Consider the following 49493-nt stretch of genomic DNA (forward strand, 5'->3'; position numbering starts at 1 on the left):
CATAGATCGGATACATCACCAGCGAAGACTGCACCGAGTTCATCGAGCGGTAGCCGGAATCGACCCGCTCGATCTCGCGGGCGACGAGGCCATAGGCGACGTAGCTGGCGTTGGCGCAGCCATATTCCTCCGGCAGCGTGACGCCGATCAGGCCGAGCTCGCCCATCTCGTTGAATATCTCTCGGTCGGTCTTCTCTTCCAGATAGGCCTTGGTGACGCGCGGCAGCAGCTTGTCCTGCGCATAGGCGCGCGCGGTGTCGCGGATCATGCGCTCGTCTTCGGTGAGCTGCTCGTCGAGCAGGAACGGATCGCTCCAATCGAACGAAGCCGCCGCCGGTTTGTCCTTGGCCTGAGCTTTGACGCTCATGAGAATTCCTTTCGCTGGGTCAATTGCCGATAAGGTAATCCGCTAGCGCGAATAGCGCAAATCCCGTCCCGTCATTCCGGGGCACGCGATAGTGCGAACACGGAATCTCGAGATTCTCAGGGGCGCAACGGCGCCCCTTGGTTCGCATCTACGATGCGCCCCGGAATGACCGCGTAGTTTATCCTTCGAGCGGCTCGTTGCCGACGATCTCGATGCCGTAACCGGACAGTCCCTTGTAGTCGTGCACCGACGACGTCAGGTTGCGGATCGACGTCACGCCGAGATCGCGCAGGATCTGCGCACCGACGCCGACCTCGCGCCACTGCCTGTGGCGGTCGGCCTCCGCCGTCTTCTGCTCGCCGACGGGCTCGACGGGAACACCGGCCGCACCATCGCGCAGGTAAACCAGCACGCCACGCCCGTTGCGCTGGAAATGCTTCAGCACCGCTTCCATGCGCGCGCCGCCGGTGAACAGGTCTTTAACGATGTTCGGCTTGTGCAACCGCGTCAGCACGTTCCTGCCGTCGCCGACGCCGTTATAGACGAAGGCGGCATGCGCGATGGAATCGAACGGCGATCGGTAGGCATAGCCTTGCAGCGTTCCGATCGGGCTTTCGGTCGTGAAGGTCGAGACCCGCTCGATCAGCTTTTCGCGCGCCTGGCGCCAGGCGATCATGTCAGCGATCGTGACGTGCTTGAGCTTGTGGCTGGCTGCAAAGCGCGCGACCTGCTCGCCCTTCATGACCGTGCCGTCGTCGTTCATCAGCTCGGAAATGACCCCGACCGGCGGCAGGCCGGAAAGCTTGCAGAGATCGACGGCCGCTTCGGTATGGCCGGAGCGCAGCAGCACGCCGCCGTCGCGCGCGATCAGCGGAAAGATGTGGCCGGGCCGGGCAAAGTCGGCGGCGCCGGCGTTGGGATTGGCCAGCGCCCGGCAGCAGGAGGCGCGCTCGTCGGCCGAAATGCCGGTGCCGCCATCGGGCTTGTAGTCGATCGACACCGTGAACGCGGTGGTGTGGTTGGAGTCGTTATGCGCCACCATCGGATCGAGCCGCAGGCGGCGCGCGTCGTCACCCGTGATGGGCGCGCAGACGATGCCGGAGGTGTGGCGGATAATGAAGGCCATCTTCTCGGCGGTGCAGAGCGAGGCGGCGACGATCAGGTCGCCCTCGCCTTCGCGATCGTCGTCATCGGTGACGACGACGAGTTCGCCCCTGGCAAAGGCTTGCAGCACTTCCTGGATCGTATCGGCCATTTCGAAAAGTTCTCTCGGTTTATGCCGGGATGGATTAGCCGGACTCGCAAGGTTGCGCCAGCGTCAATCCGCAGGGCAGAATCTCACCGTCCTCGTCCTATGCATGGCGTTTCGCAGAGCGGACCGGACATGAAAGCCGTGGACGAGGCGAGGTCCCGCTCGCCATAGCCGGCAGATAAGAACAGGAGCACGTACCGGAAAGAGACGCCGGGCGATTCCAGTAGAATTTCCGCCCAGCGGCACGGGCCGGCCGCGGCCCGCAGGGGGAGAGCAATCCAATGGGACTATCGGAAAGAACCGCCACCGCCTTGAAGAGCGCGGGAGATATCGACCAACGCATCCGCATCGCCGAAGCTGCCGGACTTGGTGACGAACATGATCTCTTCGCCATCGAGCCAGAAACTGCCGAGGGCCACGCCGGGCGACAACTCGCGCAACAGATGCGCCTCAGCGACGCCGAGCGCCCGGAACACCGCGAGCGCGGTATCCCCGCCGGACATCACTATGGTGCGGATCGCAAGGCGGCGAACCAGGCTGGCCGCGTTCGTGCCGAGCGCTGACGCGATTTCGCCCGACGAACTCCGATCGAATTCAAGCAACGCCGATGGCCGCAGGAGGATGAGCGATGCGTTGGCACTGCGAGCCGCGGCATCTGCGGAATTGATGGCGCGTTCGGCGGCAGGAAACGGCATGGCAATTTCTCGAGCCCCTTGCGCCAGCAGCCTCGCGACCTGGTCGGTGCTGGCATGCGTGCGGGAACCGATCACGAATAGAACAGCCGCGCAGGGCTGTGCCGGTACCGGATGGCCCGATACGGCCCCTTCCGTTCCCCGAGCGCCAAGCTGCCTAGCCATGGCCGTTCCCAATCCGGAAGCGCCGACCGCCAGCAGCCTGTCCGAATGCTCGATCGCAAGGCGCGCCAGCTTGTCCATATCCGCATCGGACTCGCAATCGGCGACATAGACATGCAGTCCCGGCGCATCGCTGAGCGGCTGCGGCTCACCGCGCGGCCACGAATGCACCGACAGTTCGGCGGACGCCCGGCGTAACAACTCCGGCAGCGGCGCTGACGGCAGCGATGACGGTACGAAGCCGAGCGGATTGTCGCGCAAGGCAACGCCGTTCACGTAAACTTCGCCGCCGCGCAGGCTGCGCCCCTGGCTCGGCACCGCCGGCGCGATCAAGGCGTGGCGGATATTGCTGGCCTTGAGGCCGGTCAGAATCGCTCCGGCCACGTCTCCGCGCAGGGCGGAATCGATCTTGCTGATCAATATACGAGGCTTGCGCGCGAGCGCGTGATGGATCGCGACGCGAATATTTGCTTCGGCGACTGCGGGCGGCAAGTCGCGGCTGGCAGTCGTCAGCGTCAGTATCCGGGTGTCGCCGCGTGCCGTGCTTCGTTCGGGGTCCAGCAGCAACTGCGTGACGAATCCCTGGGCTGCAAACGGTGCAGCCATGTCGAGTGCCCCCGTCAGGTCATCGGCGACGATGGCGACTTCGAGGGAGTTGCCCTTCACGGCTATGAGGCGTGGGACGGCGCCGATGCCAGACGGCGGGCGTAAGCGATGGTGGCGTTCATATTCTCGTGACGCGCGACGCCCTTCCACGCGATATCGAATGCCGTCCCGTGATCCACCGAGACACGAAGAATCGGAAGCCCGAGGCTGACATTGATGGTGGTGTCGAACGCAACCAGCTTGCAGGGGATATGGCCCTGATCGTGGTACTGAGCGACGACCAGATCGAATTCGCCCTGCATGGCGCGAAAGAACACGGTATCCGCGGAGATCGGGCCGACGGCATTGATGCCTTCTTGCTGCGCCTGCTTGATGGCGGGCGCGATCCGTTCGATCTCATCGGTGCCGAACAGGCCGTTTTCCCCGGAGTGCGGGTTCAGCCCCGCCACCGCAATGCGCGGACGTTGGATGCCGAGCCGCTTGAGGTGAGCGTTCGCGATCCTGATCGTGGCGAGTTCGCGCTCGATCGTGGCGCGCCCCACCGCTCCGGCGAGAGAGACGTGGGTCGAGACGTGGATGGCGGACAGCCTTTCCGACGCCAGCAGCATGAACGACGATTTGGCGCCGGTGAGATGCGCGAGCAGTTCGGTGTGGCCGTCGAAATGATAGCCCGCCGCATGCAGCGCTTCCTTGTTGATGGGAGCCGTGACGATGACCGAGATGTCGCCCTTCAGCGCGGCGGAAACCGCGTGATCGATATAGGCATAGCTGCATGCGCCGGCGGCGGCGCTCATCTTGCCGTCGCGAATGGAATCCGCGTTCGGCACCTCGACATTGACGACGGCGACCTCGCCATTGGCGCGGCCATCGTCGGTGGGTGCAAACGACACCTTGCCGCCGGTCAGCGCGTTGGCGCGATCGAGAACCGCGGCCGAACCGAAGATCACGATCTCGCGGCGGTCGGCCGGCGCAAGATCGCCGAGCGCGCGGCAGATGATCTCGGCGCCGACCCCGGCAGGGTCGCCCATCGTGATCCCGATACGTTGCGTTGCCATGGTTCTCGCTTTTTCTCAGTTCGGAACAATGCCGGCCGCCTTGGCGACCTCTGACCATTTTTTCGTTTCGGCCGCCAGATAGGCTGCAAAAGCTTTCGGATCGCCGGCGGCCGCGGGCTCGGTGCCCTGCACCGCAAGTTGTTCGCGGACCGTGCTTGATGCAAGCGCTTTGTTGATCTCGGCGTTCAGCTTGCTGACGATCTCCGGACTGGTCCCGGCCGGGGCCAGAATGCCTACCCAGACGCTGACGGAAAATTCCGGCATGCTGGCGGATTCCGCAACCGTCGGAATTTCCGGCACCAGTTCGGATCGTTTCGGGCTCGACACCGCGATCGCCCGCACCGCGCCCGCCTTGATCTGCGGAAGCGCGACCGGCAGCGTCGGAAACATCATCTGGATCCGGCCCGCCAGCACGTCGGTCATTCCCGGCGCATCGCCGCGGTAAGGCACGTGGACCAGATCGATCCCGGCCATCGTCTTCAACAGCTCGACGGTCAGGTGGTTCGACGTTCCATTGCCGGCCGATCCGTAGTTGAGGGTCCCGGGCTGCTTTTTCGCGAGCGCAATCAGGTCCGGGACGGTGCGAATGGTGGAATCGTTCGGGACCACCAGGATATTCGGCGACGCGGCGACCAGCGCGACCGGCGCAAAATCCTTGTTGGGATCGTAGGGAAGATTCTTGTACTGGCTGGGCGCCATCGCAAGATTGCTGACCGAGGCAAGAAGCAGCGTGTAGCCGTCCGGATCGGCCTTGGCCACGGCGGCCGCTCCGATGGTGCCGCCCGCGCCCGGCCGGTTCTCGACAACGATCGGCTGCCCCAGGCTATCCGAAACGCTTTGCCCGATAATGCGCGCGACCAGATCGTTGATGCCGCCCGGCGGGAAGCCCACGACCAGCCGGATCGGACGCGAGGGGTAGCTTTGCGCGGACGCCGCGGTGGTCATGCCTGAAATTGCCGCCACGCAGACGGCTGCGATCAATGCGAACTTGGCGAAGCGCACGATGCTGCGCATGATACTCGTCTCCACTTTGAATGGCTCGATAAAAAGGTTTTGTCAGGCGGGCAGCGCCGAGCGCTTTTCGATCCGGCTGTGCGGCTCACCCTCGGGAATGCCGACCGGCACGCCGTCGCGGATCAGCCTGGCCCGCACCGTCTCGATCGGAATGCCGTTCCAGCCGCGCTCGGCGGCCAGCGCCGCGAATGTGCCGGCCGCCTGTCCCTGCAAGCCCGTCGGCGCCATGTTGCGCGCGAACTTGTCGACGTCATGCGTCATCGAGGCGCAACGGCCGGCAACCAGCAGGTTCTGCACTTCGTTGGTCATCATGCTACGAAGCGGAAACTCGAAACGCATCAGCTTGAGCGACATCTTCCGCGCCCATTCGTCGCTCGCGCTTCCCTCGTGACCGAAATCCGGCCCGTGGATTTCGGCGCTGCCGTAATCGACCGAGGTCATGACGGCGACGGAATCGTCGAACCTCGCCCCGCGCTCCAGATCGTCATAGGTCAGGGTATAGCGGCCCCTGATGCGTCGCGTCTCCCGGACGCCGAGATAGGCGGACGTGTCGACCAGAAAACTGTGCTCAAAGCCCGGCAGCAGCGTCCGGCACACCCGGACGAGATCGCGAAGCTGTTTGCGGCCCTCGATTTCCGCCCTGGTGATGTCGGCCGCGTTGGTGCCGTCGATATTGTAGATACGGGTGCTGTTGCAGATCAGGATCGCGTGCTCGGTATTTTGCACCGGGTTCACGCCGCTGAAGCGCAGATAATTGACCGGCGCGGAGGGATCCATCAGCCCCGTCGCCTTGGCCTTCTCGACGATCGAGAAAAATCCGTCGATGCGGACGATGCCGGCATCGAGATCGACGACGCGGCGGCCGTCGTCCTGGGAAAAATCCTCCGGATGGCTGTCGATGTAGGCCTTGAAGCGGGTGAGATCGATGTTTGCGATCCGGCCCATCACCGTGGTCGGACGCATCGCCCCATCCTCTTCGCGGCCCTTGACGAAGGGAACTCCGGCGCTGGCGGCGACGTCACCGTCGCCGGTGGTATCGATCACGACTTTCGCCAGTACCGCCTGACGGCCGGACTTGTTGTCGATGATGACGCCTTCGATCTTGCCGTCGCGCATCAGCGGCTCGGAAGCCCACGTGTACAGCAGCACGTCCGCGCCCGCTTCGACCAGCATGTCGAGCGCGGTCAGCTTGTAGGCCTCGATATCCCAGGGGATGACGTCGCCGAGCCCGGCGCCCTGCTCCTGCGCCAGACGCGTGAAGAATTCGCGGGGAAAGCCGACGAGTTCGCTGGCGGGAATTACGATCAGCCCCATCGCCGATCCCGTGGCGGTGCCGCCGAGAAAGCCTGCGCGCTCGATCAGCAGTGTCTTCGCGCCGTTGCGCGCCGCCGCTACCGCTGCGGCGATGCCGGCGACGCCGCCACCGCACACCAGCACGTCGACATTGGCCGCCACTGGAATGGTGCGCTGGCCGATGGTGACCTGCGATGAGGAAATGTCCAACAACGTGATACTCCGGTGATTCAACTGGAAGGATCGGTCGCTAGCGCTTGGCCGGGCGATCGGTAGCGCCGGCGTCGGCCGGGTCGGGAAACCGGCGGCGATAGGATGCGATGTAGAGCCTGGGCGCGACGTGAATGTGCTCGCGGCAGATCGTCAGCAGCGCCGGCTCGTCGCGCTTCTCCAGCGCTTCGATGATGCCCCAGTGCTCGGCCCTCGCACGCTCCAGATATTCCTGCTGCGTGATGATGAAGGACCGCACGCCATGGGCCTTCTGTGCAAACTGCTCGATCGTCTCGACAAGCTCGCGATTGTTGCAGGCGGCAAAGAAGGCCCGATGGAAATCGATATTGGCGCGGAACGCGGCGCTGACATCGCCGTCTTTGGTGGCCTTGTCGTGCCTGCGCTGGACCGACTTGATGTCCTCGATCTGTTTTGGCGAGGCCAGGCGGAGAACTTCCCGCGCCGCCGCGCCCTCGAGCAGTTCGCGGACGAAGTAGATCTCGTTGACCTCTACAGGCGTCAGCGCGCGCACCACGGCGCCGCGGTTGGGCAGCCGCTCCACCAGACCCAGCCGGGCCAGTTGCGCCAGCGCCTCGCGCACCGCGTAGCGCTTCGCCGAAAAGCGCTCGATCAAGGCGTCTTCGACCAGCCGTTCGCGCAGATTGATGAAGCCCAGGACGATGTCCTCTTCCAACTGGGCGACGATCGTGGCGACCACCTGCTCCATGGCCCGGCCACGGGAGTTCGCGGTGTCTTCGGTCAATTTTGCTCGCACGCCTGCCTTCATCTCATCACCCTGCTCAATCCTGCAAGTGCTGTCAATAATATTATCGATAATCTTATTGACACCCAAAGGCAGCCTGCCGGGCGAGGCCGGTTCTACTGTGCATGGGGTTGTTTTCCGGTTTTTGGATCCAGACCCTGCGGAGCGCCGCCCGAGGGCTGCACCACGCCCGTCGTTAGCGCTTCGCGCTTACGACGAAGCGGTCCAACTCCAGGCCATCATGCGGCTAAGGCAGCACCTCGCGCCGCTCGGCCAGCAGCGCGTCGACCTCGGCGCGCTTGTCTTCCAGCAGGCCCGCATCCGCGGCCTCGATCACCGTGTAGAGCTCATGGGCGTCGCTGAGCCGGGTCACCGTGACGTAGTCGGCGCCCGCTGAGTAGAGATCGCTGACATTGGCGAGGAAGTCGGCGGTGGCGACGAGTTTGGCGGTCGAATTGAGCGAGCGCACGTGGCGGACCAGCTTTTCGTTGTTGGCGCCGACCAAAAGCGAATCCGGCACGCTCAGGATGATGATCTCGGCCTTGCCGATGCCGGCATGCACCAGCGTATCGACATTGCTGATATCGCCGTAGATCACATGCACGCCGCGATCCGTCAGCGTTTTGAACACGACCGGATTGAAATCGATCACCGTGAGCTGCTCGAGCAGCGCCGGGTTTTGCCGCTCGATCTCGGCGACCAGCGCGCTGGCCGCCCGGAAGAAACCGAGGATGACGATGCGCCTGGTTTCGCCATGCCCGCCCTCGTGCCCGGCTTCGCCCTGCGCGTGATCGAGGTCGCGCAAGCCGATCCGCTTCAAGGGCGCGATCAGGCCCTGGGTGATCTGGGCGCTGCGCGTCATGAAGAAGGTCGAGAGCACCGCCAGCACCACGAAGGCAAAGGAGACCGCGCTCGCCGTCTCCGTCTTGATATGGCCCGCGGCGATGCCGGTCTGGATCACCACCAGCGAGAATTCGGAGATCTGCGCCAGGTTGATCGCCGGCAAAAGGCTTGCCCGCAGCCCCTGCTTCATCAGATAGAGCGGCGTGAAGGTCGTGACCAGCCGGCTCACGACGGTGAAAACGGCAATGATCAGCGCCAGCCCGATCACCGATCCGCTAGGAATCGGGATGGTCATGCCGAGGCCGACGAAGAACAGCGTGATGAAGAAGTCGCGCAGCGTCGTGACCTTGGCCGTGACGTCGAGCGCATAGGGGAAGGTCGAGAGCGACACGCCCGCCACCAGCGCGCCCATCTCGCGCGACAGATGCAGCTTTTCGGCGATCTCGCCGATCAGGAAACACCAGGCCAGAGCGCCCAGCATAATAAGCTCCGGCCGCCGCGCGATCTGGTGGAAAACCCGTGGCAGCACGAAACGGCTGAGCAGCAGCGCGGTCGCCACCAGCGCGGCGACCCTGGCGATCGAGATCAGGATCACCGTGACCTGGAGATTGGCAAGGCTCGGCTGCACCGCGAGGAACAGGATGGCAAAGATGTCCTGGAGCACCAGCACGCCGAGCGTGATCCGGCCCGGCAGCGTGTCGAGCTCGCGCTTTTCGTACAGCACCTTGACGATGATGACGGTGGAAGACAGCGCGCAGGCGATGGTGACGTACAGCGCGTCAAATCCCCCGCCCCCGAGTGCGAGCCCGATGGCCATGAAGAACAGCACGCCAAGCACGCAGCCGCCGATCAGTTGTCCGCCGGCCGCGAACAGGATCACGGGACCCGCACGGATGATCTTCTTCAGGTCGATTTCCAGCCCGATCATGAACAGCATGAAGATCAGGCCGAGTTCGGAGATGACGTTGATCGATTCCTGGGACTTGACCCATCCCATGCCGAATGGACCAATGAAAAACCCGGCGATAAGGTAGGCGAGGATCAGCGGTTGCCGGGAAAAATGGGCCAACAGGCCGAGCACCCACGCAAACAGGATGCATAAGGTGATATCGCCAATAAGCTCATGCATGAATCGAGAAATCCCTTCGCGACAGCCTAAATACACGCTGCTGCCGGTCAAACAAGCAATGTGTCACACCCGCATGAAAGCGGCAATTTGCGCAATTCTGGCCTGTCTTTTACTGATACACACGCGCGGCGCCGAGGCACAGACCGCCAATAGTATTGAGCAGAATTTTGCCTCATCGCTGACATCGGTCCCGTCGGAAGCGCTTGCGGTCTCCGGGAGTTTCTACGTTCCGGTCTATTCCAGCGTCTCGATGAGCCAGGGCAAGCTGCGCGCTGATTTTTCGGTGACGCTGAGCGTCCACAATGCCTCCGAGAGCCGACCCCTGGTGCTGAAGCGGGTCGCCTATTTCGACACGGCAGGCAAGCTGGTGGAGAGCTACCTGAAGGCGCCGGTTGCGCTAAAACCATTCGCGACGATCGAAGTCTTCATTCCGACCTCCGATGTCAGGGGCGGCACCGGCGCCAATTTCATGGTGGACTGGGCGGCTGCCGGCGAAATCGCGGAACCTGCCGTGGAGGCCCTGATGGTCGGCGGCATCGGCGCAGGACACTACGCCTTTATCAGCCAGGGACGGCCGGTGAAATTGGTCGGCAAGAATTAGTCTACAAAGAGGCGGTGCAACGCCGCCTCCTCAACGAAAAAAGAAAACGGAGAAAATGCCCAATGACGTCACCGTCCTCCTCAGCCCAATTCGATTACGCTCCATTGCTTCCGGCGGGATTGCCTGCGCCGGCCGCGCGATGGACGGGGCTCGCCAAATACAGCTTTGTCGGCGGCAACAACGATCCCGACGGGGTACCGGTTGAATATCTGGCCGATGCGGTCAATGCCGTGCTCAGGCGTGAGGGCAAGGCGCTCGCGACCTACAATCTGGCGCACGGTCCGCAGGGTTATCTCCCCTTGCGCGAATTCCTCGTCAAGAAGCTCAAGCGCGACGCCGGCATGGCCTGCACGCCCGATGACATCATGATCGTCTCAGGCTCGCTCCAGGGGCTCGACCTCGTCAACCACACGCTGCTGGCGCGCGGCGACACCGTGCTGATCGAGAAGGAGAGCTATCAGGGCTCCATCAACCGACTCCAACGGCTCGGCGTCAACATGATCGGCATTCCCCTCGACGACGGCGGCATGCGGATCGATGCGGTGGCGAACGCGCTTGCCGAGCTCAAGCAAAAGGGCATCACGCCGAAATACATCTACACCATCCCGACGGTGCAGAATCCGACCGCGACCATCATGCCCGAGCAACGCCGCACCGAGTTGCTGAAACTTTCCGAGCAACATGGCGTGCCGATCTTCGAGGACGACTGCTATGCCGACCTGACCTGGAACGGCAAACGCCCGCCTGCGCTCTACGCCATGAGCAAGACTTCCAACGTCATCCATCTCGGCTCGTTCTCCAAATCGATCGCGCCGGCCCTGCGCGTCGGCTTTCTCGTCGCGCCCTGGGCGATGATGTCGCGGATGCTGGCGCTGAAGACCGACGCCGGAAGCGGCGCGCTGGAGCAGATGGTGCTGGCGGAATTCTGCGCACCGCATTTCGAAACCCATGTGCCGCGGCTGACCAAGGGCCTGCGCGCCAAGCTCGACACGCTGATGGAGTCCCTGAACGAGCAGTTCGGCACATCAGCCGAATTCGAGGAACCCGCCGGCGGCATCTTCCTCTGGGTCAAGCTGCCCGACAATGTCGACACCATGAAGCTATATCAGGCCGCGCTCGCGTCGGGCGTTGCCATCAACCCCGGGGTCGAGTGGTCGGTCGACAAGCCCTATTCCGGCAGCCGCCTGCGCCTGTGCTTCGCCAGCCCCTCGCATGACCAGATCCGCGAGGGCGTCGCGGTGCTGGCGGAGGTGTGCCGCAAGGAGTTTGGCGTGCCGGCCAGAAGCGCAAATGTAGAGAAGCGCGCGAAGGGCTGACGATTGGTCGATGGCCACCGCTGAAGGGAGGAAGGAGTGGCGGTCGGTCCAAGACCGTCCGGCATATCCGCGTTTCAAGTCCGACCCGGACCAACCCTCCTGACCCGATTGCGCAGAAGGGCCCACGTGGGGTTCAGATGATGGACTCGCTCTCGGACTCGTGACCATGTCACAGGCCGAACTCGACAGTGTTGAAGCGACGTCAGAATGCATTCCTTTTGCCGGCCTAATCGCTTCGCCATCTAATGGATGAGACAAGCATCCTTGGGTTTACGGAGAAGTTGAATGACCGAGCTAAGATTTCTGTCGGCTGCGCTGATCGCCGCAACCGTGTTCGTAACTCCAGCTGTTGCTCGCGAGAGCCATATTGGCTCGCGCCACCACTCGAGTACCGCCGATGCGCATTTCGAGAGAGGAGTCCGTCTTATTGATGAAGGTAATCGGTTTCGCAGGTACGAGAGCCGCGATGTATGGGGTCACTGGGGCACCTACTACGGGCCCATGGTTCCCGCATTTCCATGATTTGAATTGGTAGACCTTACTAGGCAGGAGTCTGTCGTTGGGCACAATGCGAGATCGCGAACGCAGCGAGTGACGTCCGTTCTTGGGTGCCGGCTTAACCGGCTCTCTCGGGTTCTGACCTATAATCCAACCCGGGTCATGAACGTCGGGGCCAAGCCGCTGATCGGCTGCGGCTTGAGGGCATCGTTGAGCATCAGCCAGTCGCGAAACCTGATCCCGCGTATCCGACGACAACTAAGAACCACCCTCACCTCACCGCGAACGGCGCCTGGTATGGCCGGCCGAACGGCACGCCGTTGACCACGGTCTGCACCGGCTTCAGCAGCACCTTGCCGTCGCGCTTGTTGTTGCGGGTGTCGACGAAGGTGGTCGGCCCTTCCGCCACTTCCATGATCGCGACGTCGCCGGGCGCGCCGATCTGCAAGGTGCCGATCTTCGGCGCGCGGTTGATGATCTTTGCGGGCGTCACCGTCGCCGCCGCTACCACCTGCTCCAGCGAGGAGCCCATGGCGATGAATTTACTCATGACGTTCGGCAGGTAAGGCATGCCCGGTGAGTTGCCTGAGAACACGTGGATGTCGGACGAGATCGTGTCCGGCGCGCAGCCGCCGGGGACGGCGACTTCCGCCACCGTGAAGTCAAAGCTGCCGCCGCCATGGCCGACATCGAAGATCACGCCGCGCTGTTTGGCGGCGAGCGCCGCGGGAAGCAGTTTTCCTTCCTGCACGATGTTGGTGAAGACACCGGCGATGTTCGGCGCGCCGGAATAGGCATGGGTCAGCACGTCGCCCGGCCGCAGCAGGTCGAGGATATCCGACATCAGCTCCTTGGTCTCGACGCCGCCGATATGCACCATCATCTTCGCCGGCCAGCCGCACGTCTCGCAGGCCTTGATGCCGCGCTTGAGCGGCTCCAGCCCATGCTTGGCGATGACGTTTTCCGACATCCGCACTTTCACGCCGAGCAGGAAATCCTGATTTTCCGCCAGCGCCATCGCGCAGGCCTCGGTTTGCGCATAGTCGATGTTGTAGAGCTCGGCGACCGGGAAACCGGACAGGCCGTTATTGGCGATGTGCAGGAACGCATAGATGCGCGCCCGCGATTGCGCCACGATGTAACGGCGCAGCGCGCCGAGATTGTTGACGCCGGCATCGCCGGCCGAGACCAGCGTGGTCGTGCACTGGAATTGCGCCAGCTCGTCGGCGGGAATGCCGATCGCCGAGCCGTAGGGATAGACGTGGCTGTGCAGGTCGATCAGGCCGGGCGTGACCAGCTTGCCTGAGGCGTCGATCGTCTTCAACGCGCGCGCGGCGGGAATGTCGTTCTCGATCGCCTCGATCGCGCCCCAGCGGATGCCGATGTCGCGCTTGCCGCGCAGCGACTGGCTGGGATCGAGCACATCGCCGCCCTTGATGACGAGGTCGAACTTGTCGTTCGGTCCCATCGCGGCGCCGGCCGGGCCGGCGATGGCGGCTGCTGCGGCAGAACCTGACAATGCAAGGAAATGACGGCGCGAAAATCCGGCCATGGTGACGCTCCCCCTCAGGATTGATTTTTATGGCGGGATGATGCGCCGCGACCGCGCGTTGCGCAAGCGGCGCGCGATGGAAAGGCGCCTATTAAAAACTCGTCTTAGCCGGATCGCTCGGCGGCGCCTTGGTGGAGTCGCTTTAAGCGAGTCGAACTAGGGGCCTTCTCTTTTTTGCGATCTGTTCGTCATGCGGCCGTCGCGCTGCCAGCGGATTGCCGCCCTTCCTTTTCCAGCCAATCGCAAAACGCAGCGGTCTGTGAGCCGCGTTCGCTCCCTGAAGGCAGGTACGCGAAGTAGCTCCTCGCAGGAAGACTCACCTCGGGAAACGGCATGATCAGGCGGCCGGCTGCGGCATCATCGCCGATCAGGGCGGTCGGCCCCATCGCCACGCCCAAGCCATCGATTGCCGCCTGAATGGTCAGGAAGAAATGATCAAACGTTAGCGTGCCTGCAGGGGTGAGACGGGCCTGTCCTGCTTGCCTTAGCCAATCGCGCCACAGCCGCGGCATCGACGTGACGTTCAGCAATGTGTGCTGCGCGAGATCGGAGATCTCGTTCAGCGGCAGCTTCGCGATCAATGCCGGGCTGCAGACCGGCAACCGGCGCTCCGAAAGGAACAGGCGGGACGCGAAGCCATGAAACGAATCCGGGCCGCCCCGGATGACCACGTCGAACGTATCGGCAAGCGCATCGATCGGGTCGTTCGACGTGGTGAGACGGACCTCGATGTCGGGCCGCTCGTCGCGGAAACGACTCAGTCTCGGAAGTAGCCAGCGCATGCTGAATGTCGCCAATGCGTTGACGCGCAGCACGGCCGCCGGCACTGCGCCATTCGTCGCGCGATGCCGTTGGACAGCGGCCGAAATGCGGTCGAGCGCCGGGCCGATCTCCTCAAGCAGTGCCGTGCCGGCCGGTGTGAGCGTGATCCGCCGCGTCGATCGCCAGAACAGCGCGGGAGCTCCCAGCCGATCTTCAAGGAGACGTATTTGCTGACTGATCGCGCCGTGCGTAACGCCCAATTCGATGGCCGCCTCCTTGAAGCTGCCAAGCCGAGCTGCCGCCTCGAAAGCGCGGACGGCGTTGAGAGGTGGCAAAGCCCTGCGAGGGACGGAAAGGCTCATTAGATAGAATTCCTAACTCATATCCCGATTATTACTGATTTGTGACAAGCGTCTCAATCCTTCAAGGTGGATTCGTCGCGGAACAATAGCGCATAGGCGGTTCGAAATGGGCCGCTATGTAGATTTTCTATCATTGGAAAACCCCTGTTCACGCGAACACGGAGAAATTGACATGAACGACGCCGCGATAGCGGCTGCGAGCCGCTCACAGGAAACCGCATCAGGTTCGTCGGCGCCGAGGAAATCCCGCAGCCTGCTGGCTGCGTGCCTCGCCCACGCGCTTCATGACGGCTACACCGACGGTCTCTATGCCTTCCTGCCGGTATGGCAGGCGCAATTCGGCCTGTCCTATGCGGAGCTTGCCGTCGTTCGCGCGCTGTATTTCGGGACGATGGGCGGCATGCAAATCCCGGCCGACCGGGCGCTTCGCGGCTTGTCGCCGCGCGCGGCGCTAATCCTGTCGACCGTCGCCGCGGCGGCGGGCTTGCTGATCATGGCGCTGCCGTTCGGCTTTGCGGTTCTTTGCATCGGCCTCGTCGTGGCCGGCATCGGATCGAGCATCCAGCACCCACGTGGTTCGATGCTCGTCACCGACAGCTATGGCACGGCGTCGCGACGCCCACTCGCCATCTACAATTTTTCTGGCGATCTCGGAAAGGCCGCGTTGCCGGCGCTGGTTGCAGTGCTGTTGCCGATCCTTGCCTGGCAATCGGTGCTGGGCTTGATGGCGGTGCTTGGAATCGTCCTGGTGGTCGCGCTCTTGTTCCTGGCGCCGGCGGCTTCCGTGAGCAGGAATGCCAGGGGAGACGCGACTTCCGGCCGTGGCCGGGGCGGCTTCGGCGTCCTCACAACGATCGGCGCGCTCGATACGGCTACCCGCATGGGTTATCTGTTGTTTCTGCCCTTCCTCATCCATGGACAAGGCGGAGACTTGCCAACCGTCGGAATCGCACTCGCTCTGCTGTTCATCGGCGGCGCGTTCGGCAAGGCGACGTGCGGCTGGCTCGGCGAGCGGCTGGGCGTCGTCAGGAGCGTCATGGTGACCGAGGCAGCAACCGCCTTGCTCATCGCGACGACACTGTTCACGCCACTGACGCCGACGCTTATCCTGCTGCCGTTGCTCGGCGTGGTGCTGAACGGCACCTCTTCGGTACTCTACGGCACCGTGCCCGAGCTTTCCGATGGAGATACGGGGCGGGCTTTCGCAGTCTTTTATACGAGCGTCATCGGCGCGGGAGGTCTGGCGCCGATCCTCTACGGCGCGATTGCCGATCACAGCAGTCGGACGATCGGCGTGCTGGCCTCAGCGGCGACTGCTGCCCTGATCGTTCCGCTTGTGCTGGCGCTGCGGCCGCATCTGCAGAGCTCCACCGCGGGACCTCGCGAGTCCTAGATCACCATCCCATCACCACCTGAAGGTTCGCTAAATGGATACCATCTCGCAAGCGCCGGTCATTCTGATAACGGGTGGAAGTCGTGGCGTCGGCGCGGCGACTGCGCGGCTTGCTGCCGCACAAGGCTACGATGTTGCGATCAGCTTCGTCTCCAACGAAGCCGCCGCTCTTGCAGTGACGGCTGATGTCGAAGCCGCGGGACGCCGGGCGTTGCGCGCGCGCGCGGATAGCGCGGATCCGGAGCAGGTGACTCAGCTATTCGCCGCGATCGACCGGGAGTTCGGTCGGATCGATGTGCTGGTGAACAATGCCGCGGTATTGGCGCGGCAGTCCCGGCTGGACGGTCTGGGATTCGAGCGGATGCAGCGCATCTTCGCCGTCAACGCGATCGGTCCTATCCTCTGCGCGCAGCAGGCCGCGAAGCGGATGTCCTATCGTCACAACGGGCGGGGCGGCTCCGTGATCAACGTCTCATCTGCGTCAGCCCGCCTCGGCAGCCCAGGCGAATATGTCGACTACGCCGCATCGAAGGGCGCTCTCGAGACATTCACGATCGGCTTTGCCAAAGAGGTCGCGCGGGATGGGATACGCGTCAACTGCATTCGCCCCGGGCACATCTACACCGAGATGCATGCGAGCGGCGGAGAGCCCGGCCGGGTGGATCGCGTCAAGGACTCGATCCCGATGGGCCGCGGCGGTCAGCCTGAAGAGGTCGCGCGCGCGATCCTGTGGCTGGCAAGCGCCGAGGCTTCGTTCGTTACCGGCACGTTCCTCGATGTCACCGGCGGCAAGTGAGTAAGCGGCGGTGGAAGCCATCTTGCTTCTACTTTGCCAGGCCAGCTCATGCGCCGATCGCTCTCCACCTCAGTCCCGTCTGAACGCCTGTTCAGAATTCTCTTGCAGTTCCTCCGGAACGTTCCCTCACATCGCATGTTTGATGTTCACCCAATTGGAGGAGGACATCATGAGGAAGATTGGACTTGTCATTGCAGCCCTTGGTGCGCTCGCGATCGCGGCGCCGTCGATCGCAAGCGCGGAGACCGTGGTCATCAAGCGCGGCGGTCATCATCATGGCTGGCATGGCGCCCGCGCCCAGATCCACCATGATCGCGGTCTGCACCGCGGCTGGCGCCATAACCATCACCGCGGCCACACGGTCGTGATCAAGAAGCGCTATCACCACTACTGAAGGCCAACGCAGCGAAAGTGGCTCCGCGAGGGGCCATTTTCTTTGCGCACTGCGGACATCTCACTCGTCGTCACCCGGCTTGACCGGGTGACCCAGTATTCCAGAGGCCGCAGTGATTCAGCCGAGAAGCCGCGGCGTACTGGATCGCCCGGTCAAGCCGGGCGACGACAACCAACGAGTTTTGGCTGCTTGACGTAGTCGCAGCCTAATCCCAATCCGGCCCGAAGCCCGGGCTGACGCAGCGGCGGTTCTTCGGCAACCCCGCAATCGCCTTGCGATCCTCATCATCGAGCGTGACCTTCAACGCATCGAGATTGGCCTTCTGGCTCTCGGCCCGTGACGCCTTCGGGATTGCGACTACGCCATCCTGATCCAATAGCCATTTCAGCGCGACCTGCGCCGCGCTGGCGTTATGCTTTTTGCCGATGCCAGCCAGCGTCTCGTCGGAGGCCACCCGTCCCTGCGCCAGCGGACAATAGGCCACCAACGGGATGCCGTGCGCAGCCAGATATTTCATCAGCTTCGTCTGGTCGAGCATCACATGATACTCGACCTGATTGCAGGCGATCGGCGCCCGGATGTCCTCGACCACGGTTTTGAGCAACGCGGTGGTGAAATTGGCAACGCCAATCGCACGCGTGCGGCCCTCCTCCTTCAGCTTCAGCAGCGTCTCGAACACGGCAGGCAGCTTCATGCTGCGCGAGGGCCAGTGCACCAGATAGAGGTCGACATGGTCGAGCCGCAGCTTCTTCAGGGACGCATCGAACGCCCGGCGGATCGCATCCGGCGCCAGGTTGTCCGGCCACACCTTGGTGGTGACATGCAGCTCGCCGCGAGCGAGACGCGCGGCCGCAAGTGCCGCGCCGATCGCTTCCTCATTGCCGTACATCTCCGCGGTGTCGATATGGCGGTAGCCGAGCCCGAGCGCGCTTTCGACCGCAGCGCGGCAGGCATCGCCCTGGAGGCGGAAGGTGCCGAGGCCGAGTTTAGGCATGCCGATGCCCTGGCTTCTGATGGTTTCCATGACTATTCCAAACGAGTTCAAGGCCGCAGGCCGGCGGCGTTAACGGCAAAACCAATGGCTTGGTTGATGGGCGGGGTAGAACGGGGTAACAGAGACGAACATTCTGCCAGCGCGCAGCGCGGCAAATCAAGGGCGGCACACATGCATTTGGGCAACGCACTACAACGATGGCTCAACTCCCACGGCCTGCTGGGGATCGCCATCGGCGTGCTCTGCGTGGCCACTGCACTTTCGGTGTTGTTTGTGGTCGGCGGCTATTATCTGGTGACGCCCTAGCGAAGACGACCGGCTCAGATGTGCTGGGCCAGCAACTGCCCGGGCCGGCCGTCGGGCTGCGGCTCGATATCGACCGACCACAGATCGCTGTTGCCGGCGTCCTTCAGCCTCACCGTCATGATTCCGGTCCTGCCGTCGATGTCGACGCGGCCGAAGAATTGCATCCCAAAACAGGGCGCAAGATTTTCGCCCTCGCAACCTTTTTGAAACATCGCCTTCGGACCAAAGGTGTTGTCGAGCGGACCCGGCCCCCAGGTCCGGCGTGCAGCGGCCCGGAGATGAATTCCCAGAACGGCTCAAAATCCTGGAAGACGGCGCGGTTCGGATCGTAGTAGTGCGCCGCGGTGTAGTGCATGTCGGCGGTCAGCCACACGATGTTGCGCACCCCTGCCCGCTTGATAAACGACAAGAGGTCCGCGATCTCGTGCTCGCGCCGCTCCGGCGAGCCGTCCCCGAGCGCGATCGCATCCTCGCTGACCACTCCGATCGGCATGTCGGCGGCGATCACCTTCCAGGTCGCGTTGGAAGCCAGCAGCGCGCGTTTCAGCCAGGCGAGCTGCGCCTTGCCGAGAATGCAGGTGTCGTGGTCGTCGCCCTTGTTGACGGTGGAATCGCGATAGCTGCGCATGTCGATCAGGAAGACGTCGAGCAGCGGCCCGTATGGCACCTTGCGATAGACCCTGCCGTCCCGCTCCGGCATGGCGCGCATCGGCATGAATTCGTGGAACGCGCGGCGGGCGCGCGCCACCAGCAGCGACGAGCCGTCCTCTGCGTAGCCGGTCTCGTCCACGGTGCCGGCGGGCGACCAGTCGTTGGTCACCTCATGGTCGTCCCATTGCGCCAGCATCGGCACCTGCGCGTGGAAAGCGCGAAAATTCTCGTCGAGCAAATTGTACTTATAGTTGGCGCGGAATTCCGCGAGGCTATGCGCGACGACTGATTTCTCCTCTGTCACGACGTTGCGCCAGACTTCGCCGTTCGGCAGCTTCAGCTCCCGCTCGACCGGACAATCGGCGTAGATGTGATCGCCGGAATGAATGAAGAAGTCGGGACGGTTGTCGAGCATGGTGCGATAGGTGCGCATGCCGCCGCGCGACAGGTCGATCCCCCAGCCCTGGCCCGCGGTGTCGCCCGACCAGACGAACGATAGCGAACGCGACTCGGTGGGCGCGGTTCGGAAATGGCCCGTCAGCATTTCGCCGGCAAGGCCCGTTTCGTGGAGGTTCTCGAAACGCACGCGATAAAAGATGTCCTGTCCGGACGGCAGGCCTTCGAGCAACAGTTTTGCGGTGAAGTCGCGATCAGGCAACGCATCGAACGATGCCGCGCGAAAAATGGTGTCAAAACTTTCGACCGTGGCGCACTCGACGCGCATCCGCGCAGCCCGGTCGGCGCGCGCCCAGATCACGGCGGTGTCGGCCGAGACGTCGCCCGACTGGATACCGCCCGCGATCAGCGGCCTGTCCGCGGCGCGGCTGAGATAAGGTTTTGCGAGCGTGCCGAGGCTAGCGAGCGCCGCGGTGGAAGCCGAGCCGGCCAGCAATTGCCTTCTCGTCAGCCCAGATCTTGTAAGCCTTGTAAGCCCGGGCCTTCCACGTCCCGCAATCGCCATCCGGCCGCCCTCGTCGAATCACGACGAAGGGTGCCTGCGCAACTTGACTCCTGGCCGAAGGTTTTACGACAGCGGGATGACTCTCGAGCATGATCCGGAAGAGTGGGAAACGGTTTTCCCTCGCGATAAACGCGAAGCGTTTGCGCGGAGATCATGCTCAAATAAGATGAGCCGACGGAATCGGCCCTGCCGTTCTGCATCACTTCCAGTTACAGATGCCGCCGGATCGGCACGGCCAAGTCTGGACTCGCGTCTGGACCCGCGTATCCATTGCCTGTGCATCGAGCGGGTTGCTGTGTCGCCGCACGACCCTTGCACGCGCCGGAACGTGCGGCCTCGCGACACGCGTCTTCTCGACGCGCGGCTTCTCGACCTGCTCCCGCGTCACCCGCGTAGTGCGAACGACGCGCGGCGGCGGCGTATCGCTGCGGGCCTCCACCGCCACGGGCGCGAATTGCGCCGGCGGCCCGAGCCGCTTCGGCGACAGCACCGCCTTCGACAGATCGAGGCCGAAGAATTCGTCCGCGCGATACTGATCGGCCGCAGCCGAGCCTGCCCAGGCCAGCAACAGCGCGGAGAAGACGAAGGTGGAAACAGCTTTCAGGCCCATGGCAGGCCTCCAGAAATACAGGGCCGGGAACCGACATTATGTAGGGAGCCGCACCGCGCGAATCCAGCGGGTGCGACGATCAAGGTTACCGTGTGCTGACATCTTGCGCAAAATTCCCGTGCAATATTCGGGAATTCCGCACCGCACGGCCGAACGTCCTTACCGGGCCGGCGACGTTTGGTCGCTCAGCAGCGGCAAATGTTCAAGCTCTTGTCGAGTTCCATATCGAGCTTGTGCTGCTCGGCATCGAAGTTCGTCATCTTGTCCTGCTCCTCCTGCTCCGCCCCGGCGTTCGGAGTGAAGGTCGGCGCGCGCGGTTGCAGATGGCCGATCGGCGCCTGCGGCACCGACGAGGGCCGCTGCGGCTGGCCGAGCGGATCGGCCGTGGCTGCGGCGCTGACAAAAAGAGCGGCAGAGAACGCAGTCGCAACGAGGAATCGTGAGGCCATGGATCTCTCCATCGAATGTGCGCGGCAAGCGCTTCGCGCAAGGTCAATTCGGCATCGGAAAGATATGCCTGCTCAGGGCCCACCCCAACTAAATACAAATTCATTCTCGTTCATTTTCGAAATCGGCCGATCACGACTCGCTGACGGCGAGGTGCGCGTTCATCGGTGATGCAGACAACATCGCCAGCGTTTGTTGTCAGAACCGTCGAATGAATCTTTTTATAATCGATTTCATCGTCGTCAAAGCCCATCTCAGGAGTGGGCAGGTTGAGATGGACTACGAACATGAGGACGATTCAGAAGCTTGCGATTGCATCGGCAATCGCCTTTCCAGCCCTTGCATTTGCTGCAATGACGACGGCGGCGGCCAAGGCCGGCCCTGTCGTGCCCTCCGGCCACTACTGCCTTCTGTATGATGAGGGCGGCACGGATTGCAGCTTTACGAGCTACGAGCAATGCCTCGCTACCGCGGACGGACTTGCCGCCGAATGCTTTGGCAAGTCGATCTACGATGACGCGCGCGAAGCGGTTGGAAACAACAGTATCCGATAGTGATGAGCGCGAAGCGGGCGCCATCAGTTCTGCGGGTCCGGGCAGGCGATCTCCACCCGGCACCCCGGTCCCGGCTGGATCGTCAGACGGAAGCCATGCAGCTTGACGATGGCCGCAACCAGACTGAGGCCGAGACCGACGCCCGGCGTACTTCGAATCTTGTCGTTGCGATAGAATCGCCGCAGCACCGCCTCACGCTCGCGCTCACTGATGCCGGGACCGCTATCGGTTACCCTGATGATGGTCTCGCGCTCGCCGCGATGCAGCCGGATATCCACCCTGCCGCCCTCCGGCGTGAACTTGATGGCGTTGTCGATGAGATTGGCAACTGCCTCCATCAACAGATCCCGGTCTCCTCGCACGTGCAACGGATCGGGCGCCTCGACATGCAGGGCGATGTTCTTGTTCTCGGCGATCGGCTCGTAGATGTCGTCCACCTCGCGCAACAGGTCGTGCAGCGCGACGTCGCCGAAGGCGGCCGAGCGGCGGCTGTTCTCGATTTCCGTGAGACGCAGCAGCGCGGTGATGATGGTGAGCGACTGGTCGATGCTGGCGACCGCCTTGTCGACGGCCTCCTGGAGCTGCTCCAGCGAGGTGGCGTGCGTGCGTCCGCGCTCGAGCACGAGCCGCGCGCGCGTCAGCGGCGTGCGCAGGTCGTGGGCGATATCGTTGCCGACTCCGGCCAGCGCGTGGATCATCGTTTCCATCTCGTCGAGCATGCCGTTGACGATGCCCGCCAGCTTGGAAAAAGGCTCCTCGACGGGACGGTGCGGCAACCGCTCGCTGAGATCGCCGGCGATGATGCGCTGGACTCGCTGGTTGACCTGCTCGACCCGCTTCTGCGCACGTACGCTGAGCCAGGCGCCCGCCAGCAGGCAAAGAAAGAAGCCGGGCAACAGACCGAGTGCGAGCGCCTGTCCGACGACATGGGAGATCTCGCGGGCCTCGTCGATATTGCGGCCGAGCAGCAGCACTTCGCCGTTCTCGAGCCGCCGCGCCATCGCGCGAATCGTCTGCCGCTCCCTGCCGCCGCTGTGGTTGATCTTGACGATCTCGGCGCTCTGCGGCCCGCTGTCGATCTGTAGCCGCGTCGGCAGACGTTCGACATTTCCGATGATGCGGCGCCCTTCGGCGTCGAAGATGGCGGCAAGCTGCACATCCCGGGCGTCCTGCTGGAGGCGTTCTTCGACGGCCAGCCGCCTCCGCTCGGGCGAAAGGATGGCCATTCCCTCCATGTGTCCGACAATGACCTTGTCCGACCGGTCGATCAGATAATCGTCGATCTTGAAGTAGATGAATCCGAACAGCACCAGGATGAACGCGGCGAGCATCCCGGCAACCACGAAGGCCCAGTGGAAGGTGTTCGAACGCAGGAATTGCAGATGGCGCATCGGATCGCCGCCGTCCGGGTTTCAGGGCGAGGCGCGCAGGATAAAGCCGGCGCCGCGAACGTTGTGGATCATCGGCGTCTCGTTGGGCCCATCCACCTTGTGGCGCAGCCGCCCCATATGCACGTCGACCAGATTGGTCGCCGGCACGAATTTGTAGTGCCAGACTTCTTCGAGCAGCATGGCCCGCGTCAGCAACTGATCGGCGCGCCGCATCATGTATTCCAGCAGGCGAAACTCGCGCGGCAGCAATTCAATTTCCCGGTCGCCGCGCCTTGCTGTTCGCTCGATCAGGTCGAGTTCGAGCTCCCCGACCTTGAGCGTGGTCTCGCGCGACTCCACGGGCCGACGCAGCAACGCTTCCATCCGCGCAACCAGCTCCACGATGGCGAAAGGTTTCGTCAGGTAGTCGTCGCCGCCCATCCGAAGTCCCCGCACGCGGTCATCGACCGCGCCGAGCGCGCTCAATACCAGTACTGGGGTGCGGACCTGTTCCTTGCGCAGCGTCTCGATCACGGTGAGACCGTCGATCCCGGGCAGCAGGCGATCGACAATCATCGCATCCGGTTGCAGGGAGCGCGCCTTGGCAAGGCCCTCGATCCCGTCGGCGGCCCACTCGACGTCGAAGCCGCGCTCGAATAGTTCGTCCCGGATCTCCTCGGCCGTTTCGCTGTCATCCTCAATCAAAAGAATTTTTGCCATAAGGTGCTCAACGACGTTACGTTTGCCGGCGCCGACTGGCGCCGCGCCCTCAGTTGCCTGCAAGCGCTGGATCTTACGACGAAACTTGGTCCCGGCGGCGGAGCCGGACGGCGACGCCGGCCTTGCCGGGGGGCTGCAAGGCAGGACGTGCGCCATCCGCCCGACGGCCACGTAATCACCGCCTCCGGGGAACAAGCGCGGCGGGGCCGCTCTGCGATCAAGATAAGTAAGCATTCGGTGCTCCACCATTAAATTGGGTTTTAATCTGATCTCTGGTCAGCCGCGATGCGCGACGTGACGCCTTGCGACGGTCGACAAACCAGTCCACTGCACTTCCATACGCCCCGGTGCTTTGCAGAAGGGGCATCGCACCGGCCTCGCGATCAGCAGCCCGGCTGAGGCGTTACGCCGGGCGTTGCGGCGGCTCCCGTTGCGTTGGCCGGCGGCATCATCCCCGGGTTCGCCAGATCCATCGTCACGCCCTCGAGGCATGCCGAGGAGTTCGGCGTCGGCACCACGGCCATGGTCGGCGCGATGCTGGTGCCGCCGAGGTCTGCGACAACAGGTTGAATCGTGCCAGGCGCGGCGCCATTCGGAATGTCGGGAGTGGAGAGCGGCAATGCGGCGCCATTGGTTGGCGGACCGCCCGGAATCGTGCTGCATACGGTGGCAGACGAAGTGCCGAGCGGCGATGCCGGCGATATGGTTCCGGTAGTGCTGATCGCGATTGGCGTCGGAATGGTGCCCAAGGCGGTTCCCGGCGTCATCGTCGTCGACAAGTTCGTGGCCGAACTTGTCGTGGCCGTGCTGCCCGCACTGAATGTGGGGACTGCGGCTGGGGTCGTCGATGACGCCGGCGTCGTGCTGATGGCAGGCGGCGCAGCCACTACCGTTCCCGGTGCCGACGACTGTAGCGGTATGGTCGAGCCGGGAGCATCGGTCAAAAACGATGTTGCAGGCGTTGCGGATAGCGGGAGCGGCGCGGTCGCGCCGTTGCCCGCAGATGTGGCAGACACAGCAGGCCCGGAGGCGGTCACAGGGGGCATCGCCCCGATGTCAGCCGACATGGAGGCAACTGGTACTGGCGCCGTACCTGGCGCGATTTGTCCCGTCGGCGCCGAGCAGGTCACGACTGTTCCCGGTGTCGTCGGATCGGACGCCAACGGCACGGGCGCCAGCGTGGTGACGGCCGTGCCCGGCTGGGTTATCGCCGAGAACGGACTCGGACCGTTGAGCGGCGACGACACGATCGCGCCCGGCGTCGTCGGAACGCCCATGGCGGTGCTGCCCATGGTGGAGACTTGCGCCGAGCAGGCGCTGGCCCCTGCCAGCAAGATGGCAATCGTTGTAAGCATCAAGCGCTGCATCGCCATCATCTCCTCCGCGACCGTCTAGCTCGTCTTCGGTTTGTCCTTGCGAATCGAGACCTTGGCGCCTGCCGCCAGGTTCACCATCGGATTGAGAACGACCTGATCGCCGGCCTTGACGCCGTCGTGCACTTCAACCTCGGTGCCGAAGTCGCGCGCGATGGTGATCTTCTGCATGCGGACGGTATCGCCCTCGACGACTGCGACATGCACGCCGGCCTGATCGAATATCACCGCATCGGCAGGTACGATCATCGATGGCGTCTTTCTGGGTATGAACAGCTCGACGGTGCAGTAGACCCCGGGACTGAGCGCACCGTCCGGATTGGGGACGTCGATCTCGGTCAGCAGCGTTCGGCTGCCCGGCTGCAACGCGCTGGCGATCCGCGTTACCTTGCCGGGAAAGGTTCGCCCCGGAATCTCGGGGACCCGCACCACCGCGTCGACGCCGGGCCCCAGCCCGAAGGCCTGGTCCTGCGGCACGAACACCTGGGTGCGGATCACGTCGGGGTGCTGGAGCGTGAACATGAAGGTCGATCCGGCCTGCACCAGACTGCCATTGTCGACGGCACGCTGCGTGATCACGCCGTCGAACGGCGCCACCACCCGCTGGTAGGCCTTCTCCTGCTCCAGGATGCGAATCTGGGCCTGCTGGGCTTCGATGTTCGCCTGGGCGACCGACACCGCGGCCTGCTGCGCCTGAAGGGTCAGGCGGTCATTGTCGCCCTGTTGCAAGGTGAGCCATCCCTGCTTGACCAGCTTGCTGTCACGCGCATTGGTGACTTGGGCGAGCTCCTGGCTTGCCTGCGTCTGCTGCAACGTCGCCTGGTTCTGGACCAGCGTCGCCTTGGCCTGCGCGATCTGATGGTCGAGCTCGGGGGCGGTGATGTCGGCCAGCAGCGCGCCGGCCTTGACCCGGTCGCCGATGTCGACGTAGCGCTTTTCGATGTAGCCCGACGTACGCGCAAGGATATTCGCCGCCTCGAATGCCGTCGTGGTCGCCGGCAGGCTGACGTTGATCGTGCTGTCGCTGTTGCGAATGGTGGCGACACGAACAACCGGGACCATCGTCCGCCTTTGCTGCGCCGTGGCGGCGAGTTCGAGTCCGGCCTGGTAGTGGCGCCAAACTCCCAATGCGAGGCCGCCCAGCAGCAACAGCAGCGCGCTGCCGCCGAGCAGCGCGCCTCCGTAACCGCGCCGCTGCTTGCGCGGCGCATTGGGCAGCGTGACGACGCGGTCGACATCCGGATCGCGGCGATCCTGTCCGCCGTCGTCTTTCGGCCGCACTTGAGTCTCGGTCATTCCGGTACTTCCTCGAATACGCCATGGTGAGGCTTTCCGTCGTTGCCTTTGCGCAGCATGGCGAACAGGTAAGGCACGATCAGCAATGTGGTGGGCGTTGCGAACAGCAGGCCGCCGATGACGGCGCGCGCGAGCGCTGCATTTTGCTCCTCGCCGGCCCCGCCGATCGCCATCGGGATCATGCCGACGATCATCGCGGCAGCGGTCATCAGCACCGGCCGGATTCGGGTGTGGCCGGCGCTCAGCGCGGCTTCAAAGGCGGTATGGCCCTTTAGCTGCTGCTCGCGCGCGAACGTCACCAGCAGGATCGAGTTCGCCGAAGCCACGCCGACCGCCATGATCGCGCCCATCAGCGACGGCACGTTCAGCGTGGTGCCGGTAATGAACAGCATGGTGACGATGCCGCAAAGCGTCGCCGGCAAAGCCAGGATCACGACGAACGGATCGCCCCAGGTCTGGTAGTTCACCACCATCAGCAGATAGACGAAGACCGCGGCGAACAGCAGCCCGATGCCGAGATTGCGGAACGAATTGTTCATGCTCTGGATCTGGCCGATCACCTGAATCGTATTGCCGGGTTTCAGCTTCTGTTGCAGTTCGGTCGTGACCTTGTGGATGTCGGCTGCGACGCTGCCGAGATCGCGTCCCTGCACGCTGGCATAGACCTCGTACACCGGCTGGATGTTGGTCTGGTTGGAGTTGGTCGGCAGCGTGTCGCGCTTGAACGTTGCGACATTGCTGAGCATGCCGGGAACGACCTGCCCGCTCATCGCCAGCGAAGTGGAGACCGGGGTGTTTGCAAGCGCGTTCAGCGAGTTGACTGTTCGCTCCGGCGTTTGCACCGCGATGTAATAGGGAATCCCCGAGGCCGGATCGGTCCAGAAGTTGGGCGACACCTGCTCCGACGAACTGAGGCTGACATTGATATTGGTGGCGACCGTGCTGGCATTGAGGCCAAGCTGCGCCGCCCGGGTCCGGTCGATGTCGGCAAAGAACGCCGGCGCATTGACTTCCTGCTGCAAATGCGCGTCGACGATGCCGGGTATCGCGGCAAGGCGCTGGCGCAATTCCTTGGCAACGGCCAGGTTACCCTTATCATAGCCCACCGTCCGCACATCGATCTGCGCCGGCAGCCCGAAGTTCAGGATCTGCGTCACGATATCGGCCGCCTGGAAGTAGAACGTGTTCTGCGGAAATGCCGCCGGCAGCACCTCGCGCAATTTCTTGACGTATTGGGCGGTCGGCTTGTGGCCGTCCTTGAGCGCCACCTGGATCACGCCATCGTTGACCCCGATGGTCGAGCCGTCGCTGAATGCGAGGTTATAGGCACGCGCCGGCAACCCGATATTGTCGACGATCAGCGAGCGTTCGTTCTCGGGAATGACTTCGCGAATCTTGTCCTCGACCGCCTGGAAGATCGCCTCGGTGCTCTCGATACGGGTGCCGGCGGGGGCGCGAACGTGAAGCTGGATCTGGCCGCCGTCGATGATCGGGAAGAAGTCGCGGCCGACGGAAAACAGCATCACCGTGCCGAGGCCGAGTATCAGGAAGGCGACGATGGGCACGATCGCCCGGCGGCGAAGCAGCGTGCCGAGCAGCTTCGCGTATCCCGCGCGCATGCGCTCGAAGCCGCGGTCAAACGCGGCGGACATCCGCGCGAAGCGGCCGGCTGGGGCGCCGCTATCGTCGCCGTGACGGCGCTCGCCCTTGAGCAGCAAGCCGATCGTGATCGGCGTAAGCGTCCGCGACAACAGGTAGGAAGCCAGCATCGCAAACACGACGGCAAGCCCAAGCGGCGTAAACAGATACTTGGCCGGCCCGTCGAGGAACACCACCGAGGTGAACACGCAGCTAATGGCGAGTGTGGAGACCAGGGTCGGAATTGCGATTTCGGCAGCGCCATGCAGCGTCGCCTCGGGAAGCGGCATGCCCTCCTCGGTCCACAGCCGGTGCGTGTTTTCGATCGTGACGGTCGAATCGTCGACCAATATGCCGACCGCCAGCGCCAGGCCGCCCAGCGTCATGGTGTTGAGCGTTTCGCCGAGGAAATACAGCACGACCAGCGACGACAGGATCGCCAGCGGGATCGAGATCATCACCACCAGCGTCGAGCGCCAGGAACCCAGGAAGACCAGGATCATCAGCGCGGTGAGGCCCGCCGCAATGGCGCCTTCACGCAGCACGCCATTGACCGAGTTGGTGACGAATACCGATTGGTCGAACAGCTCGTCGATCTTCATCCCGGCGGGAGCCGCGGCGCGGATCGCCCCCAGCGCTTCCTTCACGCCGTTGACGACCGCCAGCGTCGAGGCATTGCCGTTCTTGATCACGCTGAGCAGGACCGAGCGGCGGCCATCCTGGCGCACGACGTTTTGCTGGACCAGCGATCCGTCGCGCACCTGCGCCACGTCCTTCAGGAAGACGGTGGCGCCGTTGACGAACTTGACCGGCATCATGTTGAGGTCGGCGATCGACGCCGGCGTGGCATTGGTCCGCACCGTATACTGGGTGTCGCCGATCTTGGCCGTTCCGGACGGCAGTGTCAGGTTCTGCGTATTGACGGCGTTCACGATGTCGAGCGGCGTCAATCCGCGCGACAGCAGCTTGTCCGGATCGATGTCCACCATGATCTGGCGATATTTGCCGCCCGCCGGCGTCGGCAGCGTGACGCCGGGGACCGGGGCGAGAGCCTGGCGAACGCGGTAGATGCCGAAGTCGTAGAGCTGCTGTTCATTGAGGCTGTCGGAATTGAGACTGAGTTGCAGCACCGGAACGCTCGAGGCGTTGAACTGCACGACGATCGGCGGCTGAATGCCGGGCGGCATCAGCGCACGGATCGCATTGGTCGCCGAGACGATTTGCGCGATCGCGAGGTCGAGGTTGACGTCGGGCTGGAAGTAGATCTTCTGGACCGACAGACCGTTGAGGGTCTGCGCTTCCATGTTCTTGATGCCGTTGACGTTGGCGCTGATGGAATACTGGCTGTAGGTGCTGACGCGCTGTTCCATTTCCGGCGTGGTAAGGCCGGTGTAGCTCCAGATCACGGTCACCACGGGAATGCGTATCTCGGGAAAAATATCCGTCGGCATCGACCGGATCGCGGCGACACCGAGAAACAGGATCAGCGCCGCCACCACGTAGAATGTATGCGGAAATCGCAGCGCAAACCGGACAATGCCCATAACAAATCCTCATTCCGGCGGCGCCGCCGGCACCATTGCTATTTCAACTGCGTCTGCACGACCGGCCCCGTCTTGTCGGCGCGTCCTTCGGCGATGACGAGGTAACGCCTTGCGATCCTGTCTTCGCCGCGGACGATCTGCCGGATCGGACCGGTGGCGTTGACGATCGCCGCTCCGGCCGGGTTGGTCGAGAAGGCCGCCAACGGCTCGAGCGGGCCCTCGCCGTTCCGCTCCCGCGCCAGCGCGAGGACGTAAGGCTGTTTCGGCTCCAGTCCGGTGACCGACGCCTGCAAGACCTGGATTAGCCCCTGATCGAACAGCGAGACGCTGGTGACTTCGTCGTTGCCGCTACCGCTAGCACCGGCGCTGCCAACCGTCTTACGGCTTCGCACGGCTCCGAGCGCCAGATGGGTGGCCTCGCCGGCGAGATGAAGCTGCTCCAGGCCCCGCGTGCCGTCGCCCTCCGGCACCGCATCCGGAACATAGACGATCGCCTGCGGCGCCTGCCCGATCGGACTTGTCGCGATCAGCTTGTTGGCGATGGTATCGATCGCAGCCATGCCGTCGGCATTTTCCAGCCCGACATAGACGCGGCTGCCGTCGCCGGACGGCCAGACACCATGCGGCAGCTTGCCGACCGGGATCGTCGCTACTTGCGAAAAATCGTCGGTGCGAAAAACCTTGACCTCGTTCAGCCCGCCGATTGTCACATAGGCGAACATGCCGTTGGCATTGCGGACGATGTTGACGTGATTGGTGATCGGCCCGGTGTCGATCGACTTCAGCACCGCGAACGGCGGCTGCGCGTCGAACACCATGGTGCGGCCGACATCCTTCAGCGTGAACCAGACCTGCTTGCCGTCGGGGGTGGCCGCGATGTTCGGACAGAACGGGCTGTCCTGCTTGACGTGGCCGACGATCTCGTGATCGGCAACCGAGATGACCACGGTTTCCGGGTTGAAGGACGAGCAGACGTAGCCGTATTTGCCGTCGGGCGAGAATATCTGCATGCCCGGTCCTCCCGGCACCTTGATCCGCAGCTTCTCTTCAAAACTCTGGCCATCCAGCACGGCAACATAGTCCTCGCCGCGAACGGTGACCCAGACTTCCTTGCCGTCGGGCGTGAAGAACGCCTCGTGCGGCGAGCGGCCGACATAGGTGGTGTGCTTGACGGCGTTGGTCGCGGTGTCGATGAAGGTGACGGAGTTGCTGCCGATCGAGACCACCGCAAGGGTCTGGCGGTCGGGCGAGAAGCCCATGCCGTGGACCAGCACCTGTCCCCTGTAGAGCGGGCTGAAATTTCCGGGCTGCGGATCGCCGAGGCGGATGACGCCGATCAATCTGCTGTCAACGGGGTCGGTGACCGAGACGGTGTTGGAAAACTGCTCCGCCGAATAGACGCGATCGCGGTGGCTGATCGGGATGTCCGGATCGGACGCAGCGCCCGGCGCCTGGCCGGCGCACGCCGCCGTCTGGCCGGCGAGCGACATGCCGGCGAGCAGACTCCACGTCAAGAGCCGGCGCCGCATCTCTCACTCCTGGTCCATCTTCATGTCCATGGCGCCGTGCTCGGCCTGCGGCGGAGGCAGCGCGCCCGGCTCGGTCGGCGACGCCATCGACGGCGGCAGCTCCTCGTCCATGGCGAGGCGCATCGCGGCAATTTCCTGCTGCTGGGTCACGACGATCTCCTGCGCAAGGCGGCGAAGCTGCTCGTTGCGGCCGTAGCGCAGCACGGACTTGGCCATGTCGATCGCGCCCTGATGGTGCGGCACCATCATCGCGACGAAGTCGCGGTCGACGTCGCCGGTCGGCTTGATCACCATGTCCGCCATCATCTTGTTCATGGCAGCGTCGTTCTCGGACAGGAACGGCTGCTCGTCGGCAAGGTCCGGCCGGTCCGCGACATATTGAAGGGGCATCGCGCCGTGCAGGTGGTAGGCCTTCGACGTGTCCTGCGCCAGTGCGAACGACGTCGCCGCGACTGACGCGGTGGTAGCGAACGAGATCGCCCGCTTGCGAATAAAGGTACGCGAGAACAAGATCATTCCAAACTCCCGGCAAGCGCATTTGCGCGCGTGGTTGTCTCCACCGCCCGTCCCTGTGTTTCACCCATGCCCTGTTGATACCGTCTTCGAAGCGAAACGGTGCACCGCAAACATGGCGATGCTGCCCTGCACCCTCAATTAAAAATCAATTTATGATTTCCGGAATGCACGAAACGGCGATGCCGGGGCCGTGACACGCCAAGCCAATGCGCTCACGGCTGCTTGAGGAGAGCCTCGTTGAGGACGGCAGCGGGACCGTGGCTTTCGCCGGCCGCACGTAAATTCCCGGGTTGCACGACGAACAAGTCCGCTCTCCGGATCAGTTGAATTTTTTAAACGGCAATTTAGTGGAGCCGGACCTTTCCTACCCCACATCAGGATCGTGCATCCGCCATCCGGGTGCAGCTTCCAGCGAGCAGTTCGCATTCGGAAGAACACGCGCCCCTTGCGCTGCGTGAGCGCGCTGGCACGTCCGGACGATGCCCGCATCGCTATGGAGAAAAAACAATGACCTCGATCAAGACAATCGCCGTCGCGGGATTACTCGCGGTGATCACGGCAGTACCCGCATTCGCCCAGGAAGCCATTCAGGAGCCGGGCCTGTTCGCGTTCAATTATCCGAACCTGGATGTGTTGAACGGCGGCGCGCCGACGCCGGCGTACCGGATGCAGTTCATGCCGCCTTCGGTGATGTACGAATATAACCTGCGCGCGAGCGGCCTCGCCGGCCCCGCGGTCATGCATCACCGCTATGTCCATCACGCACGATGACAGCGGGATGACAACGGCATGAACGACAGGTCGCGGTGACTAACAGAGAATTTAATCGATGCCGTATCCATCGTTCCTATCTGTCCTTGGTACGACGTTCGGTTGCCGCGTGACTCGCTGAGCACGCACGACACTGCGCCGAACAATCTGAGTGAAAGGAGTGTCATGATGAAGAAAGCGATCACGATATTGGCAACGGCCCTGCTCGCTTCGAGCCTGCTCGTGACTGCCGCCGACGCCCGCGGAGGCGGCGGAGGTGGCGGTGGTGGTCACGGCGGTGGCGGTTTTGGCGGCGGCGGCGGCTTCGGTGGAGGTGGCGGCCATATGGGCGGCGGCGGCTTCGGTGGCGGAGGTTTTGGCGGCGGCCACATGGGCGGCTTCGGCGGTGGCCACATGGGTGGCTTTGGCGGAGGCCACATGGGTGGTTTCGGCGGCGGCCGCAGCTTCGGAGGCTTTGCCGGCAGTCCCCGTTTTGGCGGCAGCGTCGCGCGTTTTGGCGGCGGTCGCTATGGCGGCTATGGGTATCGCCACGCCGGACACTTCCGGCGCGGCTTCGGCTTCTATCCCGGGTACTACAGCTACTACGACTACCCGTACTGCTACGATTATTACGGGTATCAGAGCTACTACCCCTGGTCGCTTAGCTGCGGCTGAAATCTGCCGCGCATCAAAGCGCAGATGGCGGCGCTGAGCAAGCGGCGGTCAAGAAGTGGGCATGCCGAAGTGTTGCGGTCGGCATGCCTACAGGACTGATCGCCGCCTGTTCGGGTCTGCGGGACAGGTGCGACGAGTATGGCTGCCTCAGGCGTTCTTTCCGATCGAACGCGCCAGACGCAGGAAAGCCTTCAGCAGCGGACTTGCGTCGTCCTTGTGGTAGATCGCATGCAATTTCGTCAGCGGAATTTTGCCGCGCACCGTCAAGGGGCGATAGACGACACGGGGCAACAGCAGGCTCCGGATGCAATCCGCCACCAGCGTCACGCCCATACCGGCGGCGACCAGGCTGACGGCCGTCTGCATTTCGCCGGTATCCTGATCGATGCTCGGACTGAAGCCGGCATCAGCGCATAGACCGACGATCTCGTCGGCGATGCTCGGCCATGAATTGCCGCGGTAAAGCACGAAATTGTCCGATGCCAGCTTTTCCAGTGCGACGACTTTCTGCCGCGCCAGCGGATGGTTCTCGTGCAGCGCAGCGATGAAGGGTTCCTGATGGATCGCTTCCGACGTGATTTGCGCGGTTTGCACCGGAGAACGCGTCAGTCCCAGCGAGATGCGGCGGCCGGCGAGCGCTTCCACCTGCTCGGCCTTGATGAGATGCAGGATCTCCATCCGCACCTGTGGAAACTTGCCGTGAAAACGTTCGAGGATGGTCGGCATCACGCCGAATGAAACCGATCCCGTCATCCCCAGCACCAATCGCCCCGCCTCGCCGCGCGCGACGCCCCTGGAGCGGGCGACCGCGCGATCAAGCCCGGCAAACGTTTCCTTGACGTCGCTGTAGAGGGCGGCTCCCGCTTCGGTGAGGCTGACCCGCTGATTGCCGCGGACGAACAGCGCAAATCCGAGTTCATGCTCCAGCGCCTGGATCTGGCGGCTCAGCGGCGGTTGCGAAACGTTCAGCCTTGCGGCGGCCCTGACGAAATGAAGCTCTTCGGCAAGAACCAGAAAATATCGGAGTTGGTTGATCTTCATGACAGTTTGTCGTCGTCCCCGGGAAGACGACGAACTTGGCACAAGTGAGCGTCGGAGACCAAGCCGGAGGTCAGCCGACACCGGCTAGATCAGCCGGCCGGCTGCTTCCCAATAAGGCGCCCGCAACAGGCGCTTCCGTATTTTGCCGGAGTCCTCGCGCGGCAGGCCGCTTCTGATCTCCACCTGTCGCGGCACCTTGAATCCGCTCAGGCGTTGCCGGAGATAGACCAACACCTCCGCCGGGCCGAACGAATGGTCCGTTTGCGGTTCGACCAGCGCGAGCAGCGATTCGCCGTATTCGGCATCGGGAATGCCGAACACCGCACAATCCCTCACGCCCGGCATCGCCGATAGCACGGATTCGATTTCCGCCGGGTAGACGTTGGCGCCGCCGATAATGACCATGTCCCGCTTCCTGTCGCACAGGAACAGAAAGCCGTCGTCATCACGGTATCCGATGTCGCCGAGCGTGATCAGCCCGTCACGTTCGACCTCGCGCCGCTTCACCTCCTGTCCGTGATACGTGAAGTCCGGATAGTGGCTCAGCCGGGCAAATATCTCGCCGGGCACGCCGGGCGGGCAGTCCTCGCCGTTCTCGTCATAGATGCGCAACGTGACGCGATCGAGCACCTGTCCCACCGAGCCCGGCCGCCGCAGCCAGGCCGCGGAATCGGAAAAGGCGATGGGGCCGGTTTCGGTGCCGCCGTAGAATTCGTGGATGACAGGCCCCCACCATTCGATCATGCGGCGCTTGACGTCCGCAGGGCACGGCGCCGCCCCATGCAGCACGAAGCGCAGCGACGACAGATCGTATTTGCTTCGTACCTCGGCAGGCAGGCCGAGCAGCCGCACGAACATGGTGGGAACCATGAACACGCAGTCGATGCGATGTCGTTCGATCTCGGCGAGAAGCTGCTCCGGCTCGAAGCGCGGCATCAGGACCAGCAGGTCGGCGACGGTGGCGGCGCTGATGGCAATGCCGTTCGGCGCGCCGTGATAGAGCGGCCCGGGGATCATGAGGCGCACGCCCGGTGTCACGCCGTAGACGCTGCGCCGCGTCTCCTGCATCAGCAGCTTCTGTTCGGCGGTCGGCGCAAAGCGGCGCACACCTTTTGGAACGCCTGTGGTTCCCGAGGTATAGAGCATGCTCTGAATGAACTTTGGCACATCGCTGCGATGCTCCTTCTGTTCATGCAGCCACAGGTGCCAGTCTCGCGCCGCGATGTCAGGCACGGCCTTGTCCGTATCTATTCGATAGCCGCCGAGCAGATCCGGCGGCGTCTTGACCGCCAGGACCTCGATATCAGAGACATGTTCCGCCCCGAGCGGCGCCAGCAGGTCGGAATGAGCGACCAGAACCCGCGCGCCCGAATCCTTCAGGATGTAATCGATCTCCTGCGGCTTGGCGTGCCAGTTGATCGGAACGGCATGCGCTCCCATTTCGATCGCGGCGAGACTCGCTTCGAGAAACGCGATGTCATTACGCATCAGGATGGCCACGGCATCGCCGGGCCGAAGTCCCATCCCGACGAATCCACCGGCGGCGCGGCTTGCATGGGTCAAGAGCTCCCGGCGAGACAGGAATCGACCTGCCTGCAGGATGCCCGGTTTTCCCGCCCCGGCACTCGTCGAACCGTTATGTTCAGGCATGACCTACGCCCAGCCGCGCTTCAACCAGCGCCCACCATCCACCATGAAGTCGCAGCCGGTGACGAAATCGCCGCCGGGGGACACGAGGAAAGCGCAGGCATTGGCGATGTCGTCGACTAGGCCGAAGCTGCCCAGCGCCATCCGCTCGATCTCGCGATCGGCAACACCGCGATCCTGGTAGAGGCGCTTCAGTCCTTCGGTGCCCGCGATCGGCCCCGGCAGAACGTTGTTGACGCGAATGCCATACCCGCCCCACTCCACCGCGAGGCTGCGGGTCAGCGACAGCACGCCTGCCTTGGCCGATGCGGCATGCGCGCTACCCGGCCAGCCGGACAGCGCCTGCGGCACCGTGATGTTGATGATCCGTCCACCTCCCGGCGAAGCCTTCAGCCCCGCCAACGCGGCCTGACAACAATTGAAGGTGCCGTGCAGATCGATGTCGATCACGGTGCGCCAGGCATTCTCCGACATGTCCTCGGTCGGGCAATGGAAATTGCCGGCGGCATTGTTGATGAGAACGTCGAGCCGTCCGAAGCGCTCGACGATGCCATGGATGGAATCCCGGATCGCCAGATGCTTGCGGACGTCGACTGCGATCGTGACCGGCTCGGCGCCGGGCACCTCACGCATCAACTGTTGCTTCGCCGCGGCAAGTTTGTCTTCCCGCCGGCCGACGATGACGAGGGTGGCGCCGAGTTCGGCGAAGACGCGCGCAATCCCCAGCCCAATGCCCGAGCTGCCGCCGGTGATGAGGGCGATACGATCCTCGAGAAGCCCTTCGCGGAAAATGGAAGTCCGTCTGGCGACGCCGGACTCATCGGATTGCACGGCTTCAAGTGAAACGACCATCGGTTTCCTCGCAAAAGATTGCAGCGCTTTGCCGCAATCTAGGCGCGGCGCTACACGCTCGCGAATGCTATCGTGGTATCGATCCATTCCCTTTCGATATTGGCAGGAGCAGCCCGGCTCCCATAAGAATTGGTACGACACAAAATCAATAATGGCAGGGTGGATGCGCGCTCTCTTTGCAATGGCAATGGTCTTGTTGCTGCCCGTCTCGGCGCTGGGACAGGAATATCCGGCCCGCGCGATCAGGCTGGTCACTTTCGGCGCCGCCGGCAGCGCCAGCGATGTCCTTGCCAGAACGATCGGCAAGCGGCTGTCCGAGAAAATGGGCCAGCCGGTCATCATCGACAATAAACCCGGCGCGGACGGCATGATCGCGGGCAGCGACGTGGCGAAATCGGCGCCCGACGGCTACACGCTGTTCTTCGCGTCGAACAGTCCGATCGCCGCGGCGCCGGCGTTGCGGAAGTCAGTCCCCTACGATCCCCTGAAGGATTTCACGCCGATCACCATGGTCGGCTACTACACGTTCTTTCTCTATGCCCATCCGGATGTGCCGGCCAAAACGCTCGGCGAGTTGATCGCCTATGCCAAGGCCAATCCGGGCAAATTGTCCTACGGCAGCGGCAACACCACGGGTTCGGTCGGCATCGCCCAGATCGCGACGATGTCCGACATCAAGATGGTCCACATTCCCTATAAGGGAGAGCCGGCGGCGCTCGCTGACCTCCTCGCCGGACGCATTGACCTCATGATCGGAACGCTGACGACCGGCCTCACTCATGTGAAAGCCGGCACGCTGCGGGCGCTGGCGACGACCTTGCGGCAACGATATCCGGGGCTGCCCGAGGTTCCCACCATTTACGAAGCCTTGCCACAATACACGATCACCTCCTGGGGCGGCATGTTCGGCCCGGCCAACCTGCCCAGGGAGATCGTTGCGCGCCTCAACAAGGAATTTCTCGATATCATGAAGGAGCCGGAAGTCGTCGAGACGCTCGCGAAACAGGGTTTCGTCCTCACGCCCTCCACGCCCGAAGCCCTCGGAAAATTTCTCGCCGAGCAGATCGACGCCTGGAAGATATCGGCTCGGGCAGCCGGGATTGAACCGGAATAGTTTTGCGACAGTCGCGGGAAACACAGGCTGTGCCCACGCCGCACCGGGTGCGGCGGCTCGGCTAGAAGCACTCCTCCGCCGAAAGCAGTTCGCGGTCGTTGCATTCAGCAAGGTCCTTCGGTACCGACGACACGATTCAATTTCTTGTTGTCGGCACGCGCGTCCATAAAGCCGGAAATTTCCAGAACTCACGATAGCGCTCGATCACCTTCCTTTGGCTTTTGACGGCTCGAAGAATTAATCGAGCGTCTTTGACGAACCGCGACGCTGCCTCCGGGCGGCGCTTTGCTTCCAGGACAGAGAGCGACCGAACAAGTAGGGCAATACCGAACAAGTCATAGGGCAATAGCGAACAAAGTCATACGGCATCAAAGCAGAGCGACGGCGACTGCTGGGCAACCGCCACCTTCAGGCCACATCTCTGGCGACAATTTCTCCGGACTATCCTAGTCTCGCTGCGCGACGAGCATGTCAAACCGCACCAGCCGTGACAGTCAGCTTTGGGTCGCGCTCCAAACTTTAAATGCGTAATTTTTGTTAGGAGAATGAAGAAATGCCGCTGAACCTGACCTTCATTAATGCTGGCAATTACACCATCGACGATAACGGCATCCCGGGCGACAACACGTCGGTGATCCGCGACGGCAACGGCAACGTCGTCTACACTTTCGTCCATCCCGGCGACAGCATCGGCCTCACCGTCGGCGCGCCGGGCGTGCATCTGACAGTCAACTTGACTGACGGTCTCGGCGCCGCGAACCTCACGATCGGCAGCCTGACTTCGGCGGCAGCCTCTCCCGATTCCATTACAATCGGCAGCGTGCGCACCACGGGCATTGTCACGCTGGTTGCGAACGGCGCCATCACAGAGCTTGGCAGCGACGCCGGCGCGGACATCATCGCAGGCCAGGTCATCCTCAGCGCGAATACAGGCGTCGGCACGGCGGGCAATGCCATCGAAACACAGACGCCGACGATCGAAGCCGAAACCACTACCGGGGGCATCACGCTCAGCAATGTCGGCAGCGTTCAGATCGGAGGAATCAGCGACAACGTCAATGGCCTGGAAGTGGCGACGTCGGGTGACATCAATTTTTCCAACGTCGGCACGATCGTGCTCAGCGACTCGACCGGCACGGCATCGGTCCGTGGCGGCACCACCTCCGGAAACGTCACGCTGACGGCGAGTGGTGGCGACGCTGACATCATTGCCGGCGTCAACAACGACGCGATCTCGGTTCCCGGCGGCTACCTGATACTTCAGGCTGGGCGCGACGTCGCCTTCGGCATCATCGGCACCGACTTCGACAATGATGTGCGCGCGCGCGGCAGCATCCTCATCAACGCGGGCCGCGATTTCCTGATCGATGGCTTCGCCGACCTGGCCTCGGACGATTTCGCGGCCGACACCGGCGGAAACGTCACCATCACCACGGGCCGCAACATTCACGTCCGCAACGCTGCCGGAGCCGATGGCAGCATCTTTGCGAACGGAAGCTCGGGCGCGGACGTGGTCCTGACCACCGGCGCGAACGGCGCACTCATCGTCGACCCGGCTTCCATAGGCAGTTCCCAACCGATCGCCTCCAATTCCGGCGACGTGATCGTGAACGCGGACCGCATCCTGATCGACAGTGCGTCCGGCATCGGCGCCCCGAACGGGCAGGTCACGCTTCGACCCGTCACGGCCGGCCGCGAGATCTGGCTGGGCAGCATACCGGATGCTTCGGTCGCGCTTGAACTGTCGAGCGCCGAGCTGAGCCGCATCTTCTCGCCCAACCTCACGATCGGCGCCGACAACGCGGGATCCATCAACGTCTTGAGCAGCATCGCTTCGCTGCCGGCGAACGCGACGCTGCGGACCGGCGAGAATATATTGATCGGCGCGAGTTTGACCAATGCAACTGCACTCGCGCTGCGGGCCGGCAACAACATCTACCATACCGCTGGAACCATAACGACAGGCACCCTGACCGCGCTGGTCGACGCCCTCGGCAACGATGCCGCAACCGGCGGCGTCGCGTGGTTCAATGCTGCGGTCGCCGCCGCTCCGATCACGATCGACGGCGGCGGGGAGAATGACACGCTCACCGGCATCGAGGGCGTGGAACAGACCGTGCACGGCAATGGCGGCAATGACCGGATCGTTTCCAGCGGTGAAGGCCACTATTTCGGCGATGCCGGCAATGACGTGATGCTGGCCGGACTGTCCAGCGGACTTGTTCCGGAAGTCCTCGACGGGGGCAGCGGCATCGATACGCTCGATCTCACGAGCTTCAACGGCGGCTATACCGTCAACCTTGCAACCGGCGTCACCAATTTTGCCTTCGAATCGTTCATCAATATGGAGAACGTTGTCGCCGGCACTGGCAACGACAGCCTGGTGGGAAGTGCGGTTGCCAATCAAATCAGCGGCGGCGACGGCAACGACACCATCAATGGCGGAGGCGCCGCCGACACGTTGAGTGGCGGTGCCGGAACTGACACCGTCGCATTCAGCGGCAACAGGGCGGATTATCTCGTCGGCTACAATTCCAACACACAGACCTTTACTTTCAGGGACCTGCGCAACGGTTCGCCCGACGGCACCGACAGGGTGACGGGAGTTGAGGTTTTCGCGTTTGCCGACGGCCTCTTTCCCAGCGGGACGTTCGAGCATGCCGTGCCCTTGAAGGACTTCAATGGTGACGGCAACAGCGACATCCTTTGGCGCAACGACGCCGGCGCGGCGCAGATCTGGAACATGGACGGCGGCACCCTGCTCGGCGCCAATTCCCTCGGCACCATCCCTACGGAGTGGACGATCGCCGGCACCGGGGATTTCAACGGCGACGGCAAGAGCGACCTGCTCTGGCGCAACGAAAGCACCGGCGTGACCCAGACATGGGACATGAGCAATGCCACCATCCTGGGTACTCACTCGCTCGGGTCGATTCCGCTGGCCTGGAAGGTGCTCGATACCGGCGATTTCAACGGCGACGGAACGAGCGACATCCTCTGGCGCGACGACAGCACCGGCGCGACCCAGATCTGGAACATGCTCAACGGCAATGTCCAGACCACCCAATCGCTTGGAGTCATTCCCACGGTCTGGAAATTGGAAGGCACCGGCGACTTCAATGAGGATCACAAGAGCGACCTCCTGTGGCGCAACGAGAGCTCCGGCGTGACCCAGATCTGGAATATGGACAACGGCACGACCCTGGGCGTCCAATCGCTCGGGGTCATTCCGGTGAACTTCAAGGTTGAGGGCATCGGCGACTTCAATGGCGACGGCAAGAGTGACCTGCTGTGGCGCAACGACAGCACCGGTGTGACGCAGATCTGGAACATGAACAACGGCACGATCCAGAGCACCCGAGCGCTCGGGACGATTCTCGCCAATTTCCAGGTCGAGGATGTCGCGGACTACAGCGGCGACCACAACGCCGACATTCTCTGGCGTAACACGACGACCAGTGTGACCCAGATCTGGGAAATGGATGACGGGGCGATAACCACCGCACAATCGCTCGGCGTTGTGCCGAACAACTGGCACGTCATAGCTTAGCTGCTAACCGCCTGCCGCTGCGAACGGTAGCGCCGTTCGCAGCGCATCGGCATCGGACAATCGCTATCTGCTGATTCTATGGCCGGAACCCGCGCGGACGATAACGCGCGTTCGCCGGCCGGGATGTTGTCGCGTCTTTACAGACATCCGGAAAGCCAAACCCGGCGTTCAATTTATGGATGTCGCGCCGGCGACCTCATTTCGTTGCGCGAGATAGCCACAGAAACTATAAGCGGTTGAAACGATGGTCGGAGTGGCAGGATTCGAACCTGCGACCCCTGCGTCCCGAACGCAGTGCTCTACCGGACTGAGCCACACTCCGACTTGGAACGCGGCTTATAGCCTCCGGTTTGGGCCACCGCAAGCAGCGGAAGTGAGGATTTTTGTCCCGGTGAATCTGAGCCTTACGACCCGAATTCTGCCGGCCGGCCAAGGGGCTGTGGCCGCCGCGGCCACCTGCCTTGCGCAAGGCGGGCTGGTCGCGTTCCCGACCGAGACGGTCTACGGCCTCGGGGCCGACGCGGCCAGTCCGGACGCGATCGCCCGTCTCTACCAGGCCAAGGGGCGGCCGGCCTTCAACCCGCTGATTGCCCATGTCGGCGACCTCGCGGCGGCGCGCCGGATCGCCGGTTTCGATGCGGCCGCGCTGGCGCTGGCAGAAAGCTTCTGGCCGGGGCCGCTGACGCTGGTGCTGCCGAAAACGAGCGATTGCATCGTGGCCGATCTCGCCACCGCCGGGCTCGATACCGTCGCGGTCCGCATCCCCGCCCATCCCCTCGCGCGCGAAATCCTGCGCGCCTTCGGCGGGCCGGTGGTGGCGCCGTCGGCCAATCTCTCCGGCCACGTCTCGCCGACCACGGCGGCGCACGTGCAAAGCGATCTCGAAGGCCGTATCGACCTGATCGTCGACGGCGGTGCGGTCGCGGTCGGCGTTGAATCCACCATCGTCGGATGCTTCGAGGAGCCGATGCTGCTGCGTCCCGGCGGCCTGCCGCGCGAACAGATCGAGCGCGTGCTCGGCCGCGCCTTGCGGCAGCCGCCTGCGGATGCCGAGAGTGACAGCGGCCAGCCGCTGGCGCCGGGCATGCTGGCCTCGCACTACGCGCCGCGCACGCCCGTTCGGCTCAATGCCGTCAGCGTCGAGCCGGGCGAAGCGCTGCTGGCGTTCGGCCCGCGCACCCTGCCCGGCGCCGAGGCCGCGCTCGTAGCAATGAATCTGTCCGCTCGGAGCAATCTCACTGAGGCCGCCGCCAATCTTTTCGGTTATCTTCGCAGCCTCGATACCACGAACGCGCGCGCGATCGCGGTGATGCCCGTTCCCGACGAAGGGTTGGGCGAAGCCATCAACGACCGGCTGCGCCGCGCAGCGGTCGGGCGGGAATAGGAGCATGATCAGGAAAAGTGGGTACCGGTTTTCCGACAAGATCATGCTCAAACAGAGATAGACGACCGGGCAAGAAGAATGAACATCATCCAGCCGGCAGCGCCACAGCTGTCGCCCGAACTGATCGAAAAATTCCGCAACATCGTCGGCGGCAAATACGCCGTCACCGACGCCGCCGACATCGCGCCCTACACCACCGAAGAGCGTGACCTGTTTCACGGCCATTCGCCGCTAGTGCTGCGCCCGGGCTCGACCGCCGAAGTTGCCGCGATCTGCAAGCTCGCCAGCGAGCACCGCATCGCGCTGGTGCCGCAGGGCGGCAACACCGGCCTCGTCGGCGGACAGACGCCGCACAATGGCGAGGTGGTCGTCTCGCTGCGGCGGATGGACAGGATCCGCGAGGTCGATACCGCCTCCAACACCATGACCTGCGAGGCCGGCGTGATCCTTCAGGTGGCGCAGCAGCGCGCCGCGGAAGTGGACCGGCTGTTTCCGCTGTCATTGGGGGCAGAAGGAAGCTGCACCATCGGCGGCAATCTCTCCACCAATGCCGGCGGCACCGCCGCGCTCGCTTATGGCGTGGCGCGCGAGATGGCGCTCGGGGTGGAAGTGGTGCTGGCCGACGGCCGCATGCTGAACGCATTGTCCAAGCTGAAAAAGGACAATACCGGCTACGATTTGCGCAACCTCTTCATCGGCGCCGAGGGCACGCTCGGCATCATCACTGCGGCCACGCTAAAACTGTTTCCGAAGCCGCGCGCGGTGGAGACCGCCTATGTCGGCCTGAAATCGCCGGCGCAGGCGCTAAAATTGCTGTCGATCTCGCAGAACGAGGCGGCAAGCAGCCTGACCAGTTTTGAGCTGCTCGCGGACATCGCGGTGGATTTCTCCGTCCGCCACGGCATCGATGTCCGTAATCCCCTTCCCGCAGGCCATCCCTGGTACGTGCTGATGGAATTGTCGTCCTCGCGCGACGATGCCCGCGCCGCGCTGGAAGCGATTTTGGCCAAGGGACTGGAAGACGGCATCGTCGACGACGCCGTGATCGCCGCGAACCTGACCCAGCGCCAGGCATTCTGGAAGCTGCGCGACGAAATGTCGGCGGCGCAAAAGCCGGAAGGCGGCTCGATCAAGCACGATATTTCGGTGCCGGTCGCCGCCGTGCCGGATTTCATCGCCGAAGCCAACGCCGCCGTCGTCAAACTGATCCCGGGATCGCGGCCGGTGCCGTTCGGTCATCTCGGTGACGGAAACATTCATTACAATGTCAGCCAGCCGGTCGGCGGCGACACCGCCGAGTTCATGGCGCGCTGGCATGAGGTGAATGAAGTGGTGTTTGCGATCGTGCTGCGGATGGGTGGATCGATCTCGGCCGAGCACGGCATCGGCGTTCTCAAGCGGGATGAACTGCCTGACGTAAAGGACAAGGTCGCGATCGAGCTGATGCGGAACATCAAGGCGATGCTCGATCCGCTTGGGATCATGAATCCCGGCAAGGTGCTGTGACGGCGGCACCTGCCATGTCGGCTTCTCCCCTTTCCATCGCCCCGATCGAGGATGCGGACGTTCCCGCCGTCGTCTCGCTGTGGCAACGTTGCGACCTGACGCGGCCCTGGAACGATCCGGCCGCCGATATCGCGCTGGCGCGGCGCGGGCCGAACTCGGCCATCCTGACCGGCCGTGACGGCGATGCAATCGTCGCAACCGTGATGGTCGGCCATGAAGGCCATCGCGGCTGGGTCTACTACGTTGCCGTCGATCCCGACCATCAGGGCAAGGGCCACGGCCGCGCCATCATGGCGGCCGCCGAAGACTGGCTGCGGCAGGCCGGCATCGCAAAAGTGCAATTGCTGGTGCGGCCCGACAACAACAAGGTGCAGGCGTTCTATGAATCGCTCGACTATGACGAGCAGGAGCGCATCATCTACGCCAAATGGCTGGACGGCCGCGAGCCGACGCCCTAGCCAAAATCGGGCCAACAGCGATGAGCATTTCCGATCGCGTCCGCATTAAGGACGAGCGCATTCTCTCCCACGAATACCACGTGCTGAAAGCCGTGACCTTTGACTTCCGGCGCGGCGACGGCGCCTGGCAGACGCAAAACCGCGAGGTGTTCGACCGCGGCAATGCCGCTACGCTGCTGCCCTACGATATTGCGAACCGCACGGTGGTGCTGGTGCGCCAGTTCCGTCTGCCCGCTTACCTTAGCGGCCATGATGGCCTCCTGATCGAGGCGGCCGCCGGTATGCTCGACGACGAGACGCCGGAGCGGCGAATCCTGCTCGAGGCCGAGGAGGAGACCGGCTACCGGCTGCGCAACGTGCGCAAGGTCTTTGAAGCTTTCATGAGCCCCGGCGCAGTCACTGAGAAGATGCACTTCTTCGTCGCGGCCTACGAGCCCTCGATGCGCATCAGCGACGGCGGCGGCAACGCCGACGAGGGCGAGGACATCGAGGTGCTGGAATTGCCGATCGACACCGCGCTCGCGATGATCGCCGACGGCCGCATCGCGGACGCCAAGACGATCATGCTGCTGCAATACGCGGCGCTGAATATTTTCCGGTGATGTTGGAAAGCGTTTCAGTTCGGCTTCCCGGGAAATGACCAATCGGACGCTTCCCATATAGTCGTCCACTCGTTTTTGTTGCCGGTATGCGGGTTGTATTCAACGCGAACGAGCACGAACCGGCCAAGCCCCGGATCGATTCGATAAAAGTGACGAAGCCCCGCGACCGAAATGTCCGAACCCGTCTCGGCTTGAAAGACCTTGGCTTCTTTATCCCAAGTGATCCAACCCGGTGTAGCTGTCGCGCGGAAGCCGCCTGGATGCGCGAGAATCGGAAACTCAAGAAGTCTTGGTTTGAGCACGCTCGAAACATCGAATACTTGGTGTGAGTAGCTAACCGTCCCCGCGCGACACAGCACGATGGCAATACGGATGCCTTCTGGACGCATGAAACGGACGGGCTCCTTTTCGATTTCGTCCTTATAGGGACAGCCTGCCTGTTCCAGTGCAAACGCAAGCGTCTTCGGTAACGAAGCGGCATCCGAAACTTCGAACTCCGTTCGTCCATTCGCTAGCGTCCCCCACTCGCGGCGAGTGTCCGTGCTGTCCTGTCCGATTGTGACTACAGGCGAGCCAACGATGAACATTGCAGCGATCAAGACGCGGGAAAGCAGGGAGCCGGTGAAACGCATTCTGGGTTCTCGGTCAGAGGAGTCTCGGATCCAGATATCTATTCGTCTTCATGATTTTCGCCATTGGACCAGCACGACGGCCATGAATGACGAGGATCAGAACAGACTCCCCTGCCCGTCATCGCTACCGCTCGCCGCCTTCCGCACCGCCGCCTTCTTCGGCTTCGGCTCCTCCGCCGCGCGCTGCTCCTCCGTGATCGGCAGCGTGAGCTGCGCATCGTCATTGGCGTGAGCGTTCACGCGTGTTGAAACCTCATGCCAGGCGAACTCGCCTTCTTCCGGGCCGACCAGCAGCGCCATCACCTCTTCAGCGCCGTGGTTGAGGCCATCGAGCCAGCGCTCGAAATCGCCCTTCGCAATCGTCACGGGCACGCGGTGATGCAGCACGGCGAGATCGCGGCTCGCCGGCGCCGTCACGATGGCAACCGTGTCCATCTCCTCGCCGTTCGGCCCCATCCAGGTCTCCGCAAGGCCGGCGAAACCAAACAGCGCGCCGTCGCGGCGATGGATGAAATAGGGCCGCTTGCGGCCGCCGGCGGTGTTCCATTCGTAATAGCCGTCGGCCGGGATCAGGCAGCGCCGCCGCTTGATCGCGTTCTTGAACGCGGGCTTGTCCAGCACGCCCTCGGAGCGGGCATTGATCAGCAGCGAGAAGTTGCGGGGGTCCTTGACCCAGGCCGGGATCAGTCCCCATCGCATCAACTTGAAATGCCGCGCGCCGTTTTCGAGGATCACCACCGGAATCGGCTGCGTCGGCGCGATGTTATACCGTGGCGGAAAGTTCGGCTGTTCTCCATATCCAAATACCTGCCGCACCGCGGCCGGAGGCGATGTAATCACGAAGCGTCCGCACATTCTGCAACCCAGACAGGTACTTATTCAGTTCCTATTAACGCCAAACGTTAACACTGCAACAGATGACCCCAATGGCCTCCCCATCAACGGTTCAAGCGGCAAAAGGCGGCTCCCATGGGGAAGCGCGCGCGGCCCAATTGCGCGCGGCCAACATCAACCCCCGCACGGGCCTCGCCACCGATTATCTGAATCATTTCAACGAAGCCATCATGCTTCTTGAGATGATTCCGGATATGCCGGAATGCGCCGACGATTTTCTGGCCTGGCAGCCGCTGTCTTATGCCGAGCATTTCATGGCTTCCAACTTCAAGGCGCGGGATCTCGCCATCGAGGCTTATGACGCCGCTGATACCAAAACCCGCGCCGAGTTCGACCGCATCACCGATACCATGACCTCGATCCTCACCGCGGTAGGCTCGGCCATGCGCGACGCGCGCCAGGACAAGACCCGCACGACGCTGGCACTGGAGGCGACCGGCTGGGTCAAGCCGCTGGTGGCGCTGGCCGGCGGCATCATCAATGGCGGCACCGAAGCCGACATCGAAACCATCATGGCGAGCTAACCGCCGTGGCTTCCCTTGAAGTGCCGCAGCGTCCGCAACTTGCCGTCAGCGGCGCGATCTTTCGCGACGGAAAGGTGCTGCTGGTGCGCCGCGCGCGCTCCCCGGGCATGGGCTTTTACTCCCTGCCCGGCGGCCGGGTCGAATTCGGCGAATCCCTGCACACGGCGCTGCATCGCGAGGTCGCGGAAGAAACCGCCATCCAGATCGAGATCATCGCGCTCGCCGGCTGGCGCGAGGTGCTGCCGGGGCCGACCGGCGGCGGGCATTACCTGATCATGTCGTTCGCCGCCCGCTGGGTGGCCAAGGAGCCCGTGCTGAACGACGAGCATGACGACTTCAAATGGCTGGAGCCGGATGCGCTTGGCGACCTCAAGGTCACCGGGGGGCTGCAAGAGGTCATTCAGGCCGCTCGGCGCCTGATTCCGGGTTAACCGCGCCTTGCTTCCAGCGCATTGAGAGGGCATACGGAGCCCATTCCGGAACCCCGATGTTAAGACGCTTTCTGACCATTTTCGCCCTGATTTCGGCCTGTCATCTGGTCCCCGCGCGGGCCCAGGACGCGGCTGCGCCGTTCGATGGCGACCTCCAGCGGCTGGCCGAAATCCTCGGCACCCTGCACTATCTCCGCGGCATCTGCGGCAGCAATGAAGGGGCAAAATGGCGCAACGAGATGCAGGCGCTGATCGACGCCGAAACCCCCTCGGGCGAGCGCCGCGCGCGGATGATCGCGGGCTTCAACCGCGGCTATAACGGCTTTCAGCAGACCTATCGGTCCTGCACGCCGGCAGCCACCGTGGCGATCCGCAGATATATCGAGGAAGGTTCAAAGATCTCGCGCGACCTCACCGCGCGCTATGCGAACTAAACCATGGACGCCATTTTCTTCGATCTCGACGGCACGCTGACCGACCCGAAACCCGGCATCACCGGCTCGATCCAGTATGCGCTGCAAAAGCTCGGTCTTCCCGTCCCGTCGCAGGACGAACTGACCTGGTGCATCGGCCCGCCGCTGCGCGCCAGCTTTGCCAGCATGCTGGGCGCTGAAACCCATGCCGACCTCGCCGTGTCGTATTATCGCGAGCGCTTTGGCGACGTCGGCCTGTTCGAGAACAGCGTCTATCCGGATATCGAGCATATCCTGGCCGCGCTGAAGCAATCGCATGGCCGGCTGTTCGTCGCGACCAGCAAGCCGCGCGTGTTCGCCGAGCGCATCGTCGATCATTTTGGCCTGACCGGTTATTTCGAGCGCGTGTTCGGCTCCGAGCTCGACGGCACCCGCGTGCACAAGGCCGACCTTCTCGCCTACGCGCTCGAGGAAACCGCCGTGAACCCGCGGCGCACCTTGATGATCGGCGATCGCAGCCACGACATCATCGGCGCGAAGCGCAACGACATGGGCGGCGCGATCGGCGTGCTCTATGGCTATGGCAGCGAGCAGGAGCTGATCGAGGCCGGCGCCAGCCATATTTGCGCCACGCCGCGTGCGGTGCACGAGCACATCAGCGGGCGCGCCGGCTGACAGCGGAACCCTGGCTTTGAAGTTTCGTACACCGCGTTAACCTTTCCTAAAGATGTCCCTAGGCGCGCCTCAATCGCATGCTACACGTTAACCCGTTCGATGCGCTCCGCCCTGGATCGCGCGCAAAATCCGTTGAGTTTCATGAGCCATCCCGCGCCCTTTTCTCTTCGCCGCGAACTGTTGCCCGACCACGAACAGAAGCAGGCGGCGCTGAGCTATCTGAGCGAGGCCTGGGCCGAAGCACGCCATGACGGCGTCGACGGCGACTGCCTTGCGCAGGCGAGCCTGTTCGCAGCGATGGCCGAACTGGTGACGACCTACGGCGAAGAGGCGACCGCGAAATTCGTCGAGGGCCTCGCCACGCGCGTGCGCAACGGCGAGTTCTCGCTGGCGCTGGCGAAGCAGTAACTGCCGCTCCATACTCACCCGTCATCGCCCGCGCAGGCGGGCGATCCAGTATTCCAGAGGCGTTTGCGATTGAGCCGAGAGGCCGCGGCGTACTGGATCACCCGCCTGCGCGGGTGATGACGACTGAGGTTGACGCTACTGTTACCCTAGAGGCAGCGACAGCGAGCTCACTCCTAGGATGGGTAGGGCGAAGCGAAACCTACAGACCGAGAGTGTGACAAATTCGACACGACGGGCAAATCAACTTCTGATTTTCGGAAGTCGCGTCAAGCCCCGAAAATAAAAATATTCCCCTTAACACGTCGGGCAAATCACTGGCACAACTCCGCGCACCCGGGCCCACATGAGGGGACGTTTCGCGATCGTCA

46 protein-coding genes, 1 tRNA gene and 1 pseudogene (1 of these 48 cut by a window edge) are annotated in these 49493 nt (G+C 63.4%); 21 read left to right on the forward strand and 27 right to left on the reverse strand.

Going from position 1 to position 49493, the window contains the following annotated elements:
- The 8 genes from JQ628_RS27220 to JQ628_RS27255 all read right to left on the reverse strand — a co-directional run.
- Positions 1 to 367, reverse strand: partial view of an acyl-CoA dehydrogenase gene (locus JQ628_RS27220; RefSeq protein ID WP_212227374.1) — the 5' end (the start) only. 848 nt of this gene lie to the left of the window's left edge; only the first 367 of its 1215 coding nucleotides appear in the window; the start codon lies at positions 365 to 367; its stop codon lies off the left edge, out of view.
- A 178-nt stretch (positions 368 to 545) separates the two neighbouring features.
- Entirely contained in the window at positions 546 to 1622 is a 1077-nt protein-coding gene (ribB, locus tag JQ628_RS27225) for a 3,4-dihydroxy-2-butanone-4-phosphate synthase (RefSeq protein WP_212227376.1), read from the reverse strand.
- A 284-nt stretch (positions 1623 to 1906) separates the two neighbouring features.
- Positions 1907 to 3229, reverse strand: coding sequence for a four-carbon acid sugar kinase family protein (locus JQ628_RS34900; protein ID WP_212227378.1), 1323 nt, complete (start codon positions 3227 to 3229; stop codon positions 1907 to 1909).
- A complete protein-coding gene (gene pdxA, locus JQ628_RS27235) occupies positions 3142 to 4134 on the reverse strand; it encodes a 4-hydroxythreonine-4-phosphate dehydrogenase PdxA (RefSeq protein ID WP_212227386.1) in 993 nt (330 codons plus the stop codon). The genes JQ628_RS34900 and pdxA overlap by 88 nt, the downstream gene beginning before the upstream one ends.
- 15 nt (positions 4135 to 4149) lie before the next feature.
- Positions 4150 to 5148, reverse strand: a complete 999-nt coding sequence (locus JQ628_RS27240; protein WP_249128478.1) for a Bug family tripartite tricarboxylate transporter substrate binding protein — start codon at positions 5146 to 5148, stop codon at positions 4150 to 4152.
- A 42-nt stretch (positions 5149 to 5190) separates the two neighbouring features.
- On the reverse strand, positions 5191 to 6654 hold the full coding sequence (locus JQ628_RS27245; RefSeq protein WP_212227388.1) for an FAD-dependent oxidoreductase: 1464 nt from the start codon (positions 6652 to 6654) through the stop codon (positions 5191 to 5193).
- A gap of 37 nt (positions 6655 to 6691) precedes the next feature.
- A complete protein-coding gene (locus JQ628_RS27250; protein ID WP_212227390.1) occupies positions 6692 to 7414 on the reverse strand; it encodes a GntR family transcriptional regulator in 723 nt (240 codons plus the stop codon).
- Between the two features lie 247 nt (positions 7415 to 7661).
- Positions 7662 to 9386 (reverse strand): cation:proton antiporter, encoded by a 1725-nt coding sequence (locus JQ628_RS27255; RefSeq protein ID WP_212227399.1) that lies wholly within the window; start codon positions 9384 to 9386, stop codon positions 7662 to 7664.
- A 73-nt stretch (positions 9387 to 9459) separates the two neighbouring features.
- Between JQ628_RS27255 and JQ628_RS27260 the strand changes: the two genes are divergently transcribed.
- Both JQ628_RS27260 and JQ628_RS27265 read left to right on the forward strand, forming a co-directional pair.
- Entirely contained in the window at positions 9460 to 9987 is a 528-nt protein-coding gene (locus JQ628_RS27260; protein ID WP_212227401.1) for a DUF3124 domain-containing protein, read from the forward strand.
- A gap of 62 nt (positions 9988 to 10049) precedes the next feature.
- Entirely contained in the window at positions 10050 to 11303 is a 1254-nt protein-coding gene (locus JQ628_RS27265; protein ID WP_212227403.1) for a PLP-dependent aminotransferase family protein, read from the forward strand.
- 769 nt (positions 11304 to 12072) lie between these two features.
- Here the strand turns inward: JQ628_RS27265 and JQ628_RS27270 are convergent.
- Positions 12073 to 13353 carry an amidohydrolase/deacetylase family metallohydrolase gene (locus tag JQ628_RS27270; RefSeq protein ID WP_212227405.1) on the reverse strand — a complete coding sequence of 427 codons (1281 nt, stop codon included), beginning with the start codon at positions 13351 to 13353 and terminating at the stop codon, positions 12073 to 12075.
- Positions 13354 to 13541: 188 nt separating this feature from the next.
- Positions 13542 to 14477, reverse strand: coding sequence for a transcriptional regulator GcvA (gene gcvA / locus JQ628_RS27275; protein ID WP_212227407.1), 936 nt, complete (start codon positions 14475 to 14477; stop codon positions 13542 to 13544).
- A 172-nt stretch (positions 14478 to 14649) separates the two neighbouring features.
- Here gcvA and JQ628_RS27280 point away from each other — a divergent pair, with 172 nt between their 5' ends.
- The 3 genes from JQ628_RS27280 to JQ628_RS27290 all read left to right on the forward strand — a co-directional run bounded on the left by JQ628_RS27280 (position 14650) and on the right by JQ628_RS27290 (position 17060).
- Positions 14650 to 15870, forward strand: coding sequence for an MFS transporter (locus JQ628_RS27280; RefSeq protein WP_212227409.1), 1221 nt, complete (start codon positions 14650 to 14652; stop codon positions 15868 to 15870).
- Positions 15871 to 15904: 34 nt separating this feature from the next.
- Positions 15905 to 16666 carry an SDR family oxidoreductase gene (locus tag JQ628_RS27285; RefSeq protein ID WP_212227411.1) on the forward strand — a complete coding sequence of 254 codons (762 nt, stop codon included), beginning with the start codon at positions 15905 to 15907 and terminating at the stop codon, positions 16664 to 16666.
- A gap of 169 nt (positions 16667 to 16835) precedes the next feature.
- Positions 16836 to 17060, forward strand: coding sequence for a hypothetical protein (locus tag JQ628_RS27290; protein ID WP_212227418.1), 225 nt, complete (start codon positions 16836 to 16838; stop codon positions 17058 to 17060).
- Positions 17061 to 17265: 205 nt separating this feature from the next.
- On the opposite strand, the gene JQ628_RS27295 is transcribed toward JQ628_RS27290, so the two are convergent.
- Entirely contained in the window at positions 17266 to 18084 is an 819-nt protein-coding gene (locus JQ628_RS27295; RefSeq protein WP_212227420.1) for an aldo/keto reductase, read from the reverse strand.
- Positions 18085 to 18138: 54 nt separating this feature from the next.
- Between JQ628_RS27295 and JQ628_RS27300 the strand changes: the two genes are divergently transcribed.
- A complete protein-coding gene (locus tag JQ628_RS27300; RefSeq protein WP_212227524.1) occupies positions 18139 to 18360 on the forward strand; it encodes a hypothetical protein in 222 nt (73 codons plus the stop codon).
- A 14-nt stretch (positions 18361 to 18374) separates the two neighbouring features.
- Here JQ628_RS27300 and JQ628_RS27305 read toward each other — a convergent pair.
- The 3 genes and pseudogenes from JQ628_RS27305 to JQ628_RS27315 all read right to left on the reverse strand — a co-directional run bounded on the left by JQ628_RS27305 (position 18375) and on the right by JQ628_RS27315 (position 21031).
- Positions 18375 to 19972: pseudogene (locus JQ628_RS27305) on the reverse strand (alkaline phosphatase D family protein).
- A gap of 199 nt (positions 19973 to 20171) precedes the next feature.
- Positions 20172 to 20582, reverse strand: coding sequence for a hypothetical protein (locus JQ628_RS27310; protein WP_212227422.1), 411 nt, complete (start codon positions 20580 to 20582; stop codon positions 20172 to 20174).
- 185 nt (positions 20583 to 20767) lie between these two features.
- Complete coding sequence (locus JQ628_RS27315; RefSeq protein ID WP_212227424.1) at positions 20768 to 21031, reverse strand: hypothetical protein; 264 nt, start codon at positions 21029 to 21031, stop codon at positions 20768 to 20770.
- A 285-nt stretch (positions 21032 to 21316) separates the two neighbouring features.
- Between JQ628_RS27315 and JQ628_RS27320 the strand changes: the two genes are divergently transcribed.
- A complete protein-coding gene (locus tag JQ628_RS27320) occupies positions 21317 to 21583 on the forward strand; it encodes a DUF3551 domain-containing protein (protein WP_212227426.1) in 267 nt (88 codons plus the stop codon).
- A 23-nt stretch (positions 21584 to 21606) separates the two neighbouring features.
- Here the strand turns inward: JQ628_RS27320 and JQ628_RS27325 are convergent, their stop codons facing one another.
- From JQ628_RS27325 to JQ628_RS27335, 3 genes are all read right to left on the reverse strand, one after another.
- Positions 21607 to 22974, reverse strand: coding sequence for a sensor histidine kinase (locus JQ628_RS27325; RefSeq protein WP_212227428.1), 1368 nt, complete (start codon positions 22972 to 22974; stop codon positions 21607 to 21609).
- A 21-nt stretch (positions 22975 to 22995) separates the two neighbouring features.
- Positions 22996 to 23673, reverse strand: a complete 678-nt coding sequence (locus tag JQ628_RS27330; RefSeq protein ID WP_212227518.1) for a response regulator transcription factor — start codon at positions 23671 to 23673, stop codon at positions 22996 to 22998.
- A gap of 383 nt (positions 23674 to 24056) precedes the next feature.
- Entirely contained in the window at positions 24057 to 24293 is a 237-nt protein-coding gene (locus JQ628_RS27335) for a hypothetical protein (protein WP_212227430.1), read from the reverse strand.
- On the opposite strand from JQ628_RS27335, the gene JQ628_RS27340 reads away from it, so the two are divergent.
- Positions 24280 to 25068 (forward strand): hypothetical protein, encoded by a 789-nt coding sequence (locus JQ628_RS27340; protein ID WP_212227432.1) that lies wholly within the window; start codon positions 24280 to 24282, stop codon positions 25066 to 25068. The genes JQ628_RS27335 and JQ628_RS27340 overlap by 14 nt on opposite strands.
- Here the strand turns inward: JQ628_RS27340 and JQ628_RS27345 are convergent.
- The 4 genes from JQ628_RS27345 to JQ628_RS27360 are packed head-to-tail and all read right to left on the reverse strand — an operon-like array spanning position 25065 to position 31569.
- Positions 25065 to 26342 (reverse strand): efflux RND transporter periplasmic adaptor subunit, encoded by a 1278-nt coding sequence (locus JQ628_RS27345; protein ID WP_212227433.1) that lies wholly within the window; start codon positions 26340 to 26342, stop codon positions 25065 to 25067. The two genes, JQ628_RS27340 and JQ628_RS27345, sit on opposite strands and share 4 nt — an antisense overlap.
- Positions 26339 to 29524: an efflux RND transporter permease subunit gene (locus tag JQ628_RS27350; protein WP_212227435.1), complete on the reverse strand. Its 3186-nt coding sequence runs from the start codon at positions 29522 to 29524 to the stop codon at positions 26339 to 26341. The genes JQ628_RS27345 and JQ628_RS27350 overlap by 4 nt, the downstream gene beginning before the upstream one ends.
- Positions 29525 to 29562: 38 nt before the next feature.
- Complete coding sequence (locus JQ628_RS27355; RefSeq protein ID WP_212227437.1) at positions 29563 to 31053, reverse strand: YncE family protein; 1491 nt, start codon at positions 31051 to 31053, stop codon at positions 29563 to 29565.
- A gap of 3 nt (positions 31054 to 31056) precedes the next feature.
- Positions 31057 to 31569 carry a DUF305 domain-containing protein gene (locus JQ628_RS27360; protein WP_433996169.1) on the reverse strand — a complete coding sequence of 171 codons (513 nt, stop codon included), beginning with the start codon at positions 31567 to 31569 and terminating at the stop codon, positions 31057 to 31059.
- Positions 31570 to 32076: 507 nt separating this feature from the next.
- Between JQ628_RS27360 and JQ628_RS27365 the strand changes: the two genes are divergently transcribed.
- Both JQ628_RS27365 and JQ628_RS27370 read left to right on the forward strand, forming a co-directional pair.
- Positions 32077 to 32340, forward strand: a complete 264-nt coding sequence (locus JQ628_RS27365) for a hypothetical protein (protein WP_212227439.1) — start codon at positions 32077 to 32079, stop codon at positions 32338 to 32340.
- Positions 32341 to 32508: 168 nt separating this feature from the next.
- Positions 32509 to 32994, forward strand: coding sequence for a hypothetical protein (locus JQ628_RS27370; RefSeq protein ID WP_212227441.1), 486 nt, complete (start codon positions 32509 to 32511; stop codon positions 32992 to 32994).
- A 147-nt stretch (positions 32995 to 33141) separates the two neighbouring features.
- Here the strand turns inward: JQ628_RS27370 and JQ628_RS27375 are convergent, their stop codons facing one another.
- From JQ628_RS27375 to JQ628_RS27385, 3 genes are all read right to left on the reverse strand, one after another.
- Complete coding sequence (locus JQ628_RS27375) at positions 33142 to 34035, reverse strand: LysR substrate-binding domain-containing protein (RefSeq protein ID WP_212227443.1); 894 nt, start codon at positions 34033 to 34035, stop codon at positions 33142 to 33144.
- An 84-nt stretch (positions 34036 to 34119) separates the two neighbouring features.
- Positions 34120 to 35685 (reverse strand): acyl-CoA synthetase, encoded by a 1566-nt coding sequence (locus tag JQ628_RS27380; RefSeq protein WP_212227445.1) that lies wholly within the window; start codon positions 35683 to 35685, stop codon positions 34120 to 34122.
- Positions 35686 to 35688: 3 nt separating this feature from the next.
- Positions 35689 to 36789, reverse strand: coding sequence for an SDR family oxidoreductase (locus tag JQ628_RS27385; protein ID WP_349628131.1), 1101 nt, complete (start codon positions 36787 to 36789; stop codon positions 35689 to 35691).
- Between JQ628_RS27385 and JQ628_RS27390 the strand changes: the two genes are divergently transcribed.
- Both JQ628_RS27390 and JQ628_RS27395 read left to right on the forward strand, forming a co-directional pair.
- The gene (locus JQ628_RS27390; RefSeq protein ID WP_212227447.1) at positions 36722 to 37648 is read left to right on the forward strand and encodes a Bug family tripartite tricarboxylate transporter substrate binding protein; all 927 of its coding nucleotides are present in this window, start codon (positions 36722 to 36724) and stop codon (positions 37646 to 37648) included. The genes JQ628_RS27385 and JQ628_RS27390 overlap by 68 nt on opposite strands.
- 553 nt (positions 37649 to 38201) lie before the next feature.
- Entirely contained in the window at positions 38202 to 41198 is a 2997-nt protein-coding gene (locus tag JQ628_RS27395; RefSeq protein WP_212227448.1) for an FG-GAP-like repeat-containing protein, read from the forward strand.
- 245 nt (positions 41199 to 41443) lie between these two features.
- On the opposite strand, the gene JQ628_RS27400 is transcribed toward JQ628_RS27395, so the two are convergent.
- Positions 41444 to 41520, reverse strand: a tRNA-Pro gene (locus JQ628_RS27400).
- A 69-nt stretch (positions 41521 to 41589) separates the two neighbouring features.
- On the opposite strand from JQ628_RS27400, the gene JQ628_RS27405 reads away from it, so the two are divergent.
- The 4 genes from JQ628_RS27405 to JQ628_RS27420 all read left to right on the forward strand — a co-directional run bounded on the left by JQ628_RS27405 (position 41590) and on the right by JQ628_RS27420 (position 45148).
- The gene (locus JQ628_RS27405; RefSeq protein ID WP_212227451.1) at positions 41590 to 42582 is read left to right on the forward strand and encodes an L-threonylcarbamoyladenylate synthase; all 993 of its coding nucleotides are present in this window, start codon (positions 41590 to 41592) and stop codon (positions 42580 to 42582) included.
- Between the two features lie 78 nt (positions 42583 to 42660).
- Positions 42661 to 44088 carry an FAD-binding oxidoreductase gene (locus tag JQ628_RS27410; protein WP_212227452.1) on the forward strand — a complete coding sequence of 476 codons (1428 nt, stop codon included), beginning with the start codon at positions 42661 to 42663 and terminating at the stop codon, positions 44086 to 44088.
- A 14-nt stretch (positions 44089 to 44102) separates the two neighbouring features.
- Entirely contained in the window at positions 44103 to 44546 is a 444-nt protein-coding gene (locus JQ628_RS27415) for a GNAT family acetyltransferase (RefSeq protein WP_212227460.1), read from the forward strand.
- A gap of 20 nt (positions 44547 to 44566) precedes the next feature.
- Positions 44567 to 45148 (forward strand): NUDIX domain-containing protein, encoded by a 582-nt coding sequence (locus tag JQ628_RS27420; protein ID WP_212227462.1) that lies wholly within the window; start codon positions 44567 to 44569, stop codon positions 45146 to 45148.
- A 14-nt stretch (positions 45149 to 45162) separates the two neighbouring features.
- Here the strand turns inward: JQ628_RS27420 and JQ628_RS27425 are convergent, their stop codons facing one another.
- Together JQ628_RS27425 and JQ628_RS27430 are read right to left on the reverse strand one after the other, a co-directional pair.
- Positions 45163 to 45780, reverse strand: a complete 618-nt coding sequence (locus tag JQ628_RS27425) for a hypothetical protein (protein ID WP_212227464.1) — start codon at positions 45778 to 45780, stop codon at positions 45163 to 45165.
- Between the two features lie 96 nt (positions 45781 to 45876).
- Positions 45877 to 46635, reverse strand: coding sequence for an SOS response-associated peptidase (locus JQ628_RS27430; RefSeq protein ID WP_212227466.1), 759 nt, complete (start codon positions 46633 to 46635; stop codon positions 45877 to 45879).
- 71 nt (positions 46636 to 46706) lie between these two features.
- Between JQ628_RS27430 and JQ628_RS27435 the strand changes: the two genes are divergently transcribed.
- From JQ628_RS27435 to JQ628_RS27455, 5 genes are all read left to right on the forward strand, one after another.
- Positions 46707 to 47198 (forward strand): hypothetical protein, encoded by a 492-nt coding sequence (locus tag JQ628_RS27435; RefSeq protein ID WP_212227468.1) that lies wholly within the window; start codon positions 46707 to 46709, stop codon positions 47196 to 47198.
- A 5-nt stretch (positions 47199 to 47203) separates the two neighbouring features.
- Entirely contained in the window at positions 47204 to 47629 is a 426-nt protein-coding gene (locus JQ628_RS27440) for an NUDIX hydrolase (protein WP_212227470.1), read from the forward strand.
- 56 nt (positions 47630 to 47685) lie between these two features.
- The gene (locus JQ628_RS27445; RefSeq protein ID WP_212227472.1) at positions 47686 to 48063 is read left to right on the forward strand and encodes a TIGR02301 family protein; all 378 of its coding nucleotides are present in this window, start codon (positions 47686 to 47688) and stop codon (positions 48061 to 48063) included.
- A 3-nt stretch (positions 48064 to 48066) separates the two neighbouring features.
- Positions 48067 to 48717: an HAD family hydrolase gene (locus tag JQ628_RS27450; protein WP_212227474.1), complete on the forward strand. Its 651-nt coding sequence runs from the start codon at positions 48067 to 48069 to the stop codon at positions 48715 to 48717.
- A 141-nt stretch (positions 48718 to 48858) separates the two neighbouring features.
- The gene (locus JQ628_RS27455; protein ID WP_212227476.1) at positions 48859 to 49125 is read left to right on the forward strand and encodes a hypothetical protein; all 267 of its coding nucleotides are present in this window, start codon (positions 48859 to 48861) and stop codon (positions 49123 to 49125) included.
- Positions 49126 to 49493: the final 368 nt, after the last annotated feature.

Origin of the sequence: Bradyrhizobium lablabi (genome assembly GCF_018129385.1) — a bacterium.
Classification (GTDB): domain Bacteria; phylum Pseudomonadota; class Alphaproteobacteria; order Rhizobiales; family Xanthobacteraceae; genus Bradyrhizobium; species Bradyrhizobium lablabi_C.

What these genes read in the sequence shown, in the direction of transcription:
- JQ628_RS27370 (WP_212227441.1), top strand. Translation starts at nt 32,509, where the DNA reads ATGAAGAAAGCGATCACGATATTGGCAACGGCCCTGCTCGCTTCGAGC.
- JQ628_RS27355 (WP_212227437.1), bottom strand. Translation starts at nt 31,053, where the DNA reads ATGCGGCGCCGGCTCTTGACGTGGAGTCTGCTCGCCGGCATGTCGCTC.
- JQ628_RS27240 (WP_249128478.1), bottom strand. Translation starts at nt 5,148, where the DNA reads ATGCGCAGCATCGTGCGCTTCGCCAAGTTCGCATTGATCGCAGCCGTC.
- JQ628_RS27415 (WP_212227460.1), top strand. Translation starts at nt 44,103, where the DNA reads ATGTCGGCTTCTCCCCTTTCCATCGCCCCGATCGAGGATGCGGACGTT.
- JQ628_RS27325 (WP_212227428.1), bottom strand. Translation starts at nt 22,974, where the DNA reads ATGCGCCATCTGCAATTCCTGCGTTCGAACACCTTCCACTGGGCCTTC.
- JQ628_RS27375 (WP_212227443.1), bottom strand. Translation starts at nt 34,035, where the DNA reads ATGAAGATCAACCAACTCCGATATTTTCTGGTTCTTGCCGAAGAGCTT.
- JQ628_RS27445 (WP_212227472.1), top strand. Translation starts at nt 47,686, where the DNA reads ATGTTAAGACGCTTTCTGACCATTTTCGCCCTGATTTCGGCCTGTCAT.
- JQ628_RS27310 (WP_212227422.1), bottom strand. Translation starts at nt 20,582, where the DNA reads ATGGGCCTGAAAGCTGTTTCCACCTTCGTCTTCTCCGCGCTGTTGCTG.
- pdxA (WP_212227386.1), bottom strand. Translation starts at nt 4,134, where the DNA reads ATGGCAACGCAACGTATCGGGATCACGATGGGCGACCCTGCCGGGGTC.
- JQ628_RS27435 (WP_212227468.1), top strand. Translation starts at nt 46,707, where the DNA reads ATGGCCTCCCCATCAACGGTTCAAGCGGCAAAAGGCGGCTCCCATGGG.
- JQ628_RS27425 (WP_212227464.1), bottom strand. Translation starts at nt 45,780, where the DNA reads ATGCGTTTCACCGGCTCCCTGCTTTCCCGCGTCTTGATCGCTGCAATG.
- JQ628_RS27345 (WP_212227433.1), bottom strand. Translation starts at nt 26,342, where the DNA reads ATGACCGAGACTCAAGTGCGGCCGAAAGACGACGGCGGACAGGATCGC.
- JQ628_RS27320 (WP_212227426.1), top strand. Translation starts at nt 21,317, where the DNA reads ATGAGGACGATTCAGAAGCTTGCGATTGCATCGGCAATCGCCTTTCCA.
- JQ628_RS27280 (WP_212227409.1), top strand. Translation starts at nt 14,650, where the DNA reads ATGAACGACGCCGCGATAGCGGCTGCGAGCCGCTCACAGGAAACCGCA.
- JQ628_RS27255 (WP_212227399.1), bottom strand. Translation starts at nt 9,386, where the DNA reads ATGCATGAGCTTATTGGCGATATCACCTTATGCATCCTGTTTGCGTGG.
- JQ628_RS27390 (WP_212227447.1), top strand. Translation starts at nt 36,722, where the DNA reads ATGGTCTTGTTGCTGCCCGTCTCGGCGCTGGGACAGGAATATCCGGCC.
- JQ628_RS27265 (WP_212227403.1), top strand. Translation starts at nt 10,050, where the DNA reads ATGACGTCACCGTCCTCCTCAGCCCAATTCGATTACGCTCCATTGCTT.
- JQ628_RS27455 (WP_212227476.1), top strand. Translation starts at nt 48,859, where the DNA reads ATGAGCCATCCCGCGCCCTTTTCTCTTCGCCGCGAACTGTTGCCCGAC.
- JQ628_RS27290 (WP_212227418.1), top strand. Translation starts at nt 16,836, where the DNA reads ATGAGGAAGATTGGACTTGTCATTGCAGCCCTTGGTGCGCTCGCGATC.
- JQ628_RS27365 (WP_212227439.1), top strand. Translation starts at nt 32,077, where the DNA reads ATGACCTCGATCAAGACAATCGCCGTCGCGGGATTACTCGCGGTGATC.
- JQ628_RS27350 (WP_212227435.1), bottom strand. Translation starts at nt 29,524, where the DNA reads ATGGGCATTGTCCGGTTTGCGCTGCGATTTCCGCATACATTCTACGTG.
- JQ628_RS27410 (WP_212227452.1), top strand. Translation starts at nt 42,661, where the DNA reads ATGAACATCATCCAGCCGGCAGCGCCACAGCTGTCGCCCGAACTGATC.
- JQ628_RS27260 (WP_212227401.1), top strand. Translation starts at nt 9,460, where the DNA reads ATGAAAGCGGCAATTTGCGCAATTCTGGCCTGTCTTTTACTGATACAC.
- JQ628_RS27450 (WP_212227474.1), top strand. Translation starts at nt 48,067, where the DNA reads ATGGACGCCATTTTCTTCGATCTCGACGGCACGCTGACCGACCCGAAA.
- JQ628_RS27360 (WP_433996169.1), bottom strand. Translation starts at nt 31,569, where the DNA reads ATGATCTTGTTCTCGCGTACCTTTATTCGCAAGCGGGCGATCTCGTTC.
- JQ628_RS27430 (WP_212227466.1), bottom strand. Translation starts at nt 46,635, where the DNA reads ATGTGCGGACGCTTCGTGATTACATCGCCTCCGGCCGCGGTGCGGCAG.
- JQ628_RS27420 (WP_212227462.1), top strand. Translation starts at nt 44,567, where the DNA reads ATGAGCATTTCCGATCGCGTCCGCATTAAGGACGAGCGCATTCTCTCC.
- JQ628_RS27270 (WP_212227405.1), bottom strand. Translation starts at nt 13,353, where the DNA reads ATGGCCGGATTTTCGCGCCGTCATTTCCTTGCATTGTCAGGTTCTGCC.
- JQ628_RS27395 (WP_212227448.1), top strand. Translation starts at nt 38,202, where the DNA reads ATGCCGCTGAACCTGACCTTCATTAATGCTGGCAATTACACCATCGAC.
- JQ628_RS27285 (WP_212227411.1), top strand. Translation starts at nt 15,905, where the DNA reads ATGGATACCATCTCGCAAGCGCCGGTCATTCTGATAACGGGTGGAAGT.
- JQ628_RS27315 (WP_212227424.1), bottom strand. Translation starts at nt 21,031, where the DNA reads ATGGCCTCACGATTCCTCGTTGCGACTGCGTTCTCTGCCGCTCTTTTT.
- gcvA (WP_212227407.1), bottom strand. Translation starts at nt 14,477, where the DNA reads ATGAGCCTTTCCGTCCCTCGCAGGGCTTTGCCACCTCTCAACGCCGTC.
- JQ628_RS27380 (WP_212227445.1), bottom strand. Translation starts at nt 35,685, where the DNA reads ATGCCTGAACATAACGGTTCGACGAGTGCCGGGGCGGGAAAACCGGGC.
- JQ628_RS27330 (WP_212227518.1), bottom strand. Translation starts at nt 23,673, where the DNA reads ATGGCAAAAATTCTTTTGATTGAGGATGACAGCGAAACGGCCGAGGAG.
- ribB (WP_212227376.1), bottom strand. Translation starts at nt 1,622, where the DNA reads ATGGCCGATACGATCCAGGAAGTGCTGCAAGCCTTTGCCAGGGGCGAA.
- JQ628_RS27300 (WP_212227524.1), top strand. Translation starts at nt 18,139, where the DNA reads ATGGCTTGGTTGATGGGCGGGGTAGAACGGGGTAACAGAGACGAACAT.
- JQ628_RS27295 (WP_212227420.1), bottom strand. Translation starts at nt 18,084, where the DNA reads ATGGAAACCATCAGAAGCCAGGGCATCGGCATGCCTAAACTCGGCCTC.